Annotated in this window: 44 protein-coding genes and 1 other annotated feature; of the genes, 7 read left to right on the forward strand and 37 right to left on the reverse strand. The window is 47.0% G+C overall.

The genetic code is table 11. From position 1 onward, the window contains the following. Positions 1–188: 188 nt before the first annotated feature. Positions 189–1,478 carry a Glu/Leu/Phe/Val dehydrogenase gene (locus PMI05_RS16765; protein WP_007723992.1) on the reverse strand — a complete coding sequence of 430 codons (1,290 nt, stop codon included), beginning with the start codon at positions 1,476–1,478 and terminating at the stop codon, positions 189–191. 311 nt (positions 1,479–1,789) lie between these two features. On the opposite strand from PMI05_RS16765, the gene PMI05_RS16770 reads away from it, so the two are divergent. Continuing rightward, on the forward strand, positions 1,790–2,533 hold the full coding sequence (locus PMI05_RS16770) for a PIG-L deacetylase family protein (protein ID WP_007723993.1): 744 nt from the start codon (positions 1,790–1,792) through the stop codon (positions 2,531–2,533). 73 nt (positions 2,534–2,606) lie between these two features. Here the strand turns inward: PMI05_RS16770 and PMI05_RS16775 are convergent, their stop codons facing one another. The 6 genes from PMI05_RS16775 to PMI05_RS16800 form a co-directional block, all read right to left on the reverse strand. Continuing rightward, the gene (locus tag PMI05_RS16775) at positions 2,607–3,206 is read right to left on the reverse strand and encodes a genetic competence negative regulator (RefSeq protein WP_007723994.1); all 600 of its coding nucleotides are present in this window, start codon (positions 3,204–3,206) and stop codon (positions 2,607–2,609) included. A gap of 374 nt (positions 3,207–3,580) precedes the next feature. Further along, positions 3,581–4,495 carry an NAD(P)/FAD-dependent oxidoreductase gene (locus PMI05_RS16780; RefSeq protein WP_081496834.1) on the reverse strand — a complete coding sequence of 305 codons (915 nt, stop codon included), beginning with the start codon at positions 4,493–4,495 and terminating at the stop codon, positions 3,581–3,583. Between the two features lie 50 nt (positions 4,496–4,545). Further along, positions 4,546–5,154, reverse strand: a complete 609-nt coding sequence (locus PMI05_RS16785; protein WP_007723996.1) for a LysM peptidoglycan-binding domain-containing protein — start codon at positions 5,152–5,154, stop codon at positions 4,546–4,548. Next, on the reverse strand, positions 5,151–5,729 hold the full coding sequence (locus PMI05_RS16790; protein WP_007723997.1) for a CPBP family intramembrane glutamic endopeptidase: 579 nt from the start codon (positions 5,727–5,729) through the stop codon (positions 5,151–5,153). The genes PMI05_RS16785 and PMI05_RS16790 overlap by 4 nt, the downstream gene beginning before the upstream one ends. Before the next feature lie 16 nt (positions 5,730–5,745). Next, positions 5,746–7,257, reverse strand: coding sequence for an ATP-dependent DNA helicase RecQ (locus PMI05_RS16795; RefSeq protein ID WP_007723998.1), 1,512 nt, complete (start codon positions 7,255–7,257; stop codon positions 5,746–5,748). After that, complete coding sequence (locus PMI05_RS16800; RefSeq protein WP_007724000.1) at positions 7,254–8,369, reverse strand: helix-turn-helix domain-containing protein; 1,116 nt, start codon at positions 8,367–8,369, stop codon at positions 7,254–7,256. The genes PMI05_RS16795 and PMI05_RS16800 overlap by 4 nt, the downstream gene beginning before the upstream one ends. Positions 8,370–8,449: 80 nt before the next feature. Between PMI05_RS16800 and PMI05_RS16805 the strand changes: the two genes are divergently transcribed. The 6 genes from PMI05_RS16805 to PMI05_RS16830 all read left to right on the forward strand — a co-directional run bounded on the left by PMI05_RS16805 (position 8,450) and on the right by PMI05_RS16830 (position 14,780). Continuing rightward, a complete protein-coding gene (locus tag PMI05_RS16805) occupies positions 8,450–9,361 on the forward strand; it encodes a hypothetical protein (protein ID WP_007724003.1) in 912 nt (303 codons plus the stop codon). A gap of 103 nt (positions 9,362–9,464) precedes the next feature. After that, complete coding sequence (locus tag PMI05_RS16810; RefSeq protein WP_007724004.1) at positions 9,465–9,671, forward strand: ferredoxin; 207 nt, start codon at positions 9,465–9,467, stop codon at positions 9,669–9,671. A gap of 369 nt (positions 9,672–10,040) precedes the next feature. Beyond that, positions 10,041–10,288, forward strand: a binding site (T-box leader). A gap of 70 nt (positions 10,289–10,358) precedes the next feature. After that, positions 10,359–11,513, forward strand: coding sequence for an alanine--glyoxylate aminotransferase family protein (locus PMI05_RS16815; protein WP_007724009.1), 1,155 nt, complete (start codon positions 10,359–10,361; stop codon positions 11,511–11,513). Continuing rightward, positions 11,506–13,089, forward strand: a complete 1,584-nt coding sequence (gene serA, locus PMI05_RS16820; protein WP_007724012.1) for a phosphoglycerate dehydrogenase — start codon at positions 11,506–11,508, stop codon at positions 13,087–13,089. The genes PMI05_RS16815 and serA overlap by 8 nt, the downstream gene beginning before the upstream one ends. Before the next feature lie 118 nt (positions 13,090–13,207). Further along, positions 13,208–14,491: an SLC13 family permease gene (locus PMI05_RS16825; RefSeq protein WP_007724015.1), complete on the forward strand. Its 1,284-nt coding sequence runs from the start codon at positions 13,208–13,210 to the stop codon at positions 14,489–14,491. Between the two features lie 13 nt (positions 14,492–14,504). Beyond that, positions 14,505–14,780, forward strand: a complete 276-nt coding sequence (locus tag PMI05_RS16830; RefSeq protein WP_007724017.1) for a hypothetical protein — start codon at positions 14,505–14,507, stop codon at positions 14,778–14,780. 64 nt (positions 14,781–14,844) lie between these two features. Here the strand turns inward: PMI05_RS16830 and PMI05_RS16835 are convergent, their stop codons facing one another. From PMI05_RS16835 to PMI05_RS16980, 30 genes are all read right to left on the reverse strand, one after another. Then, positions 14,845–15,681, reverse strand: a complete 837-nt coding sequence (locus PMI05_RS16835; protein ID WP_238543315.1) for an IS3 family transposase — start codon at positions 15,679–15,681, stop codon at positions 14,845–14,847. Then, positions 15,597–15,995 (reverse strand): helix-turn-helix domain-containing protein, encoded by a 399-nt coding sequence (locus tag PMI05_RS31395; RefSeq protein ID WP_007724027.1) that lies wholly within the window; start codon positions 15,993–15,995, stop codon positions 15,597–15,599. Before PMI05_RS31395 ends, PMI05_RS16835 begins: the two co-directional genes overlap by 85 nt. Positions 15,996–16,094: 99 nt before the next feature. Then, positions 16,095–17,225, reverse strand: coding sequence for an HAD family hydrolase (locus PMI05_RS16845; protein ID WP_007724032.1), 1,131 nt, complete (start codon positions 17,223–17,225; stop codon positions 16,095–16,097). Between the two features lie 14 nt (positions 17,226–17,239). Beyond that, positions 17,240–19,024 (reverse strand): ATP-binding protein, encoded by a 1,785-nt coding sequence (locus PMI05_RS16850; RefSeq protein WP_007724033.1) that lies wholly within the window; start codon positions 19,022–19,024, stop codon positions 17,240–17,242. 1 nt (position 19,025) lies between these two features. Further along, on the reverse strand, positions 19,026–19,742 hold the full coding sequence (locus tag PMI05_RS16855; RefSeq protein ID WP_007724035.1) for a response regulator transcription factor: 717 nt from the start codon (positions 19,740–19,742) through the stop codon (positions 19,026–19,028). A gap of 88 nt (positions 19,743–19,830) precedes the next feature. Next, positions 19,831–21,060: a c-type cytochrome biogenesis protein CcsB gene (gene ccsB / locus PMI05_RS16860; RefSeq protein ID WP_007724037.1), complete on the reverse strand. Its 1,230-nt coding sequence runs from the start codon at positions 21,058–21,060 to the stop codon at positions 19,831–19,833. 24 nt (positions 21,061–21,084) lie between these two features. Continuing rightward, positions 21,085–22,719, reverse strand: coding sequence for a cytochrome c biogenesis protein ResB (locus PMI05_RS16865; RefSeq protein ID WP_007724039.1), 1,635 nt, complete (start codon positions 22,717–22,719; stop codon positions 21,085–21,087). Positions 22,720–22,732: 13 nt separating this feature from the next. Then, positions 22,733–23,257: a thiol-disulfide oxidoreductase ResA gene (resA, locus tag PMI05_RS16870; protein ID WP_007724043.1), complete on the reverse strand. Its 525-nt coding sequence runs from the start codon at positions 23,255–23,257 to the stop codon at positions 22,733–22,735. Between the two features lie 117 nt (positions 23,258–23,374). Continuing rightward, entirely contained in the window at positions 23,375–24,115 is a 741-nt protein-coding gene (locus PMI05_RS16875) for a pseudouridine synthase (protein WP_007724046.1), read from the reverse strand. A gap of 114 nt (positions 24,116–24,229) precedes the next feature. After that, on the reverse strand, positions 24,230–24,763 hold the full coding sequence (locus tag PMI05_RS16880; protein WP_007724050.1) for a spore maturation protein: 534 nt from the start codon (positions 24,761–24,763) through the stop codon (positions 24,230–24,232). 11 nt (positions 24,764–24,774) lie between these two features. Then, positions 24,775–25,365 (reverse strand): nucleoside recognition domain-containing protein, encoded by a 591-nt coding sequence (locus PMI05_RS16885; protein WP_007724061.1) that lies wholly within the window; start codon positions 25,363–25,365, stop codon positions 24,775–24,777. Continuing rightward, the gene (locus tag PMI05_RS16890) at positions 25,358–26,527 is read right to left on the reverse strand and encodes a D-alanyl-D-alanine carboxypeptidase family protein (protein WP_007724065.1); all 1,170 of its coding nucleotides are present in this window, start codon (positions 26,525–26,527) and stop codon (positions 25,358–25,360) included. Before PMI05_RS16890 ends, PMI05_RS16885 begins: the two co-directional genes overlap by 8 nt. Before the next feature lie 144 nt (positions 26,528–26,671). Next, positions 26,672–27,256: an SMC-Scp complex subunit ScpB gene (scpB, locus tag PMI05_RS16895; RefSeq protein ID WP_007724068.1), complete on the reverse strand. Its 585-nt coding sequence runs from the start codon at positions 27,254–27,256 to the stop codon at positions 26,672–26,674. Beyond that, complete coding sequence (locus PMI05_RS16900; protein WP_007724071.1) at positions 27,246–28,010, reverse strand: segregation/condensation protein A; 765 nt, start codon at positions 28,008–28,010, stop codon at positions 27,246–27,248. The genes scpB and PMI05_RS16900 overlap by 11 nt, the downstream gene beginning before the upstream one ends. A gap of 19 nt (positions 28,011–28,029) precedes the next feature. Further along, on the reverse strand, positions 28,030–28,698 hold the full coding sequence (locus tag PMI05_RS16905; protein ID WP_007724075.1) for a site-2 protease family protein: 669 nt from the start codon (positions 28,696–28,698) through the stop codon (positions 28,030–28,032). Between the two features lie 183 nt (positions 28,699–28,881). Then, on the reverse strand, positions 28,882–29,310 hold the full coding sequence (locus tag PMI05_RS16910) for a peptidylprolyl isomerase (protein ID WP_007724078.1): 429 nt from the start codon (positions 29,308–29,310) through the stop codon (positions 28,882–28,884). A gap of 68 nt (positions 29,311–29,378) precedes the next feature. Next, entirely contained in the window at positions 29,379–31,652 is a 2,274-nt protein-coding gene (locus PMI05_RS16915) for a bifunctional diguanylate cyclase/phosphodiesterase (protein ID WP_007724080.1), read from the reverse strand. A 124-nt stretch (positions 31,653–31,776) separates the two neighbouring features. Continuing rightward, positions 31,777–33,099 (reverse strand): diaminopimelate decarboxylase, encoded by a 1,323-nt coding sequence (lysA, locus tag PMI05_RS16920; protein ID WP_007724082.1) that lies wholly within the window; start codon positions 33,097–33,099, stop codon positions 31,777–31,779. A 179-nt stretch (positions 33,100–33,278) separates the two neighbouring features. Beyond that, entirely contained in the window at positions 33,279–34,748 is a 1,470-nt protein-coding gene (locus PMI05_RS16925; protein WP_007724083.1) for a spore germination protein, read from the reverse strand. Beyond that, a complete protein-coding gene (locus PMI05_RS16930) occupies positions 34,702–35,316 on the reverse strand; it encodes a stage V sporulation protein AE (RefSeq protein ID WP_007724087.1) in 615 nt (204 codons plus the stop codon). Before PMI05_RS16930 ends, PMI05_RS16925 begins: the two co-directional genes overlap by 47 nt. 29 nt (positions 35,317–35,345) lie before the next feature. Beyond that, positions 35,346–35,696 (reverse strand): stage V sporulation protein AE, encoded by a 351-nt coding sequence (gene spoVAE / locus PMI05_RS16935; RefSeq protein WP_007724093.1) that lies wholly within the window; start codon positions 35,694–35,696, stop codon positions 35,346–35,348. Further along, positions 35,696–36,721, reverse strand: coding sequence for a stage V sporulation protein AD (gene spoVAD / locus PMI05_RS16940; RefSeq protein WP_007724096.1), 1,026 nt, complete (start codon positions 36,719–36,721; stop codon positions 35,696–35,698). The genes spoVAE and spoVAD overlap by 1 nt, the downstream gene beginning before the upstream one ends. Positions 36,722–36,734: 13 nt before the next feature. Beyond that, positions 36,735–37,220: a stage V sporulation protein AC gene (gene spoVAC, locus PMI05_RS16945; protein WP_007724098.1), complete on the reverse strand. Its 486-nt coding sequence runs from the start codon at positions 37,218–37,220 to the stop codon at positions 36,735–36,737. A gap of 81 nt (positions 37,221–37,301) precedes the next feature. Further along, on the reverse strand, positions 37,302–37,721 hold the full coding sequence (locus tag PMI05_RS16950; protein ID WP_007724100.1) for a stage V sporulation protein AB: 420 nt from the start codon (positions 37,719–37,721) through the stop codon (positions 37,302–37,304). Next, positions 37,718–38,332 (reverse strand): stage V sporulation protein AA, encoded by a 615-nt coding sequence (locus PMI05_RS16955; protein ID WP_007724102.1) that lies wholly within the window; start codon positions 38,330–38,332, stop codon positions 37,718–37,720. Before PMI05_RS16955 ends, PMI05_RS16950 begins: the two co-directional genes overlap by 4 nt. Positions 38,333–38,526: 194 nt before the next feature. Beyond that, positions 38,527–39,282 carry an RNA polymerase sporulation sigma factor SigF gene (gene sigF, locus PMI05_RS16960; protein ID WP_007724105.1) on the reverse strand — a complete coding sequence of 252 codons (756 nt, stop codon included), beginning with the start codon at positions 39,280–39,282 and terminating at the stop codon, positions 38,527–38,529. An 11-nt stretch (positions 39,283–39,293) separates the two neighbouring features. Continuing rightward, a complete protein-coding gene (gene spoIIAB / locus PMI05_RS16965) occupies positions 39,294–39,743 on the reverse strand; it encodes an anti-sigma F factor (protein WP_007724107.1) in 450 nt (149 codons plus the stop codon). Then, on the reverse strand, positions 39,743–40,093 hold the full coding sequence (gene spoIIAA, locus PMI05_RS16970) for an anti-sigma F factor antagonist (protein ID WP_007724108.1): 351 nt from the start codon (positions 40,091–40,093) through the stop codon (positions 39,743–39,745). Before spoIIAA ends, spoIIAB begins: the two co-directional genes overlap by 1 nt. Positions 40,094–40,240: 147 nt before the next feature. Beyond that, the gene (locus PMI05_RS16975) at positions 40,241–41,425 is read right to left on the reverse strand and encodes a D-alanyl-D-alanine carboxypeptidase family protein (RefSeq protein WP_007724114.1); all 1,185 of its coding nucleotides are present in this window, start codon (positions 41,423–41,425) and stop codon (positions 40,241–40,243) included. A 143-nt stretch (positions 41,426–41,568) separates the two neighbouring features. Next, on the reverse strand, positions 41,569–42,335 hold a 767-nt coding region (locus PMI05_RS16980), incomplete at its 5' end, for a methyl-accepting chemotaxis protein (RefSeq protein WP_007724116.1).

Below are 42,335 nucleotides of genomic sequence, written 5' to 3' on the forward strand. Positions count from 1 at the left end.
GGCTACCACTTTTGCGTTTCCCCGCGAATCCCTTCGGAGCGGACAGTCTCATCCCTAAGCAGGACGAAGCCCGGAGCCTAGCCTGGAAATATTCTTCTCTCCACTACAGTCACATGTCTCCAATAAAAAAGGCCCCGCCAAAACGGCGGAGCCATGTTTTCTAAATATATGGAGGGTTGTTTGGAAAATTATACCCAACCGCGGAAGCGAGAAGCCTCAGCCATCTTGCGGGCACCAACCATGTAAGCAGACAGACGCATGTCAATGCGACGAGTTTGAGACATGGAGTATACATTTTCAAACGAACGAACCATTACTTTTTCCAACTTCTCTTCTACTTCTTCTTCAGACCAGTAATAGCCTTGGTTGTTTTGTACCCACTCGAAGTAGGAAACAGTCACACCACCAGCACTAGCCAGTACGTCTGGAACCAGAAGAATTCCACGCTCAGTCAAAATCTTGGTCGCTTCCAGTGTAGTTGGGCCGTTTGCCGCTTCTACTACGATTGACGCCTTGATGTTGTGAGCATTTGCAGCTGTGATTTGGTTTTCGATCGCTGCCGGAACCAAAATGTCGCATTCCAGTTCAAGAAGCTCTTTGTTAGTGATCGTGTTGTTGAACAGTTTTGTAACTGTACCAAAGGAATCACGACGATCCAACAAGTAGTCGATATCCAAACCGTTTGGATCATGCAGCGCACCGTATGCATCAGAGATACCTACGACTTTAGCGCCTGCATCATGCATGAATTTTGCCAAGTAGCTACCAGCGTTACCAAAGCCTTGTACAACTACGCGAGCACCTTTTACGTCGATGTTGCGACGCTTCGCTGCTTCACGGATGCAAATGGTTACACCTTTTGCAGTAGCTGTTTCGCGGCCATGGGAACCACCCAGCGCAATTGGTTTACCCGTAATGAAACCAGGCGAGTCAAATTCACGGATACGGCTATATTCGTCCATCATCCACGCCATGATCTGTGAGTTCGTAAAGACGTCCGGAGCTGGAATATCTTTAGTAGGACCCACAAGCTGGCTGATTGCGCGAACGTAACCGCGGCTCAGTCTTTCCAATTCGCGGAAGGACATTTCACGCGGGTCGCAAATGATACCGCCTTTACCACCGCCATATGGCAGATCGACGATACCTGCTTTGAGGCTCATCCAGATAGAAAGTGCTTTAACTTCATCCTCAGTAACTTCCGGGTGGAAACGAATGCCCCCCTTGGTCGGACCTACTGCATCGTTGTGCTGTGCACGATAGCCCGTAAATACCTTTACTTCGCCATTATCCATGCGAACCGGAATACGTACAGTCAAAACGCGTAGCGGTTCCTTCAAGAGTTCAAACATCGATTCTTGGTAACCTAGTTTCTCCAGTGCTTCCTTGATCACCGTTTGAGTTGAATGGAGCAAGTTCAATGATTCTTGCTTTTCTTTCCCTTCGGTGCTTTCGGTTACCACGTCTTGATTACCCATTACTTACCACCTCAAAAATGTTTTCGGTCAATGCCGCCTTTAGTATACACGCTTGTATCATTTATGAGAAGCTTAAAAATGTTTTTTTTCCATTTCGAAAACGTTTTCGTTCCTTGTTTTGCATAATCATTCAATTATTTACCAATCATTTCTGAAACCGCTTTTACGGGCTGCATTTTTTACAACAGCTTCAAAAGCGCGTCCCATCATGCTTGTATTGTCCCCAAACTTGTTTCTTTCATTACGGAAATAGTGGATTTATGCCATAATAGAAAAAGTAAAGGTGGAAGTTTATTCATGGAGGTGTTTTTATGAAAAAAAAGTCTATCTTGTTTGTTTTTGCCCATCCCGATGACGAAACGTTTGCCTGTGGGATTTCCATTTCCAAATATAGTAAAAACCAAAAGGTCAGCACCCATCTATTGTGTGCAACAAAAGGGCAAGCAGGGAAGGCTGGTGAACCACCTTTATGCTCACCGGAAGAACTCCCCCGTTTTCGCGAGCAAGAGCTTCGCGACGCTTGTGCCATACTCGGTTTCGATCAGGTAGACGTCTGGGAATACCAGGATAAGTTCCTAAACACTGTGCCTGTAGATGAGCTCGTTACTCGTATCCACCATGCTATTCACCAGATCCAACCGGAAATCGTCGTCACGTTTGCACCGCATGGCATCTCCGGACATCCTGACCATTTGGCGATTAGTCATGCTACCACTCAGGCTGTCCTTTCGTTAGGCCCAGATACGAGTGTGCGAAAGCTTTATTATGCGACTCGCTCATCCGAGGAAGGATTTGGTACGATGAAGCCTCCCTTTACGGATCCAATCGAGAGCATTACGACGATCATTCACGCCCCCGAATACATGCAAAAAGTAGCAGATGCCTTGCGGGCGCACAGAACACAGCACCTATCAGTAGAGCGCGTTTTCCCAGGTGTAACAAAAGGCGAGCACCATTCTGTTCCGCCAAACAATCATTACATCTTGGCTTGGCACAGCCTTCCGAACTATACCATTCAAGGTAAAGAAGCTGATTTTTTTGAAGGCCTAGCATAATCTGTACAGACAGCAACAGCACCTAGTTGGTTGACTAGGTGCTGTTTTATATTCCCAGACATTTCTTTTTCGATTACGTGAAATGCCTGCATATTTCTTTTACAGCATCGTCGGCAACGATGACTTTCCCATATTCTTCCAAAACATAAATCGTTATCGGCGTCGCTTCTCCGTACTCAGAGAGGATCGCAATTAGCTTGTGATAACGCTCCTGATCCAAGTCGACTTCCTCCAGCACCAGATGATATTTCCCCTGGTAGAAGTAGGCAGCTCCTCCATTGGTTAAAAGGGCGTTAATGCGATGGGCGGCTTCAACCATATGCTCAAAGTCCCGGAAGGCATACATGATCAAATCGCTTTCTTCCAATGTGACCTCTAGCTCGTATACATCCTCGTCTTCGAATTCTTCCTCTTTGCCGTCCTTTGAGCCCGTCTTGCCACGCGTTACGATTACGACCATTCCCTGAGCTGGCAAGGCGAACACTTCAACTGCAACAGGCCCTGATACCTCAAATCCTAATTCGTGATAAGCCTGTTCCATCATGTCGTTGAACAGTTCATGAACTTTAGGAATGTCACGCCACATGTCTTCTTTTTCTATCCCGCGCTCTGAGAGGTCGTCAAAAGTTAAAAAGATTCGTATTTTATCTTGACCAAGGCGTTCAACACGCATGACTGTCCCTCCTCGCCATCCAGTCGTACTACAAAATATGATGGTAAGCCTGTAAGAGTTCTCCACATTCTCCGGCGAATACCTGTTGGCATTCATCCATTTTTTAATGGACTGGAAAATACGGGGTAGTCCTATCATATCACATTTAGTTACTGGAACAAAGCTACCATGACACCTACGCTGCCTTCGCCTATCGATGTCGAATCAACTCACGAAAAAAGAAATTTTGTTGTTGCCTGTCATTTCCTGCGCTTTCCCAGGAAAAGTTACCCTCATTGTTCTTCTGATGTATTTATATTTGGCTCTGCTAGTTCGGGTTCCTTCTCATTCATAAATGTTTGTACATGAAAAAACGCCCACAATCAGGCGTTTTTCTACGTCTCATATTCACGCAGCCGCTTTTGAATCCAAATGGCCGCCTGTGTTCCATCCCCCATGGCAATCGACACTTGTTGCGAATGCTCATTAATATCGCCAACAGCCCATATGTTTGGATGATCCGTTTCTTTTGTTCGTGGATTCGTATGGATGTGGCCCTTTTCATGAATATGCACGGAAAAACCACGCAATAGCTCTGTCAAAGCATGAGCACCAGGAAAGGCAAGAAATGCTCTTTCTGCAGACAAGCGTTCACCTGAAGAGAGCTCGATTTCTTGCAGTTGTCCCCCCGTATGATGAAGGGTACATACTTTTTCCTCTCGATACATAATCCCTCGCTGGCTCAGTCCAGAGACAGCCTGTGTATCCACCTGCACTTTTGCATGGTTAATGACTGTTAACCTGCTTGTATAGTAAATAAGTTCGTCTGCCATCGAAACAGCCTGGGGGCCCGCTCCAATGATCACCGTGTCTTTCTCAACTGTTTCATAACCGTCACAGTCGGGACACAAGAAAATCGATATCCCTACACAATCAGAGAAGCCAGGGATCGTTGGAAACGGATCGCGAATGCCTGTTGCCAATACCAACGTTCGCGAAGTAAGCGTATGTATCCCACTTTTCGTACCTATCGTAAATAAGCCGCTTGAGTCAGTAGCAAGCTTTGTTACCTCATCTGTTATCAAGATTGCGCCGTATTTTTGTGCTTGCTCCCTGCCCGCTTGACGCAAAAAATCGCCACTAACCCCCTCCGAAAATCCGAGAATGTTTCGGTAGGCTTTGGCGACTGTTGATCGACCACCCGGCATGTCAATGACTGCAACGCGTCGAAGGCATCTTGCTAGTTGGATTGCGGTTTGAAGCCCTGCAATCCCGCCACCGACAATGACCGTATCATACTCCACTTGCATCCACCTGCTTATCTTTTTCCCGATAGCATTGCCAGTGGAGCACGATCTCATTACTGAAAGAGGGGAACCATTACAATTTTTCCTTCAACGAGCCCTGCTTCTGAATGAAGCCCGTTATATCTTGCGATTCGTCCTACGTTCGAATTATTTCCATAGTACTTTCGTGACAGCATAAACAACGTTTCACCCTTCTTCACCACATGCTTGACGACCTTCGATTTTGTTGTAGGTGGTGTTGAAGCTGGTTTTACCGGCGCGATCTGAGTTGCCTTGTTTACAGGTGTCTGTACACTTGTGGTTGCCTTCACTGCAGGCTCAACTGGTTTTGATTCGGTCGTTTTCACCTTGGCAAGAGGATTGGTCACGCTTGCATTCGGATCAGGCGTAGCAGCAAGAACGACGGATACAGGCTCCTTTTCTCCTGCCTTGCTTCCTTGCGAAGTGGGACTTGCTTTACTAACTTCTTTCACTTCAACACTACCAGAAGCTGCTGACTCGTGTGGGACATTGGCCCTGTACAACTCAAGACCAATCAACCCAAAAAAGACGAATCCAAACAAGTACAATCCCGGTTGAATCCACTTTTTAAACGAGAACGACGCTTTAGGGTGAGTATGACGGGAGCGTCGGGGTGGTAATGGATTATGCTCGAGATTCACTCTTCCTCCCCCTTTTTCTTGATCGTTTTTTGTAAATAAAAGGCTAACATTACGTCAATAAGGATATGAGCCACAATCGAGGGCCAAAGGGACTGAAAGTGGGAAAACAAGAGTCCTAAGATCCAGCTTGTACCAAATACACTTATGACCATGAGCGTTTTTTTCAAATAACGTACGTGGATCAGTGTAAAAATAAGACTGCTCCAAAAATTCCCGGTAAGCGATTGAATGACTCCCCGGAATAGCCATTCCTCTCCCACCCCTACTACCATACAGACGAGAATCGTAGTGGATGGTAACATGGCCCCAAAAACTTTCTCATTGATACTGCCATCATCTTGCCATCTCTTAGGCAAGTACCGATCCATTGCAATACTCGCGATAATAATACCTGCGGCTACAAACACGGCCCACAGCACAGCATTCCAGCCTGGCAAAGTAAACAAGGACAGAGTAGCATCCCAGCCCAGTACCAATAAGCTACCGGCAGCAGCCACTCCCATCACGATTCCTTGTGTCAACCATAGATTCAGCCGAAGAGTGGCTTCATCCACCTCTAGCCGATCTTCCCTCACTCGATGTTTCTCTCCTTTATTTGTTCGGCAAAAGAGTGTCTAACGCCTGCCGCAAATTCCATTTGATTTGTTCATTCTTTGCGTTTGCATTGTCATTCGTTTGGAAATACGCATTCGGAGTTAGTCCGCATTTCTTACAGCAGTACAGATCAAATTGATGATCATTTTCTTTGAAATACGTATTGATGCTCGCACGCAAACAGTTTTCCCCTCTTACGTAAGACACCATTTCTGCCAGCTTTTTTTGCTTAAAGCTTCTTCTTTTTTCCGTTTCCTTCCAAATGATTTGAGCCTTCGGATACGATTCTCCTGCAGCTGCAGCTTCGTATGAGGCTAACACTCTTTCCGCATAAAAGGCAAGAAGTGCGCCCATTTCTTCTGATATGTCCATCATCGCCAATGCCTCGTTCGTCAAGGGTACTCCGGTATTGCACAACTGCTCGTATTTTTGAACTTGCGCTTGTGTCGGGTACTCCTTCTCCAGCATGTGCTGATGAATCTGCCAATCGTCCCACGAAAATAAAAGCAGCGCATACCCAGGCTTGCCGTCACGGCCGATCCGCCCGATTTCTTGTGCGTATGCCTCCAAACTGGCTGGCATTTGATAATGGATGACGTAGCGAATATCTGGCTTGTCGATTCCCATACCAAACGCATTGGTCGCAATAATAACATCCAGCTCTCCCGCGAGAAATTGGGACTGAATCAGCATTCTCTCCATGTTCTTCATGCCCCCGTGGTAACCGTGCACACGTTTTTTCCCGTCGAGTTGATAAGCGGCTGCCAACACATCTACCGCTTGTCGCGTGCTGCAGTAAACGATCCCAGGGCCCTGCAAACGATCCATCTGATCAAATACATACGAACGCCTGTCACTTTCCTCCGCAACTTCAACCAGATCATAGGCGATATTCGCCCGATTTAGGGACTGCAACACGACGTCTTCCTTTTTAATGGAAAATAAGCTGCAAATTTCTTCGCGAACAGTCGCCGTAGCGGTTGCCGTCACAGCCAGAACAGGAGGTGCTCCCAATTGTTTCACGACTTCCGGCAATCGCAAGTAATCTGTACGAAAGTCATGTCCCCATTGCGAGATGCAATGCGCTTCATCAATGGCGATCAGAGACACCCTCGCCCGCTTTAACACTTGTTGGACATAGGACTGTTGAAGTTTTTCTGGAGAAATATACAACAGCTTGAACGCACCTTCTGAGAGCCCTTTTAAAATTTCGCGGGACTCCGTCGGATCCTGCATGCTGTTCAAATAGGTAGCTGGAATTTTTTTTCGTGCTCGAAGCTGTTGCACCTGATCGACCATCAAGGAGATCAACGGGGAAACCACGACGGTCAGACCCGGCAAAAGCATTGCTGGCAGCTGATACGTCACTGATTTCCCGCCACCTGTTGCTAATAACCCGAGAACACTTCGTCCATGCAATAGACGTTCAATAATGGACTCCTGACCGGGGCGGAATGAGTCGTATCCAAAATGCAGCTTTAATCTGTCGCACATGAGCTGTTTATTCATTTGGTCCCCCTTGTCGCTCGTGCCAGTGCCAATCGGATTTGCAAATACGTTACTGTCGCTTCCAATTGATCCTTGATGAGCCGGAGTCTGCTTGTATCGAGGCGCTCACTCGTCTCCACGATCTCTTTTGCCAACTCATCCGGCAAATACGTTGTCATATCCCATTCCGGACAACGCAGGGCAATCTCTACCAAATGATCTTCTATCGTACTTTCTTTCATTTGTCGTTTATTCGCTATTTCTTTTTTGTCACAGCCAGTCTGAAGCAGTGCGTACGTTCGAGCAGCACTTTCAGTTAGACGTGGATCAAGCTTGTGTGATTCTGTAACAAGTTTTGATAAAAGAGGATAATGATTGCTCTCTGCAAGCAGCCTCTGAATCGACGCGGCAAGCCCGTATCGAAATTGCAGCATGAGATAGCTACGACTCGTTTGGCGAATCTCTGCTACTTGTCCCATGGTCTTGCCTACTTGTCCAGCTCCTGACAGCTGACAAAACAAAAGCTCTTGCACAGCTTCATCCAAAGGCTCCCACAGTCGATATAGCTCGTCGGACAATTGCTGTTTCCAAGCATGTCGCATTGCCCTATCAGCCAATTGGTTTTTTACCCAACGCTGTGCCGTCTTGTCCGAAACGACCGGAATAAAACCAAGATCACCATGATGCATTTGCGAGATCGTCTGCACCATAAGATGAAGCCTGCTCCAAAATGGTTCGATTCGCTCTGCCAAATCGGATTGAGTAAAAGGTGCGAACCATATATCAAAACGATATTTTTGGTACGTCTGTTTGGCATGCTGCAATCCTGTATCAGAAAAGGTAAATGTCGGCTTCGAGTTCGTTCCACCTGCATCAACAGGTAAAATCCAGCCAGCCTGAAATAAAGTTGAAACTATTTTCTCCCAATCCTCTCTTGGAAAACGAGAAAACATCCGATAATACGGATAAAGGGTATACAAATGCACATCTTGCAGTGTCTGATTGGCTTTTCTGCCACGCAGTATGTAGTAGGCTGATTGCAGCGTTCGTTCATTGGCCAGAGGTAACATGGCATTCAAGGCGACCGCACATAAAAGGTCCTGCTCCTCTGCCGCACTGTTCCGACTGTTCATTGGTACTCCTTACATCATTCTATATTTTTCAAAGCTTAAAGTAAGCGAAGTAAACTGCATCATTGGATTTGGAGGAAAGTATGACAAAACGATTGAAAAGAACTGAATTTATGATGGCGTACATGATCATCATAACACTTGCATGCACTGTTGGTGGATTTTTTTTCGGGGCCCATTATATGAAGACACAATTGGAGTCGGAACAAGCCGCCGTACTCGAAGCAGAGAAAAAGGAAGCCGAAAAAGAAAAACTGCTGCGTGAGCAAAAGCTGTACAACGAACAGGACTTTATCCGATTTTACTATGCCGTTTATGCACCGCTGCTTGATCTGAAACAAGCACATTTTGATACGATGGATAAATGGAATCAAATGAACGAAAGTGAACGGACGGATGGCTTGAAACAACTCAGCAAATTAGCTGACCAGACAAGGAAAGAGCTGGAGAAAAACGTCCCCTTGCCGACGTCTCCCATGCTGAGACAAGCTCACTCCACTTTTACGAACAGTGTACGGGCGTATTTGGATAGTATGGAGCAGATTCGTTCCGATCAAAATAATGCTACGCCTGATTCTATTGGAGCTAGCCTGACGCTTTTCCAAAATAACTGGCTAACCGCACAGGAAATGGTCTATCACTCCATCGCATCTTGGGAATCGGCTTATGTGGTGAAGCAAGCCATGCCGAAGCAATTACCTGGAACCGTTAACACCGCGCAGTGGAAGCAGTATCCGTTCCATTACCGCACCTATCTCGCAGCTGTGGCCATGTCGGGAAGCAATCAATGGAGCAGCTATAATCCTGAAGACCTGACTGCGAGACTCGATTTGCTCATCGCATCTAACGAAGTTCAAGCACTGGGAATCAAGGATTTAGCCGCTGCCGTGAAGATTTTGAACGCGACAGATGCAGTATCTGCGGGAGATTTTAAACGCTTGAATACACAGCTCTACTCCGTGCTGAAGGCACCGGAAATCCCTCTTTATAAGTAGTCGTACATTTTTAGACTGATTCAATCTTGAAATCTTGTCAACAAGAGCATACAATGATCTATGATAGTGGACGTACCACTTCGGTATGGGAGGTGAAACCACGATGACTACATGGGTAGATAAAGATACTTGTATTGCTTGCGGTGCTTGTGGCGCCACGGCTCCTGACGTCTTTGATTACGACGATGAGGGCCTTGCGTTCAACAAGTTGGATGACAATGCTAACAGCGTTGAAATCCCGGATATCCTGCATGACGATGTTCGTGATGCTGCTGAAGGATGCCCGACCGACTCTATTAAAGTGGAATAGTATTCCATCTACTAATGGAAGAGACCTCTTACGTACTCCGGTATGTAAGAGGTTTTTCATTATGTCCCCCTCTCCTCCGCTGAACGAATGATCGACAACTTTCCGTTCTTTCTTTTGTGATTTTTCGGTAAGATAAAAGAAACAGCAAAAACCGAACATTAAAATGCGTTTTTTCCATTTTTTGTGATGTTAATATCTTAATGTTCGTTTTTTGGTCATTTTTATGATGTTGTTGGCTTGGAATAGAGTATTATTCACGAACGATAATTGATATTAAATAATTAATGTTCATTTTTTCTTGTTTTTCTTCTTGACGGTGTTATTTTGGCGTGATATCGTAAGTACAAATCTTACGAAACACCTTATAAAACAACGGCGTTGACGAAGAAACGCTGTGATCGAGAAATCCCCAGAGAGCCGATGGTTGCTGCGAATCGGCGGTTTCTCCCACGGTTAAGCACTTCTGAGCTGCTGCGTTGAAAATGGATTCACCATCCCAGTAGACGCAAACGGTAGATCCGTTATCTCTTTTAGGTCATGTACCTACCAAGGCTCTTTTTTGAGAAAAAAAGAGCGAATGAGGGTGGCACCGCGAAGCAAAGCCTCTCGTCCCTCACTGTTCTGTAATAGGAGCAGTGTGAGAACGGGAGGTTTTTTTGATATGCACATTTATAGGAGGAGAAAACCATGTTTGCAGACAAAATGATCTTGAGAATCCCTGGCCCTACCCCCATTCCACCACGTGTTCAAACAGCGATGAACCAACCGATGATTGGACATCGCAGCGGCAAATTTTCCGCCCTTTTCGCCCGTACTGCTGAAAGACTGAAGCCTTACTTTGGCACCAAGCAGGACGTATACATCTTGGCAGGTAGCGGAACAAGCGCACTGGAGATGGGCGTCGTAAACACGCTTCAACCTGGCGATGAAGCTGCCGTACTCGTCAGCGGTGCATTTGGTGAGCGCTTTGCAAAAATTTGCGAGCGTTACGGTATCATCGCCCATCGCGTGGAAGTGCCTTGGGGCAAAGCTGTTACACCAGAGCTGGTTGAAACATTCCTGCAAAAAAAGCCACAAGTAAAAGCCGTATTTGCTACCTACTGTGAAACATCCACTGGGGTAGAAAATCCGATTGCTGACTTGGCGAAAACAATCCGCACACATTCGGACGCCCTCTTCATTGTGGATGCGGTAAGCAACCTCGGTGCGGTTCCATGCGAGATGGACGCTTGGGGTGTCGATATCGTGGTAACCGGCTCGCAAAAAGCTTTCATGCTGCCAACAGGCCTTGCCTTCCTCGCTGCGAGTGAACGCGCATGGCAAGTGATTGAGCAAAACAAATCGCTCGCCTTCTATTTGGACCTGAAAGCATACCGCAAGAGCTTGGCAGAACAAACAACACCGTATACGCCTGCTGTATCCCTCATTTTCGGTCTCGCCGAGGTATTGGATATGTTGGAGGAAGAAGGCTTACCAGCTACCGTAAAGCGCCATGAACTGATGAGAGACATGACTCGCGCAGCGATGAAAGCATTAAACATAAAACTGATAGCGGAAGATCAGTACGCATCGACGACCGTAACTTCTTGCGATCCAGAGGGTGTCTTTCATGCAGAAGCTCTCCGCAAAATGCTAACGCAGCAATTCAACATCACGATTGCTGGCGGCCAGCAGCACTTGAAAGGCAAGATCTTCCGCATCGGGCACATGGGTTATTGCGAGCCATTGGATGTCCTGCAAGTCATTTCTGCCATCGAATTGTCGCTTCACCAAATCGGTGCCCCAGTTGAGCTGGGTGCTGGTGTAAAAGCTGCTCAGGAGGTGCTCATTGCACATGTATAAAGTACTCATTTCTGACCCACTTAGCGAATTTGGAATTCAACAACTCTTGGACGCTTCTGATGTAGAAGTTGTTCGTCAAACAAACCTCTCCCCTGCCGAACTGATCGAAGTGATTGGCGATTACGATGCACTCCTCGTACGCAGTCAAACCCAAGTAACTGCAGAAGTACTCTCTGCTGGCAAAAAGCTGAAGGCAGTCGGTCGCGCAGGTGTTGGGGTCGATAACATTGATATCAACGCTGCCACTCAAGCAGGTATTCCAGTCATCAACGCTCCAGATGGCAACACCATCTCTACTGCAGAGCATTCGTTTGCCATGCTGATGGCTGTCGCTCGTAACATCCCTCAAGCTCACAAGAAGCTGGTAGACGGTACATGGGATCGCAAAAGCTTCCAAGGGGTTGAGTTGAACAACAAAGTACTGGGTGTCATCGGTATGGGCCGTATCGGTTCAGAGGTTGCGAAGCGTGCGAAAGCATTTGGCATGACCGTCATGGGCTTCGATCCTTTCATGACCGAGGAACGTGCAGAAAAGATGGGTGTAACCAACGCAACTGTCGACGAAATTTGCCGCAAAGCAGATTTCATTACCGTCCATACTCCGCTGACAAAAGAAACCCGCCATATCATCAGCACGCGTGAATTTGCGAAAATGAAAGATGGCGTTCGCTTGATCAACTGCGCTCGTGGGGGAATCATTGACGAGAAGGCTCTCTACGAGGCGATTACCGTAGGAAAAGTCGCGGGGGCAGCTCTGGACGTTTTCGAAGAAGAACCACCTGTAGACAACCCTCTCGTCGGTCTGCCACAAGTAGTAACGACTCCGCATCTGGGAGCTTCGACCATTGAAGCGCAGGAAAACGTGGCCGTAGACGTATCGGAAGAAATCCTGAAGGTTCTTCGTGACGAGCCATTCAAAAACGCAGTGAATTTGCCTTCGATCCCTGCACACGTTATGGAAAAAGTCCAACCGTACTTTACGTTGGGTGAAAAGCTGGGCCATTTCCTTGCCCAAGTGACAGTAGGTTCCATTTCGGAGATTTCGATTAAATATAGCGGTGAGTTGACGGATGTAGACACATCCCCTCTGACTCGCACAGTCCTCAAAGGTGTGCTGTCCTTCCGTCTGGGCGAGGAAGTCAACTATGTGAACGCCCCGATTCTCGCAAAAGTGCGTGACATCACCGTAACGGAGCAAAAGACTGCACAAAACAAAGGCTTTACGAACTTACTGACCGTTAGCTTAAAAACGACGCAAGAGACACGCACTGTGGCTGGAACGCGACTCAATGGTTACGGTGCGCGTATTGTGAAAATTGACGACTTTGCGATTGACGTAGCGCCTGAGGGCTATCTCCTCTACATTCACCATAATGACCGTCCAGGTGTTATTGGTCGTGTCGGCTCCATCTTGGGTGAAAATAGCGTAAACATTGCAACCATGCAGGTAGGACGCCGAGATATCGGTGGAGACGCGATCATGATGCTTTCTGTCGACAAACCATTGACGCCAGAGCTTCTCGATACGATGGGCGAGTTGGCGGAAGTGAAGAGCGTTACACAAATTGAGCTGTAGGTTCTCCCTTCTACACGAGAATAGACCTGGCCACATGCCGGGTCTTTTTCTTTACCCTTATTTTGGTTAGAGCTATAATGGGACAAGATAATTCTACACACCATGGAAGGAGCTTCTTATGACGAACCAGGCATTATTCGCTATTGCTATCTTTTTAGTTACCTATGCATTTATTATTAGCGAAAAGTTACATCGAACCATCGTCGCCATGTCCGGCGGAATTCTCATGGTCTTGTTCGGGATTGTTACACAGGAACAAGCAATTCACCATATCGACTTTAACACGCTCGGCCTACTTATTGGGATGATGATTTTGGTTGCCATTACGGCACAGACCGGCGTATTCAAGTATGTGGCCATCCGTGCGGCAAAGGTCGCAGAGGGCAAACCGATTCGCATCCTTGTTTACCTGAGTTTGATTACGGCCATTGCCTCCGCCTTTTTGGACAACGTTACCACCGTACTGCTTATCGTACCTGTGACTTTTAGCATCGCCCGCCAGCTCGAGCTGAATCCGATTCCTTTTTTAATCAGTGAAATTATCGCTTCTAATGCCGGAGGAACTGCTACGTTGATCGGTGACCCACCGAATATCATGATTGGCAGTTCTGTACCGGAGCTTGATTTTATGAAGTTTCTCGTGAATTTGAGCCCAATTATTATCGTGATTATGGCTGTAACCGTTGTTTGCTTGGTCTTGATTTACCGCAAACAGCTAGTAACCTCACCTGAGTTAAGTGCAAAAATCATGCAGTTAAATGAGCGCGATGAAATTACCGACAGCCGTTTATTGAAAAAGTCTTTGACGGTGATGGGGTTGACCATCATTGGTTTCATGCTTCATGGAGCCCTACATTTGGAATCCGCAACCATTGCTTTAACTGGAGCTTTTCTTTTGCTTCTCCTTACTGGAGAGCATTATTTAGAAGACGCGATCAGTAAAGTCGAGTGGAATACGATTTTCTTCTTCATCGGCCTGTTTGTTCTCGTCTCTGGTTTAGTGGAAACGGGCGTGATCAAAAAGCTCGCAACTGAAGCGATGAATCTGACGGGTGGAGATTCAATGAAGACCTCCCTGTTGATCCTCTGGTTGAGCGCAATCGCCTCTGCCTTTGTAGACAACATCCCGTTCGTTGCCACAATGATTCCGATGATCAAGGAAATGGGATCCCTCGGAATCACCAACCTGGAGCCTCTTTGGTGGAGCCTTGCACTTGGAGCGTGTTTAGGAGGTAACGGTACTTTGATTGGGGCTAGTGCCAACGTGATTGTTGCTGGCTTGGCTGCAAAGGAAGGACATCATATCGGCTTTTTCAGTTTTATGAAGGTCGCCTTCCCGTTGATGATCCTGTCTATCATGATTGCTCATGTCTACGTTTACCTGCGCTATTTTATTTGGTGAGGAGGAATCCCTATTGTTCCATTACACCTTTAATGAAGAAGAAATTGAGATCAAGGAACAAATTTCACAGCAAGATGCTACCTACCACATTGTCGTTAAATCCGAGTCCATGCGAGCACGTGTCAAAGAGGTACGTCGTTATTTTGAGGGGAACAAAGACTACACGGATGTCCTATTTTTTTCACGAGAGGATGGTTCTTTCGAAGTAATCGTTCGTCTCAACATGATAGAATCCTTTTTGATCCACGCCTTTCGCTTCAAATGCTTGCAATCGATTTGTTGGGAATAAAAAAACTCCGCCGTTTCTACTGGTCAAGGCCCCGTTTAGTGGACAGTAAGAAAAACCCGGGCCGTTAGGCCACTAGCTGGCGTCTGAATTCAACAGGCGTCAGCTTTTTTAATTTTCTCTGCGGGCGATTTTCGTTGTAGAAGTCAATGTACTTCTCGATTCTCCTTTGTGCCTCATCGATACTTCGGATATCATAAGGATAGAGCCCTTCCGTTTTAAGATGCGAGAAGAAGCTCTCCATCGAGGCATTGTCATAACAGTTGCCTCTTCTAGACATGCTGATTTGGGCGCCAACCTTTGGCAGCATGTCGTGGTAAGCGTAGGACGTGTATTGGAATCCTTGATCGCTGTGAACGATCAGTCCAGTCACGTCTTTCGTCTTTTCAAAAGCTTTCTCAAAGGTCCGTAGGACCAATTGATTGTCGTTGCGAACATCCATGTGATAGGCCACGATTTCGTTATTAAACAAATCTTTAATAGCAGACAGGTAGAGCCAAGTATCCGCAACACGATACTGTGTGACATCCGTTACCCACTTTTGATTGGGCACATCTGCTTTGAAATTACGCTGTAGAATATTTTGGGCAACTCGCCCCCCAACCGATGAAGCAAGGTGATAACGATACTTGCGACGTATTCGAGAACGGAGCCCCATTTCTTGCATGAGACGTAGTACCTTCTTATGATTGACCCACACCCCATGATCTTGCAGGAGAAATAGTTGGATTTGTCTATACCCATATTTACCGTGGTACTTCTTATACACAGCCTGGACTAAATCTTTCATAGACTTGTCCCGATCTATTCCTTGGCGTTTTAAGTATGCGTAGTATCCACTTCTTGAGACGCCAAACAGCTTACAGAGCTCACTGATGGTGTATTCTCCTGCTGCTTTCTTGATTGCGGCATACTTATGGACTGCACCTCCCGCATCCAGATTTCCAAGCACTTTTTTAGCATCTTATTCTCCCGCTTTAACTTTTCGATATATCTGTTTGCATCTATGTATTCTTCGCGACGGCCACGTTGATCTAGAAGACCAAACTCTCCGAGTTTCCTATACTTCCGCATCCAGACCTTTAGTCGGTCCTCATCATGAATTTTCAATTTTTCCATGATCACCCGTTTGGAAACACCCTTTAATCTCATCTGAATTGCTTGCAACTTAAGTTCTTCACTATAATGCTTAAACTTCTGCCCTTTCTTTGCTGGCATAAAAATACACCCCCTAAAGTTTTCATCGGTAAACCGTAGGGGTTTTTCCAATGTCTACTTTAAGGGGTGCACTTCACTACATACGGCGGAGTTTTTTAACTACAGAATGGAAAGGATATCGCGAACGTCATCGAGAATAAAATCTGCTTTTTCCTCTTCAAACTTGCTGCGCGCGTCTTGACCAGACAGCCCAGTCAATGTCGCTGCAAACTTGCAACCGATTGAGCGAGCCGCTAGAAAATCTGCGAGTGAATCGCCGACGATCAGCACCTCTTCTCCATTTTCGATTGGCAAAGAAAAATGGACAGCATCGCTAATCGGTGAATCGAGTCCGAGTAACCCTTTTACATAAGAATAAGGGTGTGGCTTGGACATCGGCGCAAAGCTAGGAAACGCTTCTTCCGCGTCGAGTACGTGAGAGGCAGTTACGACACGGTTCGGGTCGAACCATTCCAGTATATTCATCTCACTGAGGGGAACATGCGTCTCGATGGTAGGGCGGCCTGTTCCAATCCCCAGTGTATATCCTTTTTCTTTTAACGTGCGGAACAACTCGACCATTTCTGCAGGTGGTACAATCGGAATCTCGTCCGACAAGAAGCCCTTCTTGCCTGGCTGCATGGTTTCACGGCCAATCGATGCCGCCACGCGCTCATCACCGAGATACCATTCTTGAAACGTCTTTTGAATCAACTGCCATAGATCACTATTGCGAGAGAACATTTCTGTTGAAATACCGCAACGCTCTTTTGCAATTTGATTCAAGTAGAGTAGCATTTCTGCTTTTTGTGCAGAACCTTTGGCAAAATCAGTGGTGAACGCTGCATAGTCTACTTGGAAATCAGGAGCATAAGTAGCTGCCCACTCTTTCACTTTTGCCAGTTGCGGTCGATCAATTTGTTCGACAAGAAGGCTCATTGCTTCTGGAACTTGCGTTTTAACCGCTTCAATCAAACGAATCAACTGATAGGAAAACGCGAGGAAAACCATGTCCCAGTTGGAGTTGATTCCACGTGACTTGATGAAATTCAGCACTTCATCATGAGCGAAAACTTGCTCGCGCACTCGTCTGATTTGCGCTTCTTCTGGAGCAGGTGTGAATTCCTCGCCTGCAAGCCCCACATACTGCGGGCTGTACAAAAATTCCCACACTGTCAATGCAGAAGCATCAAAGTAACGCTCTTCACTCAACATAACCCCGTCAACATCAAATAAGATCGTTTTGATCATTTCTCTCTACACTCCTATTTGTTTTTATGCAGCATCAAGGCGATTGTAAAAGTCGTTCCCTCACCCAGTTTACTTTGCACACTGATGGTGCCCCCGTGTGCCTCAACAAGGTTTTTCGCGATGGCTAGTCCAAGACCAGTTCCACCTAGTCGTCCACGTGTGCGAGCCTTGTCTGCTTTATAGAATCGCTCAAAAACAAACGGCAAATCTTCTTGCGGAATGCCACTGCCTGTATCGCTTATCTCAACCAGCAACGTTTTATCCCCGCGAGCCCGAATGGTGACGCTTCCCCCACTTGGCGTATGCCGCAGCGCATTATCGATCAAGTTCGTTAGCACTTGCTCCATGCGATCAGGATCCATGAGCACATGCGTGTGTGTCGTCGATATTTCGAGGAAGAGATGGATTTCTCGTTCTCTCGCCAAATTGGTGAATTTACGTTGAATGCGCTCCAAATACGGACGCAGTTCCATCGTCTCCTGGAACAATTCAACATGCCCCGCTTCCATCCGTGCCAAGCTGAGCAATTCATTCACCAGCTTGGTCATACGCGCTGACTCGTCATAGATGATCTGCGCCAATTCTTTATGCTCTTCCGGTGTAGCCACGATATCATCCACAATCGCTTCACTGTACCCTTGCAACATGGATAGAGGTGTTCGCAGCTCATGGGATACGTTAGCTACAAAATCATTACGCATTTTATCTAGCTTACGTTCCTGCGTGATGTCCCGAAGAACTGCGACAGCTCCACGAATTTGATCCCGATCATTCAAGGGTACCATGACAACGGACCATATCCGCCCTTGAACAGGGATATCCTCTGTCACTTCCTGTCCCGTTTGCAAAACCTGCTGATAGAACGAAAACAGCGGCACCGGCTCATCCAAATGTTCGAAATCCCAATCTCGCAAAAATCGTTCTGCTGGCGGATTCGTTACGGCCAGTTTGCCGTTCGCATCTATCATCACAACACCATCTACCATGCTTCTGAGGACACTCGCTAGCTGCTCCTTCTCTTTGGACAGTGCATCGACTAACTGATTGAGCTTGCTTGCCATCGTGTTAAACGAAGCTGCCAGTTCACCTGTCTCGTCTTGGGTCCTGATCGGGATTTCAGCATGAAAGTCCCCTTCCGCAATGCGATGCGCCGTTTCTTTCATCTGACGTAAGGGAATTGTAAGACGCGATGAGAGGAAAAAGGCGAATACTGTGGTAGAGACAAATCCGATGACACCAACCACAAAGATTAAAAATCTGACTTCACTAACCGTATCATCAAAATCTTCAATCGCCTGATACATGACCACTGCGCCCGTTTTCCCTGCTGCAATTTCTAAAGGCACAGCGACCGCAAGCAGTTCATGTTTGTTGTTCGTGTGATCAGCAGAATTCTTCACATCAATATAAATCGTTTTGGGAGAAGGATGCTTACCTGCTAGCGCATCAGGCAAACGCAATGCAGGATTTTGGAGCAATTGTTCTACTGGAATATGAGGGAGTCCCGCCCCCTCGCTCATACCAACTTGCTTGCCTTTTTCATCTAGAATGACCATGCCCGTATGATGGACCAAGCCAAATCTGGAAGCCATCTCCATAGCTGCTGTCATATCCGGACTCTGCGCCAAACCGATTGCGATGCCATCTGCCAGATCGTGCAAATTTTTGGACTGCCGATTGCTATAAAAGCTGTCAAAGGATTGAACGAGCAACAAACTAAAGATGGTCAAGACGAGAGCAAATAAGGCAATAATGGTCATCCATAGCTTTCCGACTACACTGCGAAAAATAACGTCCACTTTACTTAGGCACCTCTAGCTTGTATCCGACGCCCCAAACCGTGGCGATCATATTGGCAGCTTGTGGAGAAACACGATTCAATTTTTCGCGGAGACGCTTGATATGCGTGTCCACCGTGCGCAAATCGCCAAAGAACTCGTAGTGCCACACATCTTTTAACAATTCTTCACGCGTAAACACTTTATCCGGCGACAATGCCAGGTAGTGCAACAACTCATACTCTTTTGGAGTCAGGCTCACCTCTTGGCCACTTGCGATGACTTTGTGTGCATCGTGGTCAATGGTCAATTCCGGGAAAACAAGAACAGAATGACTATTGAACGTCTCTGTCTTCAAATAAGCTGTCGCGGAAGAACGACGCAGAATCGCTTTTACCCGGTACATGACCTCACGCGGGCTGAACGGCTTCACGACATAATCGTCTACCCCTGCCTCGAACCCGTGAACGCGGTTCGTTTCTTCCCCTTTTGCTGTCAGCATAATAATTGGGGTTGCCTTGAATTCACGAACACGCTGGCATACCTCGATCCCGTCCATTCCTGGCAGCATCAGGTCGAGCAAAATGATATCATAGTCACTTCCCACAGCCATTTCGACGGCTTGCTCTCCATTATCTGCTTCATCAATCAGAAAGTTTTCTCTTTCCAAGTACATTTTCAGAAGTCTGCGAATGCGCTCTTCATCATCCACTACGAGAATACGTGCTATTTTTTCCATCTGGAACACCTCTTGCTCTCATAATATCGTAAAACCGTTTGAAGATAGTCCAAAAAGCTGGTGGTAAAACCAGCTTTTCGAGGATATTCTACACCCCAGCGTAGGAATGCAAACCAGCAATGACCAAGTTGACCACGACCAGTGTAATCAAAATAATGACGAACCCGATGACGGACATCCATGCTGATTTTGCACCGATCCATCCTCTGGATAGACGCAAGTGCAAGTAGGCACTGTAGAAGAGCCAGACAACTAATGCCCATACTTCCTTCGGGTCCCAGCCCCAGAATCGTCCCCATGCCTCTTCTGCCCAAATCATCGCAAAGATAAGGGCCCCGAGGGTAAACACCGGATATCCGATGCTGATTGCTCGATAACTGATCTCGTCCAGAAGCTCAGGATCGACACTCTCAACGGAAGGCTTGATTGCAGCCCCTAATCGTTTTCGGAAAATCAAACGCATTCCGCCATACAGAATTATCCCTGTAAGCACTGACCACAGCATCGTGTTCAATTTGCGTGCTGCGTCTTTTCCTTCCATCCAGGTAGGTGCCTCAAAGAGTGGAGACATTGGACCTTCCTTGATGATGGTTGAATCAGCAGGTGCAACAATTGCAGGCAGGATGTACTCCACTTTCGGTTTTACCATCTGTCCTGCTGCATTCATTTCTTCCTTCTTCATCTCAAATACCGTCTTTTGATCCATACGAGCAAACGTAGAATCCATCAAGATGAATCCAACGAGCATCAGGACCACAGCCAGCACGATCTCCAACCATTTCGTACTTTTCGTGGAAATATGCTGCGGTACGGTACGGATCAAATACATCAGACCCGCTGCAAATCCAACCGCCAAAATCCCTTCACCCAGTGCAGCAGTAGTCACGTGAATATGCAGCCAGTAGCTCTGCAAAGACGGAATCAATGGGGTGATTTCCTTTGGAAACACGTACGAATACGCGAGCATGATAACCCCAAGCGGAAGAACAAACGCCCCAATCGAGGTCAACTTGTAGATCCGGTAAATAATTAAATAGGCCAGGATAATACAGTAATCCAAGAATGCCATGAACTCAAACATGTTGCTCGTCGGGCTATGTCCGCCTGCAATCCAGCGAGCAATCACATACCCTGTTTGCGCCACAAAACCGATAACGGCTAACCAATACGCAATCCGTCCATAGCGCTCTTCATGTTGTTTGGGATCACGCCCTGCCCAGTTTTTACCCGTCACGGCTACAGCGAAGACAATAGACGAGATAACGTAGAGCAGGAACGCGATATCCAGTAACCAGTCACTCAGTTGGATGAGCTGCACGTTGTAAGTACCCCCTTTGAAGCTTTAGGCCTTAGCCTTCGTTTTATCTTCTATCGTGACAGGGAGCTCCGCTTGTTTAACCAGCCCATCTACTTCTCTACGAAGACCGAACCAGTTTTTATTCGTGTGAGCTGCTACCAAGATACTTCCCTCTTGCGTCTGTACCCAAACCCGACGATGTTGCCAGAACATACCGATCACAACGCCCGCAAGGAAAATGAATGAACCTAAATAAATCAGTGGCAATGCTTTGTCCACCCGTACATTCAGCCCTGCAATATCGATTAAATCAGGCATTTTGATGTCGAGTCCGTAACGCGTATCATTTTTCTGTGTAAGAATGGTTCCTTCTAGATAAACCAGTTTTTCGTTATAATTACCATTCTCTCCAATGAGTTCCAATGCCACCATCGGATTTTTAGGCAAATTGGTTTTCGTCGCCGGCTTCCCGTCTTTTCCCATTATAAAATCGGGGAAGTAATCCAAAATCCGTACCGTAAACCCATCCGCAATGGTTTGCTCTGGCTGTGGATTGTACAGATCAATTTTGATAAGACCGATCTCTTTTTTATTGTTTTTCAAATCGACTACTGTAAAATTAAGCGCTCCAAGCTGCATCTCTTGCACGCCACTCTGATAAATGTAGAGGCTGTCCTGCTGCATCGGATGATTCACGACGATCGGACCCTTCTGTACTTCTACCAAATCCGGCTTTTTCCCTGGAACGTCAGCGCTTTTATTTTCATACAAAATGGCCTCTGTCTGGTAGCTCTTCACAATGGCTCCGCCCTTAAGCTCCAGTTGCTCCGGCATTTCTTCTTCCGACCAATACTCTGTCGTGTAGTTCTCGTTTTTTATGTAGTAAGGGGTATTCGGAATCGCCATTGTTTGTCCCTCACGCACCCAGACGTACTCGTCCAAGAAAAAGCCAGGCAGGCTTCGCATCAGGGTACCGACCAAAAACAAGATCAGTCCAATGTGATTAATGTAAGGACCCCAACGGCTAAAACGGCCTTTTTCAGCCATAATCGCCCGTTCCGTGCGGAAAATGCGGTATCCTTTTTCTTTCAATGCCAGAGCAGAGGCGTCCAGTATCGCTTCCTGATTGGCTTCTGGAGCAAGCTCACCCTCTGCAAAAAGCTTTTGCCCTTTCAAAAAGGACTTGTGCTGGTTCAATCGTGGCTTCTTTAGCGCTTTATACAGCGGTACTACGCGGTCCAGACTACAGATAACCAAAGACGTACCGAGCATAACCAGAAGCGTCACAAACCACCAGGACGAGTACATATTGTGAAATCCAAGTCCGTAGAAAATCGTTCCCAGCGTTCCATATGATTCCGTATAAAAACGGGCAACATCTGCTTCAGTCGGTACGGGAACTGGTATGTACATTTGTTGTGGAAAGATGGTTCCAACTGCGGACGCCACCAAAATGACAATAATGATACCGATTGCAATTTTGACCGAAGAAAAAAAGTTCCAGACTCGATCGATTACCTTCGTCTTATTCGTTTGAGAACGTCTTGCCATTCCTTCATAACGCATGTCAGGAAACGATGTCTGCTCGTGGACTTCCACATTCAAAGGCTTCCCGCAAGACTCACAGAGCAGCGTCCCAACCGGGTTGGTATGACCGCATTCGCATTTTCTCTGATCCATCATTGCTCCTCACTTACGGCAAGATTTTTGTTATTTTCGACTCAATCATCGCTTCATCTAACTGCCCGATAAAAATGTCCTGTACTTCTCCATCAGGGTCGATGAAAAAAGTCGTCGGAATCGGACCGATTCGATACAGCTTTGTAATTTGCGATTGGCGATCGAGCAAAATAGGGAAGTCAATCCCGAACTGCTTTACGAATGGTTCTACGGCAACCGGCGATTCTCCGATATTGACGCCGACTACAACCAATCCCTTGTCTTTAAACTTCGTGTATTGCTCTTGCAATGCCGGCATTTCTTCCTTACAGGGTTCACACCACGTGCCCCAGAAATTAAGGATAACGCCCTTTCCTTTCAAACTTTCCAGAGTCAGCTCTGGTCCATTCAGTTGCTCCAAACTAAAATTCGGAGCATCGCTTCCTACTTTCACAGCACCGGGGTCCTTCACAAAGCTGGAATAGAGTGCAAAGACCAGCGCTACAAGCAAAACACCCAATACCGCGATCCTGACATATGTACGATTGCTTTTGTTCATGAGGCCATACTCCCATCTACTGCTAATAAATTGCATCCTTTTCCCATTCTATTATAGCGTTCCTAGTTTTTCCGACAGCGCACAACTTATGAACAGATTTTGAACGAATCAATGTTTCTACCGAGGGCTGCGTGTCTTTTGAACCAATCCCCGTTTCAAGCTCTCCACTTCCTCATGAGTAAGCTTGCGAAATTCGCCCGGCTTTAGTCCATCTAATGTGAGAAATCCTAAACGGATTCGCTCCAATGTCAACACCGGATGACCGATCGCTTCACACATTCTGCGCACTTGGCGGTTTCGTCCTTCATGTATAATCAGTTCTACCAATGCCTTTTGGCTGTTAGACTCTGTCTTCAACAATTTTGACTGACCGGGAGAAGTCATGCCGTCTTCCAAACGAATGCCGGTTGCTAGCTTGCGCACTTTTTCCTGACTAGGGATTCCCTTTACCCATGCCCGATACACTTTATCGATTTCATAACTTGGATGTGCCAGCCTGTTGGCGAGCTCCCCGTCGTTCGTCAAGAGCAGCAAGCCGGAAGTATCGTAATCCAAGCGACCTACTGGATATACCCGTTCTTCAATTCCCTTCAACAGATCGATCACTACCCGTCTGCCGCGCGGGTCTGTGACGCTCGTAATGACACCAGTAGGCTTGTACAGCAAGAGATAGACATGTTGCTCCAGCTTAACCTGCTGTCCATTCACCACAATTTTGTCCTTGAGCGGATCGACTTTTATTCCCTGCTCTCGTACGACTTGGCCATTTACCTGCACCTTGCCTTGCGCAATCAATTCTTCACAATGGCGACGAGAGGCGACTCCAGCATGCGCCAATACTTTCTGTAAACGTTCCATCGTTGGTTCACCTCTACAACATCATACCCATTCTTACTAGTGTGGACAAGAAAAAGGGAAAAACTTCCCCATATCCATGAGGAAGTTTTCACTATCTACACTTTTTGAACTCTATTAAGCGAAAATGTAGGAGACGATGAGCAGCGAGAATATGACACCAGCTAGGTCTGACCACAAGCCTACCTTTAGCGCATAAGCAGAATTGCGAATGCCAACTGCGCCAAAATAAACGGTTAGGACATACAGCGTCGTATCTGTGCTCCCTTGCATGGTAGCTGCCAGTCTGCCCAAAAAAGAATCGGGACCGTACTGTGCGATCAGATCTGTTGCAATCGCAAGTGAGCCTGTTCCCGTCAATGGACGAAGCAACGCCAACGGGACCAGTTCTTCCGGAAAATGCAGCAGGTCAAGAAGCGGTTTGAGCGCGCGAAGCAATAGATCCAATGCTCCTGACTCCCGAAACATACTCACCGCGACCATCATGGCAATCAGATGTGGGAGTATGCGAATCGTAGTGGTTAAGCCGCCTTTTGCTCCATCTACAAACGTCTCGTAGACGGGGACTTGTTTCCGCCACCCATACAACAAGACAAAGGCAATCGTAACGGGAATGGCCCAAAGAGAGAGCAGGGATACCCATTGGTACATAAGGACTCCCCCTATCTGTGTCTTCGTATATGCCGATAACGATACATGCGATCAATCAACAGGGCGACAATGGTGGCAGCAAAGGAAGATAACAGCGTAGTGCCTACGATTTCTACGGGATTCACGGAGCCATACTGCATGCGGATCGCGATCATCGTCGTAGGAATAATCGTAATACTCGCCGTATTGATCGCCAGCAGCGTACACATGGCAGCCGAAGCGTTTTGCTTGTCTGGATTTAGCTTTTGGAGCTCTTCCATGGCTTTCAACCCCATTGGAGTTGCTGCATTTCCCAGCCCGAGCAGGTTTGCGCTCATATTTGAGAGGATATATCCCATAGCAGGATGCCCTTTTGGTACATCAGGAAAAAGGATTTGAATGATCGGTGACAATACCCGCGCCAATAGCTCAAGGAGTCCTGACTTTTCTGCAATCCGCATCATTCCCATCCAAAAAGCGAGAACACTAAGAAGACCGAGACAAACGGTTACTCCCGTCTTAGCTCCCTCAAACGCTGCTGCGTTAATCGCTTCCATCCGCCCCGTCATGGCCGCAACGACAATGCTAATGACAATGAGACCGAGCCAGATGACATTAAGCACTCCACAGCCCCCCTGACACTATGTCCCAAAATGGCTGCCACATGGAGCGTGAAGCCTGCGGAGCTGCTAAAGTCGGCACATCCACACTAACTAGCAATGGAACCTGACCAATCATCTTCTCCTTTAAATAGAGTTGAAGAAACCCTGCCAGTTGACCATTCATCTTCGCTGTAACTGTTGATTCTCCCATAACGACGCGCTTGTGAATCTCCTCTGCCTCTGCCGTTTGCAACGGATATTGAAAAGCGTTTGTTGCGACAAGATGAATTCCTGGTTCGAGTGTGACTGGCGTGTCAGGCTTTACCTCCTGCCCTTTCTTGACTAGCTCTTGTAGCGGATAATTCGCAAAGCCCCAGTCCATCAGCTTGGCGGAGTCGTTCCAGTCATCAGAAGCATTCAGGGTAATCGTGGCCAGCTGCCTTCCATCCCGCGTGGCAGAAGATGCTAGGCAGCGCTTCGCGATTTTGGTGTATCCCGTTTTCACACCGTCAGCACCGTTGTATAAGTGAAGCATCTTGTTTTTGTTGAGTAGACGCCGATCCCACTGCTCGCCTTCCCATGAAATATCCTTGACTTTCGTTGAAACGATTTGACGAAATACCGGATTATGTAAGGCGTAGGCGGACAGCTTTGCCATATCTTCTGCGGTGGAGTAATGCTGGTTACTGTCATCTAAACCATGCGGATTGGTGAAATTCGTATGCTCCATTCCAATCATCGCAGCCTTTTCATTCATCAAGTAAGTGAATCCAGGCACTGACCCTCCGATGTGCGTTGCGATGGTGACGGCTGCGTCATTGCCAGATCGCAGCATCAAACCGTACAGCAGTTCCTCAAGCGTGAGCTTCTCCCCATTTTTCAAGTAGATCGATGAGCCTTCTACACCAACTGCTTGTGGTGGAACCGTTACCTGTGCATCCAATTTGCCCATCTCGATCGCTACGATTGCTGTCATCGTTTTGGTCAGACTCGCGATCCTCATTTTTTTCGTACCGTTTTTGGAATAAAGAATCCGCCCACTCTCTACATCGATTAGCGCTGCACCTTCAGCTGACAAGCTGGGTGGAGCTGCAGCAGCTTTTACCATCGCTGCCGGCGTAAGAGCCATCTGTATAAAAAGAAAAACGACGAGTACGCCGGACAGATATTTTCGTATGCTCATAAACGTCCTCCCCATTTGAAAACTTGGGCTCATCCTTGCCTATTAGGCAAGAGAAAAGCCGTCGTTATACCACGATACACAGGTTTGTACCATAGTATATGGGGACGAGTCGTATGATAGTACGAAAAACTGTCCGGACTGTAACTAGTCGTTTGTCGATTCTTCTGCTTTTCCGAATAACGCTGATGCTTCCAATCGCGCTTCTTCGATATCAAGATTGACAGGCGGTTCTGGCAAATCCCCTAGCTCCCGTAATCCAAAATGCTCCAAAAATTCCTTGGTGGTCGCGTACAAAATGGGACGTCCGATCCCCTCTGCTCTCCCCGCTTCGCGAATGAGGTGTTTGGATAAGAGGGTATTCAGTGCTTTTTCGCATTTAACGCCACGGATTTCTTCAATCTCCGAACGGGTCAAGGGCTGCTTGTACGCAACAATGGCAAGAGTCTCCAAAGCTGCTTGGGATAGTGTTGACTGACCTGGCGATGTTGCTAGCCGTTCAAAATAGGGCACATGCTCGGGCAGAGTGGTCAGTTGATACGCTTTTGCCACTTCCACGATTTGAATACCGCGTCCTGCCCGGCGGAAGTCAGCTTTCATGTCTTCGATCAAATCGATGACCTCTTCTTCCGACACCTCAGTGATTTCACTGATTTCTTTGGCATCGATTCCTTCATCACCCGAGATGAACAGCAAGCCCTCGATTACGCCTTTCAGCTTGTCATAGTCCATCAGTGTGGGCTCCTTCCGTTCCGTTTTCACATATGATGATGTCTTGAAACAATTGATTTTGTACACACGTAATGTGCTTAGCCTTCATGAGCTCAAGCAAGGCGAGAAAGGTCGTCACAATCTCTGTACGCGTCGCCCCTTGAGTAAACAACTCAGAAAACCGAACCGTCCCACCACCGCGTACCACTTGGCGTATCTCCGACATCCGATCTTTGATGGAGATTTCGTCGCGCGACACCTTGGTCATCGGTTCTTTTTCTTTCGTTTTCTTCACCAGTTTTTCCAGAGCGTTGATCAAATCGTAAAGGGTCACATTCGTTACGGTATGATCTTCTTCACGCGCATAAGGAGATAAATTTTCTGCGGGACGCGTAAAAACTTGATTACGACCGATTTCCATTTCTCGCAAGTTCTCAGCAAGCATTTTATAGCGCTTGTACTCCAACAGACGCGCAATCAGTTCTTCACGCGGGTCTATCTCGTCTACATCCATATCGAGGAACTGCTGAAAGACATGCTCCTCCTTTTTGGGTAACAGCATCTTGCTTTTAATAGAGAGGAGCGTAGCCGCCATGACTACGAACTCACTGGCCACATCCAGTTGGAGCTCTTGCATCTTGTCAATCGTCGCGAGGTATTGCTCCGTAATTTCCGCTATCGGTATGTCGTAGATGTCCACCTCAGCCTTGTCGATCAGATGGAGCAACAGATCGAGTGGTCCCTCAAAAGAATCAAGTTTGATGCTGTAAGCCAAAAGTCGTCCCTCGTTTCCGTTAGATGAACACGCTTAATATGTTCACTGCAATCTGTTTAATCCAGGTGCTTACAATAGCAAGTGGAATCCCGAAAATGGTGGAGCTAACACCTGGAATGAAAATCAGCAAGAGCAAGATCCACGGTCCGTAAACCTCATAATGATAGTATTTCGCATCCCAACTGCGCGGAGACAAGAAGCGCAATATTTTGTAGCCATCCAATGGTGGGATCGGCAAAAGGTTAAAGACAAAGAGTGCCGCATTGATGATGATACTAAATTCAAGCGTTGTCACAATGGCAAAGACTGCTTTTTCATTCATCCCTACCAAGACTCCCGAATATTGGACCAGTATGTACCCGATATAAAACAAGATCGACAAAATAAAGTTAATGATCGGTCCTGCTACCGATACATACACAATACCTAATCGCTTGTTCCCGCGAAAATGAAGAGGATTGATCGGCACTGGTTTCGCCCACCCAAATGGACCAAACAAGATAAGAATCAAACCAAACGGATCAATATGCGGGATTGGATTTAATGTTAAGCGGCCCTCCGATTTCGCCGTATTGTCACCTAGCTTCCAAGCGACAAAGGCATGCGCCCATTCATGCAAAGTGAAAGCGATAACGAACGCGATCAAGCGAAACGGTACCGTTTTCCAATCAAAATGAAAAAGATCCATTGCTTCCTCCAATCATACGCGTTCAAAAAGTCATCTTTTTGAACAACCCCTGATAAAAATCGTCTATCTTCTAGCATACCAGCAGATAGATAGGCTTACAACCCCATTCCAGCTGGACCCAGCATGCATCCTGACGAAAAAACACCGACAAGGTTTCCCTCATCGGTGTTCGTAAAACTTTTATTAGCCTACTTTTACTGTACCCATTTTATCGCCTTGCTTGATTGCATCAATGTGTTCCAGACCGGAAGTGACGCGACCAAATACTGTATGTACGCCATCGAGGTGAGGGAAAGAATCGTAGCAGATGAAGAATTGGCTTCCGCCAGTGTCTTTTCCTGCATGTGCCATGGACAGGTAACCGCGCAGATGCTTGTGTGGGTTTCCTTTTGTTTCACATTTGATTGTGTAACCAGGGCCGCCTGTACCTGTTCCGTAAGGGCATCCGCCTTGTGCTACGAAACCAGGGATAACACGGTGGAAGGACAGACCGTTGTAGAAGCCTTCGTTAGCCAATTTCTCAAAGTTTGCTACTGTGCCCGGAGCTTCTTGATCGAACAGCTCCAGCTCGATTTGGTTACCATTTTCCATGGTGATGTGCGCTTTTTTCATATGTAAAACCTCCATACCTTGTAAAGTTAACGTACCCATTCTATCATGGAGAACGATTGACGTCCAATTTATCCCTCGACGCGGATCTGCTCTTCGCCAGGCAATTCACAGTCGGTAATAAAAACAGTTCCCGCCTTCGCCTTTGCCACCATTTTCACGTACGCTGCCTTCTCTGCAACTTGTTCCGCACTGGTGTACTTCCCTGCATATAAGACGACACCTGCCATCGACATCGAGAGCTCCTGACCGTCACCCATTCTGCGCTTTTCATAAATGTCCGAAAAGTACGGCGTAAAAGCATCCATGATAAACAAGACAACATCATTCGCACATTGTGCTGTCGTAATCAGGATAAAATCATCTCCGCCAATATGCCCAATGAAGTCCGACCCGCTTCCGTACCATTTCGAGGCTTCCCGCAACAAGTTCGCCGTTCGAACAATAATCTGATCACCCACTTCAAATCCGTAGCGATCGTTAAACCATTTGAAACGGTCGAGATCACAGTAGATGACCACCTGATGATCAATCCGTTTCAGCCGTTGATTCAATTCCCTTTCAATCTGCACGTTCCCCGGCAATCCTGTCAGCGGATTGGCAGAGCTCGCCATCTCGAGTTTGATGGAAGCCATTTTGTCCAACAGCTTCTGCACGGTAACGATACCGATGTACTCGCCATTCTCATCAATAATAATGACCACATCATACAAATGATAAGCATCTCTGGCCATCGCCCGCTTCGCTACCTCATCCAACTTGTCATCTTTGGTAGCTTTGAGCGGGTTGGTATTCATGATTTGAGAAACGGGCCTTTCATAATACAACGCGATTCCGTATTGACCACCGAGAATTTGATACAGAGAAAACCGCATGACAAGTCCAACTGGTATGCCGTTCTCCAGCACTACCACGCTTTCAATCCGCTGATTTTGTTCGAAAATCTCATGGATGCGTCTTACTTTCACGTCCTTTTCAACACTGATTGTCTTCGCCAAGATTTCCGTCATAGCCGGAGTGGGCAGCATTGGCTCTGCTTCTTGCTCACTCCGCCTTTCCATTGTAAATCGCAGAAAGTTCATAGCCGTTCCACATAGCTGCGCCATCCCTTTATCCGGCTTGCCTAAATAGTAACCCTGTCCATAGATGACACCGACATCCATGAGCGTTTCCAGCTCACGCTCTGTCTCGATTCCTTCTGCTATGATTTTGCAGTTCACCTTGTCAGCAAAGGATACAAACGTCTCCAACAACGCCTGCTTAATCGGATCGACATCGATATTACGGATCAATGACATATCGAGCTTAATAAAATCTGGATAGATTTCTGTAATCGACTCCAAGCTGGAATACCCTGCTCCCGCATCATCTACAGCAATCATATAGCCCTGCTTGCGGTACTCCTCAATGATTTTTCGAAAGGCAGCGTAATTCGTAATCGCGTGGCGCTCTGTAATTTCAAAAACAATGTTTTGTGGCGTCAACTCATACTTTGCCAAAAGCATTTGCACTTTGCCACGCAACAGAAACGGATCGTCAATCGCCCGTGGGTCCAAATTGATGAACAATTTTTCATGCGGCTTCAGGTAGCGTATATGCTCCAATGCCCGCTTGCGACATATATGCTCCAAACGAAACACCGTATCCGTCTCTTGCGCATAATTGAACAAGGCAGCGGGAGTTGCAAAGAGACTGTTAACCGGTCCTCGCGCCAATGCCTCCCATCCCAAAGCTTCGCCATTTGGCAAATGAATGATCGGCATGAAATGCATCTGGACGTTTTCTTCTGCTAGCAGCTTATGAAATTGTCTGATGTGCGTATATTTTTCGGAAGTAATCCCATACTTAGCCATATGTACAGCGTGTTTGACAGAGGTATACATCTCTTTCACGATATCTTCTCCGATGATTTCCGCATAGCCGATATGGACGCGAAGCTCCTCACGATTGACGAAGCTCACTTGTCGATTTAACTGTCGTTCAGCCAACTCCTGAAAATGAATCGATAGCATTTGACAATCTTCCTCACTCATCGTTTTCGAAAAGGAAGTGTAGATCGCAAAATCATCTCCCCACAGCTTTTGAATCGCGATGATTCTCCCTTTGATTTCAAATGCTTGACGAGCTACAGTTGGCAATATGCTTTCAAATATATGAAGAACTCTCTTGGCACTCGTATCGCCATAGCGATGCTCTACCTCTGTCAGCTTGACGATATCTATATAAAACATGACGACTTTTCTCTCTCTCTCCACTTCTTGCCGAATCATCGCCTTCATCCATTGGCGTTTGTCCAATGAAATGTAGGGTATTCGTCGAAACCGCTTCATAAGAGTCGACAACATGATGAATCGCTCCCCCTCACCCTTTCATTATGCCGAGAAAACATTAAGCAATCATGAATGGGAGATGAAGGAAATACAAAACCTTCCCAAAAGATCAGGAAGGTTTGTTCATTTTTTATGAAGTTTAGCGCATTAGCTGCGCGCGTTTTGGCAAAACATCGTGACCAACTACTTCTGCGTACGTTTCGCGTCGTACGACCACTTCTGCTTCTCCGTCCTTGACAAATACAACAGCAGGACGAGCGATCCGATTGTAGTTGTTCGCCATCGAATACCCATAGGCACCTGTGCTTGGAACTGCGAGAATATCGCCCGCCTGTGCTTCTGGCAGCTTCACATCCCAGATGAGCATATCACCTGACTCACAGCACTTCCCTGCAATGGAAACAACTTCTGTGGCAGGCGCATTCATTTTGTTCGCAATCGCTGCTTCATATTCTGCATCGTACAAAGCTGGTCGCAGATTGTCTGTCATGCCACCATCGACCGCAATATATTTCCGGACATTTGGAATGTTCTTTTGCGATCCAATTCGGTACAAGGTTGTCCCTGCATCCCCTGCAATACTCCGACCTGGCTCGATCCAAATCTCAGGTAGAGGAATCGCAAGCGCTGTGAGCTCTTGGCGAACGATATCTGTAATGGCTTTGATATACGTTTCCGCTGGCTGCGGTGTATCGCCTTCTACATACCGAATCCCGAAGCCGCCTCCTACATTCAGTACTTCTGGCAAGAATCCAAGTTTTCCTTTTGCTTCGCCCAACAGTTCTGTCAAACGTTTGACAGCGACGAGGAAGCCTTCTGTTTCAAATATTTGTGAACCAATATGGCTATGAACTCCCAATAAATGGAGATGATTGCTTTCGTGAGAGAATTGAATCGCTTCAAGAGCCTGGCCGTTTTGCACATCAAAGCCAAACTTGGAGTCGATCTGCCCTGTAGAAATGTATTCATGCGTATGAGCTTCTACACCCGGTGTGACACGCAAGAGAACGGAGACCTTTTCGTTCCGCTCTTCGGCCAATTGCGCCAAGATGTGCAGCTCATAAAAGTTGTCCACAACGAAACAGCCAATTTTGGCATCCAGCGCCATGATTAACTCATCATGAGATTTGTTGTTGCCATGGAAATGGATGCGTTCAACGGGGAATCCAGCTTGCAGAGCCGTATACAATTCGCCGCCAGATACTACATCGAGTGACAAGCCTTCCTCTTCAATCAACTTGCACATCGCCATCGTGCAAAAAGCTTTGCTTGCGTAAGCAACCTGGAAGGAAAAACCCGTATTGTGAAACGCATTGACAAATTCCCGGCACTTGGTGCGAATTTGTTGTTCGTCATACACATATAAAGGTGTTCCGTAAGTAGCAGCTAGCTGTGTCGTATCACAGCCTCCGATTTCCAAGTTTCCTTGTTCATTCACTCGACTTGTCCCGTGTAAGTACATGTTTCGTTTCCTCCCCAATTCATTCGCACCGATGATGTATATAGACAATCTTTTATAAAGAAAGGCAACCAACGAGGAGCGTCAGTTGCCATACAGAAACTTTTGTTCGTAAGGCTTCCCTACAATTTACTACAAGGCTGTGCGTTTGACAATGGGTGAAGTCATCCGTTTTCAGAATATTATTGCCGAGAGGAATTTTGCGAGCGAACGATACTCGGCCTGTTATTTTTGCTTGGCACAGCCAGCCGTACCACAATATCCTTCATCCCTTTGTAGTTGAATGGAATGAACGGCCATAAGTAAGGCGTATTCAGCGAACGGGTGGAAGCCAAGAAAATCAGGATAAGCGTAAGTCCGATCATCAGTCCCGGTGTGGAGAAAAAGCCCACCATGAGAATCAGGAACAAGCGAATCAGTCGATTGGCCAAGCTCAACTCATAACTGGGAGTCGCATACATCCCGATTGCCGCCACTGCCAAATACAAGATAACCTCTGGCGCAAGGAGTCCTACCTTGATCGCCACATCCCCTACCAGAATCGCGGCCAATAAGCCTACGGCAATCGACAGCGGCGCCGGCGTATGAATGGCGGCCATCCGCATCAAGTCCAGACCGACCTCAGCGATCACGAATTGTGCCAAAATAGGAATGCTCCCCATCTTTTTGATCCCTAGGAAGTGAAGCGGCTCCGGTATCATGGAAGGGTGCATAACCAAGAGCAACCAGATCGGTAAAATAAAAACGGAAGCAAAGATTCCAAAAAAACGAACCCAGCGCAGATAAGCACCGATTACAGGTGTTTGCCGATATTCCTCCGCATGTTGTACATGATGAAAGTAAGTAGCGGGTGTGATCATAACACTCGGCGAAGTATCCACATAAATCAGTACGTGACCTTCCAATAGATGTACAGCGGCTACATCGGGGCGCTCTGTGTATCGCACCAGCGGGAAGGGATTCAACGTTTTTCCAATGATAAATTCTTCGACGGTTTTTTCCGCCATCGGTATCCCGTCAATCTGGATGTTTTGTAGACGCTCCTTTAACGTTTGGACCAGCTCTTCATTCGCTACATCATGCAAGTAGGCAACCGCAACGTCTGTCTTGGTACGTTCCCCAATCTGCATGATTTCGAATCGGAGCCGTTCGTCACGAATCCTTCGACGCGTTAGAGTCGTATTGGTTATCAGGACTTCTGTAAAGCCGTCATGCGCTCCCCGAACGATGCGCTCCGTATCTGGCTCCTGTGGTGAACGATTTGGCAGTATTTTTGCATCGAGAATAATCGCGTGACGCGATCGGTCGATGATAAGCCCTACTTGACCGACGAGTAATTTGTCCATGAATTCGTCTGTCGTTTCCACCTTGCTGAGCTGAAAGAAAGGGATGAATTTGTGGAACAGCTGGTCGAAAGCGTCGTCCGCCAGCTCCCGGTCACGCACATCATTTAACTCACGCATGACCTGCGAAATGAGTAAGCTTTCTGCGAAGCCATTTATGTAATACAACAACATTCGTCTATGACCCACATAAAAATCATGGACCCCAATATCAAAGCTCTTACCGACACCAAGTCTGTCGTTCAAATACCTCTGATTCTCTTCAAGATAAGTTGAGATGGGATGCCGTTTTTCCGTGACCTGTGCCATGAGCGCCGCTCCTTTCCATTATCCATTGCACCGCTCTCGTTGTGATAGGACAACCGTTTTGCAAACTATCCCTGCCTTCCATTTTGCCTATATCTCCAATACCGATGACATTCGGCACATGCAAGTAATTCAAGATGTCTACCGTATCACCATAAATATGATGCTGAAGTTGCTCGTCTGCGTACCCGTCCTTGTCCACCGCTTCGTCTACAATTTGTCCTTGGTTGTTTACGGAATAAGCGACCGTCGCACCCTTGACCCATTGTGTATTTGAGGCCACTGCAATCGCACCGATTACTTCGATATCAGGATGCTTCACCACGTATTCGAGTGCTCGTTCCCCTCTACCCTTGCCGTAATCTCCGTTGTCATCGAACATGACGATGACAGGATCATATGGTGTCATTTTTATTAGCTCGACCATCTGATTGCCTCGTAATGGAGTCGGATTCCCGGCAGACAAGGATATACATCGACCACCAAATTGCTTAGCGACATTCTCGATAACTTTTTGGGCAATATGATCTCCGTCTGTCACCAATATGACTTTCCGGCGTACTGTGTCCATGCTGGGTCACCGCCTTTTACTGCCTGGACTTACCCTTTTGGTTTAAAGATGAGTGAGGCAAAAAATCCGAATGCAATCGCAGCCGATATACCCGCACTCGTGACCTCAAAAATCCCCGTAGCCACACCGATCAACCCATGTTGCTCAGCCTCGCTGATAGCTCCATGGTACAAAGAATGACCGAAGCTCGTAATCGGTACTGTCGCACCTGCGCCTGCGAAATCAATAAACTTGTCATACACACCGATAAAATCGAGAAACACTCCTGCCACAACCAGCGTACTCATGACATGAGCAGGCGTTAGTTTTCCAACATCCAGAAGTAGTTGACCTACTACACAAACCAATCCCCCTACGACAAAAGCAATCAGGTACTCCATCATTTTCCTCCTTCCAGTGCAACCGCATGGGCGATGCACGGTATCGAATTGCCCTGCTGATAGCTTACCGGGCTTAAAAGGGCTCCCGTGGCACAGACCAACACGTTTTTCAGTAACCCACGGTTGAGTTGATCCAAAATGTAGCTATACGTGACCACTGCACTGCTGGCACAACCGCTCCCGCCTGCAAATACATCCTGATCGGGGGAGTAAATCATTAACCCGCAATCATTGTAGACTTGATCCATATCGTATCCTTCTGTCAACATGAGCTCTTTTAGAATCGGAAACCCGACAGCTGCCAGGTCACCAGTCACGATCAAATCATAGGCTTGTGGGGAGCGCCCCGTATCTTGAAAATGCGTCTGGATCGTCGAAGCCGCTGCTGGAGCCATAGCCGTCCCCATGTCAAACGGGTCTTTAATCCCCATATCCACTACTTTTCCCATCGTCGCATGCGTAATGCGCGGACCATTTCCACCTATCCCGACCAATCCAGCGCCGGCTCCTGTCACTGTCCACTGGGCGCTTGGGGGCTTCTGGCCTCCATATTCCGTGGGATAACGATACTGCCTTTCCGCTGTGGCATTGTGGCTACTGCAAGCAGCAATCGCCCTGTTCGCATAGCCTGCGTTTACCAAAGCCGCCGCATTTGCCAGTGTCAACATCGAGGTAGAACAAGCTCCGTACATGCCCAAAAGCGGAATCGCCACCTTTTCTGCTGCAAAATTGGTGGTGATGTTCTGATTCAATAGATCACCGGCGAGAATAATATCCACATCTTTGCCCGTGATCCCCGCCTTTTGCAGCAAGGTGTTGACTGCATCCTCCATCAACTGGCGTTCAGCGTCTTCCCACGTCTGTTGGCCTGCATACATATCGTCGTGGATCTTATCAAACAGGTGTGCCAGCGGCCCCTCACCTTCTTTTGGTCCCACAGCTACTGCCGAGCTTTGCAAGCGAACATTTTGATCGAAGTGCCAGGTTTGCCGATTGACTCGTTTCACTGGTTGATTGTTTGACACCGCCAGCCCTCCCTTAGAAAAACATGTTGATCAGGCTCTTTAAAATTCCCGCAATGAACGCTGCAACAACCCCAAATACAATGACCGAACCAGCCAGCTTAAACATATTTCCCCCAACGCCGAGCACATACCCTTCGCTCCGATGTTCGATGGCAGCAGAAGCAATCGAGTTGGCAAAGCCTGTAACAGGCACAGCTGATCCTGCTCCGGCATACTGCCCGATATTGTCATACACACCTAACCCTGTCAGCAAAACGGATAGAAAAATGAGCGTCGCAACGGTCGGATTGCTTGCCGTTTTCTCCGTAAATCCGAAAAAGGTAATATACATATTTTGAATGGCTTGACCCAGCAAACATATGGTCCCTCCTACCCAGAAAGCACGAAACGAGTTCAGCAGAACATTTCGTTTGGGCTGGAACTTGGAAGCCTGCTGTTGATACAGTTGTTTTGTCATCTGCATCGATCCGGGATTTTTGGATTTTGTTTTGGTTGCCATGCCCTTTCACTCCCTCTGTAAGCTTTCTTCCTATATCCTTCCTTTTTCTAAAGATGCCTATGAATAGTGGTATTTACCATTTCACAGATGGAGCAGCCATTGCAGTAAGGAACCTGTCACTTTTCCCAAAACCACTGCCATCAACAGAAAGAGAAGGCTGCCATCCATGTGGATTCGCTTCGCTAATATCGGGAAGACATTCAGTACCTCTGTTAAGCCTGCGGCGAGTGTCCCCACAAATATTCCTGCAAATATCCCGTAAATCGAAGAAACGATATCGGGCAAATGAGCACCCCAGTGAAAAAAATCAATGAACGTAAAAAAAAGTGCCCCTGCTACCAAAGCCCATTCCAGCGAACGGATATATCGATGAGCATTCGTTAATTGTGTCAACCTCGGAATGATGTCCAGAACGGTAATAAACGCGACCAGCCCACTCCCAACTGCAAGACCTCCACCTAGCCCGATCAACATAAGCAACAAGCATTTGATGACGCTCATTTCTTCGTCCGTTGGTTTTCCTTGTTTTCATTTTGTATGTAGTATTGATCCAGGCTTTGCTGATACATAAACAATTCCACTTCTAGCGGACTAGGTTCTTCGTTGATTTTTTTCTGGAAGATATGATTGAAAAACAGAATCATCCCCAAGCCGATTCCGATGGAGTATGGGATTTGCAACCACAAAGGCTGATGGCTTTTTTCACCTGTAATCAAATAGTAGATTCGTTCGTGAACCTGCATCATGCTGACATCAGTATGGAAATTCATGATCGCCAAGCCTGAGCCAATGAACAACAGAATCCACACCATCGCCACCAAAATCGGGTTCGATTTCTTTCGTGGATTGAGTACTTCCACTATGATTTGGGGAGCACCCTGGACGTCCAATTCCACGTCAGGATAGACAGAGCGCAGCCTTTTAATCACCTGCATAATATCGATAATGATCAAATTGCCATCTGTTGGCTTTGTCTGGTAAATGGGCATCCGCTTTAACGCTTCCTCGCGCTCTCCATCCCAGTAAAGCTGGCAAATGTCCCCAAGCATAATCATGGCTTGTGGCTGTACGGCCAATCGCTTTCTCAGGCGCAGAAACAACGCGTCTTTCATGGTACCTTCCCCCTTCCATCACATACCTGATTATTCGCTAGTATGTGCCGAGCCACAAAACCCATGCAAATAAACGGAAATGATCGTTTATTTGCTGACCACAAGCGATCACATTCTGTTTAATGAAGAAAGTCGAGTCGTTTTTCACAAAACAAAACACCCCAGCCACATAGTGACCGGAGTGTTGGCATCTGTTAATGCTCAATTTGCTCTTTGATTGTTTGTAAAATGCGCTTCTCGAGGCGCGATACCTGCACTTGCGAGATTCCCAGCCTCTCCGCTACTTCCGACTGCGTCTGATCCTTGTAGTAGCGCAGATAGACAATGAGTTGCTCCCGCTCGCTCAATCGACTGATCGCATCCTTGAGTGCAATTTTTTCAAACCATTTGTTGACCCCTTCATCCGCAATCTGATCGATCAATGTAATGGGGTCCCCGTCATTTTCAAAAACCGTTTCATGGATGGAAGAAGGTGCCCGATTCGCTTCTTGCGCAAACACGACTTCTTCTGGCGTAATCCCCACCGCGTCCGCAACCTCAGCAATCGTAGGTGCGCGACCGAATTGCTTGTACAGCTCATCCTTTGTTCGTCGTACCTTATTAGCTGTTTCTTTGAGTGATCGACTTACCTTGACTGTACCGTCATCGCGTAAGAAGCGTTGAATTTCTCCAATAATCATCGGCACAGCATAGGTTGAGAATCGAACATCATAGGAGAGATCAAACTTGTCTACGGCTTTCAATAGGCCAATACAACCGATCTGAAACAAATCATCCGCTTCGTATCCACGGTTGATAAAGCGCTGAACGACGGACCAGACCAGTCGAATATTGCTGTTGACTAAAAGCTCTCGTGCCTCAGTGTCGCCAGCTTGGCTTTTGGCGATTAGCTCTTTTACTTGGTCATTGGTCAGAAATGGTTGACTCGCGTTTTTGATATCGGCACCCATAGGCACTACCCCTAATTTTGCAAGGCTTTGGCAAACGCAAGGCGTTTGGTGAGGCGCACAGTTGTTCCTTTACCCACAACTGTTGCCACTTCCAAAGAATCCATGAAATTCTCCATAATAGTAAAGCCCATTCCAGAGCGCTCAAGCTCCGGCTTCGTCGTATAGAGTGGCTGCATGGCCTGCTCCACATCCTCAATTCCTCGTCCATTGTCTTCCACAATCAGATCAATGCTGTCCTCTTGAATTCGCACAGAGATCTGTACCACACCCTCTGGATTTTCGTCATAACCATGAATAATGGCATTGGTAACAGCCTCGGATATAACGGTTTTGATTTCTTCCAGCTCGTCCATCGTAATATCGAGTTGGGATATGAAGGCTGCAACTGCTACACGTGCGAATGCTTCATTTTGGCTCAATGCTGCAAACGATACTGACATAAAGTTACGCTGAACCATCATTACGCCACCCCCAGAACATGCAAAGCATCCGCTTCGTTTTCGCGAAACTTGATCACCTTGAATAACCCGGACATCTCGAATATTCGATAGATCGTAGGATTGATCGAGCAGACGTACATTTCTCCAGATCGGGCAGAAATCTGCTTGTATCTTCCCAAAATAACCCCGATACCAGAGCTGTCCATAAACGTCAAATCAGCCAGACTCAGCACAATATGGCGTATAGTAGAGGTACGCAAAAGATCATCCGCCTTCTTGCGCAACTCCTCTGCCGTATGATGATCCAGCTCACCCTGCAAACGGATCACTAGCACGTCCTGCCGTGTTTCCATCGCAACTCGTAAACTCATAGCTGACACACTCCTTCTCCCTTGATAGAAACTCTCTTTCTTCCTCGATGAAACCAATTCCTGCCAGCCGACAAAAGAACAAAAAAATCGAGCAGCCGCGCCATTCCATTCGGGGCAACTCGATTCTTTTCGCGCTCATGCTGTCTGTCAGTAGCTAATCAAAACGCTCTTGGTGGTTCGCTTGAGAATCTCCCACATGTTGGCTTTATCTATCTGATCTTCTGGTAACAGATCGATACGGTTTACTTCCTTGCCATCTTTCGTGCGGATGAAAATGTGTCCAATTACTTGGTCCTTTGCTACAGGTGCACTGATCGCTTGGTTGATGACAATTTCCTTCTGGAAGGTATCCGCCGATTCTCCTTTTTTCATCAACAAGCTAACCGCATGGGGTGTCACCGCATTGATCTGCGCTTTCTGACCTTTATCCACAACCAATGCTCGCACAGGTTCTCCCTTTTTGTACATCGGCGTCACCTGAAAGTGCGTGAATGCGTAATTGAACATGGTCGAAACCTCATTGTTGCGCGTTTTTACATCAGGCTCACCCATGACGACTGCAATGACACGCATGTTGTTGCGTTTGGCAGTCGCTGTTAAACAGTATTTCGCTTCGCCTGTGTACCCTGTTTTCAAACCGTCCACCCCTTCATAAAAACGCACCAACTTGTTCGTATTCACAAGCCAAAAGGGGCTTTCTGTATCTTTTCGCAAATAGTCTTGGTACGTACCGGTGAACTTCGTAATGCCTTCGTGCTTTAAGAGCTCGCGTGACATGATCGCAATATCTGCTGCCGAAGAGTAGTGATTCGCGGCAGGAAGTCCATTGGAGTTTACAAAATGCGTATTTTTCATACCGAGCTGCTGTGCACGTTCATTCATTCGCGCGACAAAACTCTCTTCTGTCCCAGCCAAGTGCTCAGCCATCGCTACAGAGGCATCATTCCCAGAAGCAATCGCAATCCCTTTCAGCATGTCCTCTACCGTCATTTCTTCACCGGGCTGTAGAAAAATTTGCGACCCGCCCATCGATGCTGCTCTTTCACTTGTTCGAACCTTATCGGTAAGCTTAAGCTCTCCCCGCTCCACCGCTTCCATGATCAAAAGCATGGTCATTACTTTGGTGATACTGGCGGGTGGCATTTTTTCATTGGCGTTCTTTTCATACAAGACTGTTCCCGTATCGGCTTCAATCATCACTGCGGAAGAAGCTAGTGGGGCAAAATGATTGTCACCCTTTTGCTGTCCAGCCTTTTCTTTGGCGATAGCCATCGGAGAAAAGATGGTAAAGCACATAACGAAGCATAGAGCGAGGTATCCATTCCGTTTCATAGCAGTCTCTTCCCTCCATTCATGGTTTTATTCTCACCATCATGAAAGGAAAATATTCACACAAAAACGGCAAGATTATCTTCTCGAAAGACATCTGGTTACACAAAAAAATCCCTTCCGCAACTAGCAGAAGGGACACTTTCTTAAATGACGAATCGGCTCACATTTTGCGTTAGCTCGTCCGCCATTTTTTTCAATTGTTCTACGTTTTCATTAATGCGTGCAATCGAATTCAATTGTTCATCCACTGTCTCTACCACACCTGAGATAGAGTCACTAATTTCATCCGACATGGTGGCAAGACGCTGCATAGAGTTCGTCACAACCTGATTACCTGCCGCCATCTCTTCCGAGGTCGCCGTCATCGATTCGCTCTGCTCTGCAGCCGATTGAATCTCTGCCACGATATTTTGGAAAGCAGTACCCACAGACTCTACAGACTGCAAGCCTCCACTCACCATGGTAACGATCTCGTCCATATGGTTGCTCATATCCATTGCCTCATCATTGATCGAATGGGCAATGGCAGCGATACGCTCAGAGAAGGAGCTGCTTTCCTCTGCGAGCTTGCGAACCTCACTGGCTACAACCGAGAAGCCTCGTCCAGCATCTCCAGCACGGGCAGCCTCAATGGCTGCATTCAGCGCCAACAAATTCGTTTGCGAGGCAATACTCGTAATCATTTCGACGATGCTCGTAATTTCACGAGCCCGTTCACGAAGATTGTGCATTTGCCCTGCAGTACGTTCTACCTCACCAGTGGCACGTCTTACCGTATTGATTACGTTCTCCACTAACTCCATTCCGCCTTGCGCTCTCTCAAACGTACGGGTCGTGGCAACCGATGTAGATTCGGCAGCCACAGCCACCTGTTCAACGCCTTCCGATATTTCCGAGACGGTATTGGCTG

It is taken from the genome of Brevibacillus sp. BC25, from assembly GCF_000282075.1.
Lineage (GTDB): Bacteria > Bacillota > Bacilli > Brevibacillales > Brevibacillaceae > Brevibacillus.

Excerpts from the sequence above, each read along its gene's own strand:
- PMI05_RS16765 (WP_007723992.1), bottom strand. The coding sequence starts at position 1,478 with ATGGGTAATCAAGACGTGGTAACCGAAAGCACCGAAGGGAAAGAAAAG.
- PMI05_RS16880 (WP_007724050.1), bottom strand. The coding sequence starts at position 24,763 with ATGTACCAATGGGTATCCCTGCTCTCTCTTTGGGCCATTCCCGTTACG.
- spoIIAA (WP_007724108.1), bottom strand. The coding sequence starts at position 40,093 with ATGAGTTTACGAGTTGCGATGGAAACACGGCAGGACGTGCTAGTGATC.
- PMI05_RS16780 (WP_081496834.1), bottom strand. The coding sequence starts at position 4,495 with ATGCAAGTGGAGTATGATACGGTCATTGTCGGTGGCGGGATTGCAGGG.
- PMI05_RS16955 (WP_007724102.1), bottom strand. The coding sequence starts at position 38,332 with ATGAAAGACGCGTTGTTTCTGCGCCTGAGAAAGCGATTGGCCGTACAG.
- PMI05_RS16890 (WP_007724065.1), bottom strand. The coding sequence starts at position 26,527 with ATGAGCATACGAAAATATCTGTCCGGCGTACTCGTCGTTTTTCTTTTT.
- PMI05_RS16950 (WP_007724100.1), bottom strand. The coding sequence starts at position 37,721 with ATGAGCGTCATCAAATGCTTGTTGCTTATGTTGATCGGGCTAGGTGGA.
- PMI05_RS16915 (WP_007724080.1), bottom strand. The coding sequence starts at position 31,652 with ATGTTGTCGACTCTTATGAAGCGGTTTCGACGAATACCCTACATTTCA.
- sigF (WP_007724105.1), bottom strand. The coding sequence starts at position 39,282 with ATGGGTGCCGATATCAAAAACGCGAGTCAACCATTTCTGACCAATGAC.
- lysA (WP_007724082.1), bottom strand. The coding sequence starts at position 33,099 with ATGTACTTACACGGGACAAGTCGAGTGAATGAACAAGGAAACTTGGAA.
- PMI05_RS16875 (WP_007724046.1), bottom strand. The coding sequence starts at position 24,115 with ATGGAACGTTTACAGAAAGTATTGGCGCATGCTGGAGTCGCCTCTCGT.
- PMI05_RS16910 (WP_007724078.1), bottom strand. The coding sequence starts at position 29,310 with ATGAAAAAAGCGCACATCACCATGGAAAATGGTAACCAAATCGAGCTG.
- PMI05_RS16770 (WP_007723993.1), top strand. The coding sequence starts at position 1,790 with ATGAAAAAAAAGTCTATCTTGTTTGTTTTTGCCCATCCCGATGACGAA.
- PMI05_RS16925 (WP_007724083.1), bottom strand. The coding sequence starts at position 34,748 with ATGGCACAGGTCACGGAAAAACGGCATCCCATCTCAACTTATCTTGAA.
- PMI05_RS16805 (WP_007724003.1), top strand. The coding sequence starts at position 8,450 with ATGACAAAACGATTGAAAAGAACTGAATTTATGATGGCGTACATGATC.
- scpB (WP_007724068.1), bottom strand. The coding sequence starts at position 27,256 with ATGGACTATGACAAGCTGAAAGGCGTAATCGAGGGCTTGCTGTTCATC.
- PMI05_RS16800 (WP_007724000.1), bottom strand. The coding sequence starts at position 8,369 with ATGAACAGTCGGAACAGTGCGGCAGAGGAGCAGGACCTTTTATGTGCG.
- PMI05_RS16775 (WP_007723994.1), bottom strand. The coding sequence starts at position 3,206 with ATGCGTGTTGAACGCCTTGGTCAAGATAAAATACGAATCTTTTTAACT.
- serA (WP_007724012.1), top strand. The coding sequence starts at position 11,506 with ATGTATAAAGTACTCATTTCTGACCCACTTAGCGAATTTGGAATTCAA.
- PMI05_RS16905 (WP_007724075.1), bottom strand. The coding sequence starts at position 28,698 with ATGGATCTTTTTCATTTTGATTGGAAAACGGTACCGTTTCGCTTGATC.
- PMI05_RS31395 (WP_007724027.1), bottom strand. The coding sequence starts at position 15,995 with ATGCCAGCAAAGAAAGGGCAGAAGTTTAAGCATTATAGTGAAGAACTT.
- PMI05_RS16865 (WP_007724039.1), bottom strand. The coding sequence starts at position 22,719 with ATGGATCAGAGAAAATGCGAATGCGGTCATACCAACCCGGTTGGGACG.
- spoIIAB (WP_007724107.1), bottom strand. The coding sequence starts at position 39,743 with ATGATGGTTCAGCGTAACTTTATGTCAGTATCGTTTGCAGCATTGAGC.
- PMI05_RS16975 (WP_007724114.1), bottom strand. The coding sequence starts at position 41,425 with ATGAAACGGAATGGATACCTCGCTCTATGCTTCGTTATGTGCTTTACC.
- PMI05_RS16810 (WP_007724004.1), top strand. The coding sequence starts at position 9,465 with ATGACTACATGGGTAGATAAAGATACTTGTATTGCTTGCGGTGCTTGT.
- PMI05_RS16825 (WP_007724015.1), top strand. The coding sequence starts at position 13,208 with ATGACGAACCAGGCATTATTCGCTATTGCTATCTTTTTAGTTACCTAT.
- spoVAE (WP_007724093.1), bottom strand. The coding sequence starts at position 35,696 with ATGGAGTACCTGATTGCTTTTGTCGTAGGGGGATTGGTTTGTGTAGTA.
- PMI05_RS16930 (WP_007724087.1), bottom strand. The coding sequence starts at position 35,316 with ATGGACACAGTACGCCGGAAAGTCATATTGGTGACAGACGGAGATCAT.
- PMI05_RS16855 (WP_007724035.1), bottom strand. The coding sequence starts at position 19,742 with ATGGAAAAAATAGCACGTATTCTCGTAGTGGATGATGAAGAGCGCATT.
- resA (WP_007724043.1), bottom strand. The coding sequence starts at position 23,257 with ATGAACAAAAGCAATCGTACATATGTCAGGATCGCGGTATTGGGTGTT.
- PMI05_RS16845 (WP_007724032.1), bottom strand. The coding sequence starts at position 17,225 with ATGATCAAAACGATCTTATTTGATGTTGACGGGGTTATGTTGAGTGAA.
- spoVAC (WP_007724098.1), bottom strand. The coding sequence starts at position 37,220 with ATGGCAACCAAAACAAAATCCAAAAATCCCGGATCGATGCAGATGACA.
- PMI05_RS16795 (WP_007723998.1), bottom strand. The coding sequence starts at position 7,257 with ATGAATAAACAGCTCATGTGCGACAGATTAAAGCTGCATTTTGGATAC.
- PMI05_RS16815 (WP_007724009.1), top strand. The coding sequence starts at position 10,359 with ATGTTTGCAGACAAAATGATCTTGAGAATCCCTGGCCCTACCCCCATT.